Annotated in this window: 37 protein-coding genes and 5 tRNA genes (1 of these 42 running past the window's edge); 24 read left to right on the top strand and 18 right to left on the bottom strand. The window is 71.5% G+C overall.

What is annotated here, in order from left to right:
* Window positions 1–356: 356 nt before the first annotated feature.
* Both ACZ49J_RS18330 and hpnR read right to left on the bottom strand, forming a co-directional pair.
* Window positions 357–1,238 carry a DMT family transporter gene (locus tag ACZ49J_RS18330; RefSeq protein ID WP_467449165.1) on the bottom strand — a complete coding sequence of 294 codons (882 nt, stop codon included), beginning with the start codon at window positions 1,236–1,238 and terminating at the stop codon, window positions 357–359.
* Between the two features lies 1 nt (window position 1,239).
* On the bottom strand, window positions 1,240–2,739 hold the full coding sequence (gene hpnR, locus ACZ49J_RS18325; protein ID WP_467449164.1) for a hopanoid C-3 methylase HpnR: 1,500 nt from the start codon (window positions 2,737–2,739) through the stop codon (window positions 1,240–1,242).
* A 435-nt stretch (window positions 2,740–3,174) separates the two neighbouring features.
* On the opposite strand from hpnR, the gene ACZ49J_RS18320 reads away from it, so the two are divergent.
* The 4 genes from ACZ49J_RS18320 (at window position 3,175) to ACZ49J_RS18305 (ending at window position 8,862) form a co-directional block, all read left to right on the top strand.
* Window positions 3,175–4,023, top strand: a complete 849-nt coding sequence (locus ACZ49J_RS18320; RefSeq protein ID WP_467449161.1) for an SDR family NAD(P)-dependent oxidoreductase — start codon at window positions 3,175–3,177, stop codon at window positions 4,021–4,023.
* A 500-nt stretch (window positions 4,024–4,523) separates the two neighbouring features.
* Window positions 4,524–6,866: a polysaccharide lyase 8 family protein gene (locus ACZ49J_RS18315; RefSeq protein WP_467449159.1), complete on the top strand. Its 2,343-nt coding sequence runs from the start codon at window positions 4,524–4,526 to the stop codon at window positions 6,864–6,866.
* A 154-nt stretch (window positions 6,867–7,020) separates the two neighbouring features.
* Window positions 7,021–8,604, top strand: coding sequence for an acyl-CoA carboxylase subunit beta (locus ACZ49J_RS18310; RefSeq protein WP_467449158.1), 1,584 nt, complete (start codon window positions 7,021–7,023; stop codon window positions 8,602–8,604).
* Window positions 8,605–8,673: 69 nt separating this feature from the next.
* The gene (locus ACZ49J_RS18305) at window positions 8,674–8,862 is read left to right on the top strand and encodes an acyl-CoA carboxylase subunit epsilon (RefSeq protein ID WP_467449157.1); all 189 of its coding nucleotides are present in this window, start codon (window positions 8,674–8,676) and stop codon (window positions 8,860–8,862) included.
* 235 nt (window positions 8,863–9,097) lie between these two features.
* Here ACZ49J_RS18305 and ACZ49J_RS18300 read toward each other — a convergent pair whose 3' ends face one another.
* From ACZ49J_RS18300 to ACZ49J_RS18265, 8 genes are all read right to left on the bottom strand, one after another.
* Window positions 9,098–9,679, bottom strand: a complete 582-nt coding sequence (locus ACZ49J_RS18300; protein ID WP_009314218.1) for a GTP-binding protein — start codon at window positions 9,677–9,679, stop codon at window positions 9,098–9,100.
* Window positions 9,660–10,247 carry a DUF742 domain-containing protein gene (locus tag ACZ49J_RS18295; protein WP_467449156.1) on the bottom strand — a complete coding sequence of 196 codons (588 nt, stop codon included), beginning with the start codon at window positions 10,245–10,247 and terminating at the stop codon, window positions 9,660–9,662. The genes ACZ49J_RS18300 and ACZ49J_RS18295 overlap by 20 nt, the downstream gene beginning before the upstream one ends.
* A gap of 96 nt (window positions 10,248–10,343) precedes the next feature.
* Window positions 10,344–10,757 carry a roadblock/LC7 domain-containing protein gene (locus ACZ49J_RS18290; RefSeq protein WP_033321188.1) on the bottom strand — a complete coding sequence of 138 codons (414 nt, stop codon included), beginning with the start codon at window positions 10,755–10,757 and terminating at the stop codon, window positions 10,344–10,346.
* Window positions 10,758–10,767: 10 nt separating this feature from the next.
* A complete protein-coding gene (locus ACZ49J_RS18285; protein ID WP_467449155.1) occupies window positions 10,768–13,929 on the bottom strand; it encodes a sensor histidine kinase in 3,162 nt (1,053 codons plus the stop codon).
* 397 nt (window positions 13,930–14,326) lie between these two features.
* Entirely contained in the window at window positions 14,327–14,902 is a 576-nt protein-coding gene (locus ACZ49J_RS18280) for a GTP-binding protein (protein ID WP_131558337.1), read from the bottom strand.
* Complete coding sequence (locus ACZ49J_RS18275) at window positions 14,883–15,281, bottom strand: DUF742 domain-containing protein (protein WP_467449154.1); 399 nt, start codon at window positions 15,279–15,281, stop codon at window positions 14,883–14,885. Before ACZ49J_RS18275 ends, ACZ49J_RS18280 begins: the two co-directional genes overlap by 20 nt.
* Window positions 15,282–15,388: 107 nt before the next feature.
* The gene (locus ACZ49J_RS18270) at window positions 15,389–15,802 is read right to left on the bottom strand and encodes a roadblock/LC7 domain-containing protein (protein ID WP_467449324.1); all 414 of its coding nucleotides are present in this window, start codon (window positions 15,800–15,802) and stop codon (window positions 15,389–15,391) included.
* Window positions 15,803–15,811: 9 nt separating this feature from the next.
* A complete protein-coding gene (locus ACZ49J_RS18265) occupies window positions 15,812–19,657 on the bottom strand; it encodes a sensor histidine kinase (RefSeq protein ID WP_467449153.1) in 3,846 nt (1,281 codons plus the stop codon).
* Between the two features lie 599 nt (window positions 19,658–20,256).
* Between ACZ49J_RS18265 and ACZ49J_RS18260 the strand changes: the two genes are divergently transcribed.
* The 9 genes from ACZ49J_RS18260 to ACZ49J_RS18220 all read left to right on the top strand — a co-directional run bounded on the left by ACZ49J_RS18260 (window position 20,257) and on the right by ACZ49J_RS18220 (window position 24,587).
* The gene (locus ACZ49J_RS18260) at window positions 20,257–20,442 is read left to right on the top strand and encodes a hypothetical protein (RefSeq protein ID WP_467449152.1); all 186 of its coding nucleotides are present in this window, start codon (window positions 20,257–20,259) and stop codon (window positions 20,440–20,442) included.
* A 276-nt stretch (window positions 20,443–20,718) separates the two neighbouring features.
* Complete coding sequence (locus ACZ49J_RS18255) at window positions 20,719–21,504, top strand: fumarylacetoacetate hydrolase family protein (RefSeq protein ID WP_467449151.1); 786 nt, start codon at window positions 20,719–20,721, stop codon at window positions 21,502–21,504.
* Window positions 21,497–22,972, top strand: coding sequence for a glutamate--tRNA ligase (gltX, locus tag ACZ49J_RS18250; RefSeq protein ID WP_467449150.1), 1,476 nt, complete (start codon window positions 21,497–21,499; stop codon window positions 22,970–22,972). Before ACZ49J_RS18255 ends, gltX begins: the two co-directional genes overlap by 8 nt.
* Window positions 22,973–23,282: 310 nt before the next feature.
* Window positions 23,283–24,014, top strand: a complete 732-nt coding sequence (locus ACZ49J_RS18245) for an HAD family hydrolase (RefSeq protein ID WP_467449149.1) — start codon at window positions 23,283–23,285, stop codon at window positions 24,012–24,014.
* 91 nt (window positions 24,015–24,105) lie between these two features.
* A tRNA-Gln gene (locus ACZ49J_RS18240) sits at window positions 24,106–24,177 on the top strand.
* Window positions 24,178–24,219: 42 nt separating this feature from the next.
* Window positions 24,220–24,292: transfer RNA gene (locus ACZ49J_RS18235), tRNA-Glu, on the top strand.
* Between the two features lie 29 nt (window positions 24,293–24,321).
* Window positions 24,322–24,394: transfer RNA gene (locus ACZ49J_RS18230), tRNA-Glu, on the top strand.
* Window positions 24,395–24,414: 20 nt separating this feature from the next.
* A tRNA-Gln gene (locus tag ACZ49J_RS18225) sits at window positions 24,415–24,486 on the top strand.
* A 28-nt stretch (window positions 24,487–24,514) separates the two neighbouring features.
* A tRNA-Glu gene (locus ACZ49J_RS18220) sits at window positions 24,515–24,587 on the top strand.
* A 182-nt stretch (window positions 24,588–24,769) separates the two neighbouring features.
* Here ACZ49J_RS18220 and ndgR read toward each other — a convergent pair.
* On the bottom strand, window positions 24,770–25,486 hold the full coding sequence (gene ndgR, locus ACZ49J_RS18215; RefSeq protein ID WP_015036427.1) for an IclR family transcriptional regulator NdgR: 717 nt from the start codon (window positions 25,484–25,486) through the stop codon (window positions 24,770–24,772).
* 185 nt (window positions 25,487–25,671) lie between these two features.
* On the opposite strand from ndgR, the gene leuC reads away from it, so the two are divergent.
* The 4 genes from leuC (at window position 25,672) to ACZ49J_RS18195 (ending at window position 29,017) form a co-directional block, all read left to right on the top strand.
* Window positions 25,672–27,102: a 3-isopropylmalate dehydratase large subunit gene (leuC, locus tag ACZ49J_RS18210; protein ID WP_467449148.1), complete on the top strand. Its 1,431-nt coding sequence runs from the start codon at window positions 25,672–25,674 to the stop codon at window positions 27,100–27,102.
* Between the two features lie 6 nt (window positions 27,103–27,108).
* On the top strand, window positions 27,109–27,702 hold the full coding sequence (gene leuD, locus ACZ49J_RS18205; protein WP_467449147.1) for a 3-isopropylmalate dehydratase small subunit: 594 nt from the start codon (window positions 27,109–27,111) through the stop codon (window positions 27,700–27,702).
* A 322-nt stretch (window positions 27,703–28,024) separates the two neighbouring features.
* Window positions 28,025–28,255, top strand: a complete 231-nt coding sequence (locus ACZ49J_RS18200) for an SCO5555 family protein (protein ID WP_467449146.1) — start codon at window positions 28,025–28,027, stop codon at window positions 28,253–28,255.
* Between the two features lie 138 nt (window positions 28,256–28,393).
* Window positions 28,394–29,017 (top strand): HU family DNA-binding protein, encoded by a 624-nt coding sequence (locus tag ACZ49J_RS18195; protein ID WP_468349437.1) that lies wholly within the window; start codon window positions 28,394–28,396, stop codon window positions 29,015–29,017.
* Between the two features lie 145 nt (window positions 29,018–29,162).
* On the opposite strand, the gene ACZ49J_RS18190 is transcribed toward ACZ49J_RS18195, so the two are convergent.
* Both ACZ49J_RS18190 and cofC read right to left on the bottom strand, forming a co-directional pair.
* Entirely contained in the window at window positions 29,163–29,366 is a 204-nt protein-coding gene (locus ACZ49J_RS18190) for a hypothetical protein (protein WP_467449144.1), read from the bottom strand.
* Between the two features lie 10 nt (window positions 29,367–29,376).
* Entirely contained in the window at window positions 29,377–30,015 is a 639-nt protein-coding gene (gene cofC / locus ACZ49J_RS18185; RefSeq protein WP_467449142.1) for a 2-phospho-L-lactate guanylyltransferase, read from the bottom strand.
* Window positions 30,016–30,197: 182 nt separating this feature from the next.
* On the opposite strand from cofC, the gene ACZ49J_RS18180 reads away from it, so the two are divergent.
* The 3 genes from ACZ49J_RS18180 to ACZ49J_RS18170 all read left to right on the top strand — a co-directional run bounded on the left by ACZ49J_RS18180 (window position 30,198) and on the right by ACZ49J_RS18170 (window position 33,254).
* Window positions 30,198–30,995, top strand: a complete 798-nt coding sequence (locus tag ACZ49J_RS18180) for a lysophospholipid acyltransferase family protein (RefSeq protein ID WP_467449141.1) — start codon at window positions 30,198–30,200, stop codon at window positions 30,993–30,995.
* Complete coding sequence (locus ACZ49J_RS18175; RefSeq protein ID WP_467449140.1) at window positions 30,992–32,002, top strand: NAD(P)H-dependent glycerol-3-phosphate dehydrogenase; 1,011 nt, start codon at window positions 30,992–30,994, stop codon at window positions 32,000–32,002. The genes ACZ49J_RS18180 and ACZ49J_RS18175 overlap by 4 nt, the downstream gene beginning before the upstream one ends.
* A gap of 94 nt (window positions 32,003–32,096) precedes the next feature.
* Window positions 32,097–33,254 (top strand): D-alanine--D-alanine ligase family protein, encoded by a 1,158-nt coding sequence (locus ACZ49J_RS18170; protein WP_467449138.1) that lies wholly within the window; start codon window positions 32,097–32,099, stop codon window positions 33,252–33,254.
* Between the two features lie 172 nt (window positions 33,255–33,426).
* Here the strand turns inward: ACZ49J_RS18170 and ACZ49J_RS18165 are convergent, their stop codons facing one another.
* Both ACZ49J_RS18165 and ACZ49J_RS18160 read right to left on the bottom strand, forming a co-directional pair.
* Window positions 33,427–33,936, bottom strand: coding sequence for a DUF3515 domain-containing protein (locus ACZ49J_RS18165; protein ID WP_467449137.1), 510 nt, complete (start codon window positions 33,934–33,936; stop codon window positions 33,427–33,429).
* A gap of 21 nt (window positions 33,937–33,957) precedes the next feature.
* Window positions 33,958–34,191 (bottom strand): Lrp/AsnC family transcriptional regulator, encoded by a 234-nt coding sequence (locus ACZ49J_RS18160; protein WP_003997603.1) that lies wholly within the window; start codon window positions 34,189–34,191, stop codon window positions 33,958–33,960.
* Between the two features lie 218 nt (window positions 34,192–34,409).
* Between ACZ49J_RS18160 and ACZ49J_RS18155 the strand changes: the two genes are divergently transcribed.
* On the top strand, window positions 34,410–35,375 hold the full coding sequence (locus ACZ49J_RS18155) for a thiamine-phosphate kinase (protein ID WP_467449136.1): 966 nt from the start codon (window positions 34,410–34,412) through the stop codon (window positions 35,373–35,375).
* Complete coding sequence (gene thiD / locus ACZ49J_RS18150) at window positions 35,372–36,190, top strand: bifunctional hydroxymethylpyrimidine kinase/phosphomethylpyrimidine kinase (protein WP_467449134.1); 819 nt, start codon at window positions 35,372–35,374, stop codon at window positions 36,188–36,190. Before ACZ49J_RS18155 ends, thiD begins: the two co-directional genes overlap by 4 nt.
* A 96-nt stretch (window positions 36,191–36,286) precedes the next feature.
* Here the strand turns inward: thiD and rpmB are convergent, their stop codons facing one another.
* Window positions 36,287–36,472: a 50S ribosomal protein L28 gene (gene rpmB / locus ACZ49J_RS18145; protein ID WP_003993230.1), complete on the bottom strand. Its 186-nt coding sequence runs from the start codon at window positions 36,470–36,472 to the stop codon at window positions 36,287–36,289.
* A 273-nt stretch (window positions 36,473–36,745) separates the two neighbouring features.
* On the opposite strand from rpmB, the gene ACZ49J_RS18140 reads away from it, so the two are divergent.
* Window positions 36,746–38,506, top strand: a complete 1,761-nt coding sequence (locus ACZ49J_RS18140; RefSeq protein ID WP_467449133.1) for a DAK2 domain-containing protein — start codon at window positions 36,746–36,748, stop codon at window positions 38,504–38,506.
* Window positions 38,507–38,718: 212 nt separating this feature from the next.
* Here ACZ49J_RS18140 and ACZ49J_RS18135 read toward each other — a convergent pair whose 3' ends face one another.
* Both ACZ49J_RS18135 and ACZ49J_RS18130 read right to left on the bottom strand, forming a co-directional pair.
* On the bottom strand, window positions 38,719–41,712 hold the full coding sequence (locus tag ACZ49J_RS18135; RefSeq protein WP_467449131.1) for a tetratricopeptide repeat protein: 2,994 nt from the start codon (window positions 41,710–41,712) through the stop codon (window positions 38,719–38,721).
* A complete protein-coding gene (locus tag ACZ49J_RS18130) occupies window positions 41,709–43,562 on the bottom strand; it encodes an HSP90 family protein (protein ID WP_467449323.1) in 1,854 nt (617 codons plus the stop codon). The genes ACZ49J_RS18135 and ACZ49J_RS18130 overlap by 4 nt, the downstream gene beginning before the upstream one ends.
* Window positions 43,563–43,731: 169 nt before the next feature.
* Here ACZ49J_RS18130 and recG point away from each other — a divergent pair, with 169 nt between their 5' ends.
* Window positions 43,732–45,420, top strand: the 5' portion of a protein-coding gene (recG, locus tag ACZ49J_RS18125; protein ID WP_467449130.1) for an ATP-dependent DNA helicase RecG. The gene runs 534 nt beyond the window's last position; 1,689 of the gene's 2,223 nt are visible here — the first part of the coding sequence; its start codon is at window positions 43,732–43,734; its stop codon lies off the right edge, out of view.

The raw sequence follows: 45,420 nt of genomic DNA, 5'->3' as shown, positions 1-45,420 counted from the left end.
ACCGACGTCACCTGCCATGGACGCCACCGACGTCACCTGCCATGGACGCCACCGACGTCACCTGCCATGGACGCCACCGACGTCACCTGCCATGGACGCCACCGACGTCACCTGCCATGGACGGCACCCACGTCACCTGCTATGGACGCCACCGACGTCACCTGCCATGGACGGCACCCACGTCACCTGCCATGGACGGCACCCACGTCACCTGCCATGGACGCCACCGACGTCACCTGCTATGGACGGCACCCACGTCACCTGCCATGGACGGCACCCACGTCACCTGCCATGGACGCCACCGACGTCACCCGCCACGGACCGCACCCCGCCACCCGCCACGGACGGCACCCACGTCACCCGTCACCGTCACCCACCCCACCCCTCCACAACGCACCGATCACCGGAGACGAGTCCAGGCTCACGATCCCGGCCACCACCAGCGCCAGCCCCACCCCGGTGGCCAGGGAGACGGGCCACCCGGCACGCACCACCTCGCCGAACACCACCGTGCCCACGACCACCGCCACCACCGGCTCCGTCGCGTCGATGACGGTCAGACTCGCCGCCAGCGGCCCCTGCTGAAAGGCACTCTGAATGAGCAGCAGACCCACCAGACTCGCGCCCACGAGCGCGTACGTCTGCCAGGCGGAGAACACCGCGTCCAGCCCTCCCCGCAGCCGCCCGACCGTCGCGGCCAGCAGCACGGACTGCGTCCCCATGACCGCGCCACCGGCCAGCGCCACCACCGACGCCCGCCACGGCCCGGACAGCAGCAGCGAGAGCGCCAGCGCACCGCAGACCAGCGCACCGGTCGCGCCCAGGATCAGCAGCCAGGCGAACGGCTCCGCCGCACCCGGGTGCCCTCCGCGCGGGCGGGCCGAGGCCAGCGCCAGCCCCAGACCGACGGTCACGGCGAGCGTGCCGAACCACTCCCGCCGCCCCAGCCGCATCCGGTACAGCCGCGCCGAGAGCGGGACGGCGAAGACCAGCTCGGTGACGAGCAGCGGCTGCACCAGACTGAGCGGGCCGAACGCCAGCGCCAGGGACTGGAAGCCGTAGGCGAGCACGGCCAGCCCGATGCCGTGACGCCAGGTCCGGTCCCGCACCAGATGGCCCAGCAGCCGGGGCGAGAGCGTCTCCTCGTCCGGACGCGCGCTCGCCGCCCGCTGCTGGAGCACCCCGGCCACGGCGAAGCAGACACCTGCGGCGAGGGACGCCAGGACGGCGACGGGCACGCTATTCGGCGGTCTTCGCCCGGTCGGCGGCCTGTGTCCCTTCCCGCGTGTGGACGTACAGCCGGCGCCGGTCACCGACATCGACGGGCCGGGGCAGGGGCAGCTCGTAGCGGACGGGCATGGCGTGGTCGGCGAGCTGGCGGCGCGGGTTGTAGACCTGGTTGAACTTCCACAGCATGCGGGCGAAGTTGGTCTGGCCGTGCAGCAGGTTGCGCCCGAGGACACGGGCCGCGCCGAAGGCGGTCCGCAGCCCCAGGTGCTTGCGGTTGATCACGGCCTGGGTGCGGACGAGCTCCTCGTAGAAACGTTCGAGGGGCAGGGTGGTGGGCACCACCGCGTGCTGGATGTCGAAGAGGCGGTAGTCGCGGGTGGTGAGCCGGCGCGACTCGGTGTGCCAGATCTCCGTCCCGGGGTACGGCGTCATCACGGTGAAGTGGACGATCTCCGGTACGGACAGGGCGAACTCGCGGACGACCCGGAAGCGTTCCTCGTCCCACGACGGGTCGACGATCAGGTTGATGGCGACCTTGATCCCCAGACGGCGGGCCGTCCGGAGCGCCCGGAAGTTCTCGTCGGGGCTGACCCTCTTGCGGTAGAGGTCGAGACCCTCGGCGTCGATGGCCTCCATACCGAGGAACATGTACCGCAGCCCCAGCCGCGCCCACCGTTCGAAGACCTCCGGGTGGCGCAGCAGGACGTCGCTGCGGGTCTCCAGGTAGTACCGCTTGCGGATGCGGCGGCGTTCCACCTCGGCGGCGATGGCGTTGCCGTGCTCGGGCCGGATGAAGGCGACGTCGTCGACGATGAACACGTTGGGCTCGCGGACGCGCGCCAGGTCCTCGGCCGCCGCCTCGGGTGACGCCTTGCGGTAGCTGCGGCCGTAGAACGTCCACGCGGAGCAGAACGAGCAGTCCCACGGGCAGCCGCGGGTGAACTCGATGGAGGCGCACGGATCGAGCTCGCCGATGAAGTACCGGCGGCGGCCCCGCATCAGGTCGCGGGCCGGGAGCGGGTCGTCGATGCCGTGCAGCATCAGGGGCGCGGGGCCGCGCCCGGCCGCGGTGACGACCCCGGGGACGGCGTCCACCCCTCCGTCGCGCACCGCCTCAAGCAACGGGCCGATCGCCGGCTCGCCCTCGCCGCGGACCACCGCGTCCACCGAGCCCCCGGCCTGCTCCAGCACGTCCTCGGCGACGAAGGAGACACTGTGGCCGCCGAAGAAGACGAAGCAGCCCGGCAGCGCCTGCTTCACCTCCCCGGCCAGGTCGATCGCCTCAGGGATGTTCGCCAGGTAGTTCAGGGAGATGCCGAGGGCCTCGGGCCGGAAGGCCCTCAGCTCGCTCGTGAGCCGGTCCCGGCCGAGCACCTGCAGGTCCACCACGCGCACCTCGTGACCCGCGTCGCGCGCGGCGCCCGCCACGCGCTCCAGCCCCAGCGGCTCGAGTCGCAGGAAGATCTCCGAGTACATCAGGGCGCTGGGGTGGACGAGCAGCAAACGCATGGTCACCTCGGCACGTGCGGCGGAACGAACCGGGACGAAAGGGTCCCGGAACGCGGAGTGTCCCCTTCGTATCCCGGCAATCCGCAGCGGTGTACCGCCCATACGCCCGCCTGGCGGCACCGCCCGGCGCGCAAGGGTGGTTTTGCCGCGTCGGGTACGGGGCTCCGGGAGCGTGCGGCGCGCGTGCCGACGATGGAACGGTGTCTCGCCGCGGTCTCCAGGGATCCTGATCGGGGGTTCGCCGGATGGCGTCTCATGGGCTCTTGACGGTTCTCGAGGGCTCTCGGGCTGTTCCGTCCGCCAGGACACCGCCCGCGCGGTGCCGGGCGCCGCCGGGTACCGGTTCCGGCGCCCTCCGCCGCCACCGCCGTCCGGAACTCACGACACCGAGCCGCCGACCGCCGAACCAGACCGACAGCGCAGGGAGACCGTCTCGTGACACCCACCGGCTCCACCTACGACCCTCAGGCGGCCACCGCCGTACCGCCGCGCGCGGGAACCGGCCCGTCCGCGCGGGACCGTCGGGCGGTCCCGTCCCGGGACGTGCGGGTGGCTCTCGTCACCGGAGCGTCCTCGGGCATCGGAGCCGCCACGGCGAAGCGTTTCGCCGAGGGCGGCTGGCAGGTCCTCCTCAACGGGCGTGACGTGCGGGGTCTGGAGAAGACGGCCGCCGGGACGTCGGGCATCGTCCTGCCCGGCGACCTCGCCACCCCGGACGGCCCACGGCTGCTGGCCGAGTCCGCGCTGGGCGCGGCCGGCCGGATCGACCTCCTCGTCGCCGGGGCCGGCATCGGCTGGGCCGGTCCCTTCACCACCATGCCCCACACAGCCATCCACCGGGTGCTGACCGTGGACCTCAACGCCACGCTCCACCTCGTACGGGAGGTCCTTCCCGCCATGGTGGCGGCAGGGCGGGGGCGCGTGGTGCTCATCGGTTCGGTCGCGGGGATCGTGGGGGTGCGCAACGAGGCGGTGTACTCGGCGGCCAAGGCCGCGGTGGCCGCGTTCGCCGAGGCGCTCCGACAGGAGTTGCGGGGGACCGGCGTGGGGGTGACACACGTCGTGCCGGGCCCGGTGGACACGGCCTTCTTCGAACGGCGCGGCACCCCCTACCAGCGGGCCCGCCCGCGGCCCACCTCCCCCGGCCGGGTCGCCGGCGCGGTCTGGGACGCCGTCCGCCGCGGTCGCGACGACGTCTACGTACCGTCCTGGCTGGTCCTCCCGGGCCGGGTGCGCGGCGTGGCCCCCGCGGTGTACCGCCGCCTCCTGCACCGCTTCGGCTGACCCGCCCCCCGGGGGCAAGCGGGGAAGTGCGCGACGAGCCGCGACGTATCGGCGGCTGGGGAACGGGTCTGCGGGCCGTGGTGGGTGGGCCCTTCAGGGGCACGGGGAGGTGTGCGACGAGCCGCGACGTATCGGCGGCTGGGGAACGGGTCTGCGGGCCGTGGTGGGTGGGCCCTTCAGGGGCACGGGGAGGTGTGCGACGAGCCGCGACGTATCGGCGGCTGGGGAACGGGTCTGCGGGCCGTGGTGGGTGGGCCCTTCAGGGGCACGGGGAACTGCGCGACAAGCCACGACGCAGCCGCAGCCGAGGAACGGACCCGCAGGCCCGGCACGGTAGGCCCGAGGGCCCTGCACGGTGGCCGCCCCCCAGGCCGGAGGCCCCCGCACGGTGGCCGCCCCCCCCAGGCCGGAGGCCCCCGCACGGTGGCCGCCGCCAGGCCGGAGGCCGAACGGCCCCCACACGGTTCCCCCGTGACACCCGTGGTGGTAGAGGCGAGGGAATGACCCTTCATCGACGCACCCTCCTGCTCGCCGTCGCCCTGGCGGCGGCGACCGCCACCGGAACGCCCCCCGGACACGCCTCCCCCGCCCCGAACGCCGACGCCGGCGGTGACGACGAGTACGACACCCTCCGCCGCCGCTGGCTCGGCATCGCCCTGGGCAGCGGCTACGACCCGGCCGCCGAGCCCTACGCGACCCGTCTGAGGGAGACCGGCGAGCTCGCCCGCGCCTTCCGGGACGCGATGGCGCCCACGCCCACCTCCCTCTGGCCGGGCCACCCCTTCGACCCGCCCTCCGGCATCACCCGCAGCTACAGCCGCCTGTGGACCATGACCCAGGCGTACTTGCAGCGGGGCACCGGGCTCACCGGCGACGAGAGGCTGCTGGCGGACGTCGTACGAGGGCTCGATCACCTCTCCGAGACGGTCTACAACCCCTCCACCACCCGCTACGGCAACTGGTGGGAGTGGCAGATCGGCAGCCCCCGCCTCCTGACGGACATCGTGGCCGCCCTCCACGAGCAGCTGACGGACGACCGACGCGCCGCGGCCTGCGCGGCGGTCGACCACTTCATCCCCGACTCGATGCTCCGCGACTACTCGGGCACATCCACCGGCGCCAACCGCGTCGACCTCTGCCGCTCCGTCGCCCTGCGGGGCATCCTCGGCCGCGCCCCGGAGAAGATCGCGCTGGCACGGGACGGCCTTTCCCCGGTGTTCCCGTACGTCACGAAGGGGGACGGGCTGTACGCGGACGGCTCGTTCGTCCAGCACACCTGGGTGGCGTACTCGGGAACGTACGGGCAGGTCCTGCTCGACGGCCTCGGCCGGCTCTTCGCCCTGCTCGCCGGGTCGAGCTGGGAGGTGACCGACCCGAACAGACAGATCATCCTGGACAGCGTGGAGCGTGCCTACGCGCCCCTCATCCACGACGGTCTGGTCATGGACGTCGTGAGCGGCCGCGCCATCAGCCGCGGGCTCCTCAAGGGCGACGAGCCGCGCGTGATGCGCGGCGACCACTACCACGGACAGATGCTCATCGCGGCGATGGCCCTGCTGGCGGAGGGCGCCGGTGCCGCCGAGCGCGAACGCTGGTACGGGCGCGTCAAGGGCTGGATCGAACGGGACACGGTGACGCCCGTCCTCACCGCCCGCCAGTTCCAGGTCGCCGACCTGGCCCGGCTGCACGCGGTCGCCCGGTCCTCCGTGCCGGCCGCGCCCGACCCCGTCGGCCACCACCTCTTCGCCGCCATGGACCGCGCGGTCCACCGCCGCCCCGGCTTCGTGGCGGCCATCGCCATGGCTTCCGAACGGATCGCCCACTACGAGTGCGGCAACGGCGAGAACCCGCGCGGCTGGCACACGGGCGCCGGAATGACCCTCTGGTGGCCGTCGGGGGCCGAGCTCGGCCAGTACACGGACTGGTTCTGGCCCACCGTCGACTGGTACCGCCTGCCCGGCACCACCGTCTCCACCAGACGTCTCGCCGACCGGGAGGGCGGGGAGTGGGGCGAGCCCAAGCCTGCCGCACGGTGGGTCGGCGGCACCACCGACGGCACGTACGCGGCGATCGGCCAGCACCTCAGGGGCCTCGGCTCGACGCTCCAGGCCCGCAAGTCGTGGTTCTGCGTCGCGGACGCCGTCATCTGCCTCGGCGCCGGCATCACCTGCGCCGACGGGGTGCCCGTCGAGACGGTGGTCGACAACCGGAACCTGGGGGAGCACGGCGAGCAGGAGTTCGTCCTCCGGCGCGGCTGGGCCCACCTGGAGGGCCACGGTGGCTGGGTGTTCCCGGCCGGCGACGAGCCGCGCACCCTTCGCGAGGAGCGCACCGGCGCCTGGTCCGACATCAACAGCACCAGCTCGACCGAACGGCGCACCCGGCACTGGCAGACCCTCTGGCTGGACCACGGCACGGACCCGGCGGATGCGACGTACTCCTACGTCCTCATGCCGGGCGCGTCCCGCCACCAGGTCGCCGCCCGCGCGGCCGACCGCCGGTGGTTGTCGGTCCTCGCCAACGACGCCCGCCGCCAGGCGGTCCACGTGGACTCGCTGGGCCTGACGGCCGCCACCTTCTGGTCCCCTGGCACCGCGGGCCCCCTCGCGACCACCGCGCCCGCGAGTGTGCTGGTACGGGTGCGGGGCCGTACCGCTACGCTCTGCGTGAGCGAGCCGCCGCGGACCGGTGGGAGCCTGGAGATCACCTGGGACCGCCCCGTACGGAGCGTCCTCCGCGCGGACCCGTCCGTCGAGACCCTGGCGGCAGGCCGCCGTCTGCGCCTCCGCGTCACTCCGGGGACGGAATGCGCGACCCACCGTTGTGAGGTGTCTCTCGGCTGACCGCTTTGTGTGACCCCCACAACGCACAGGCCCTCTGAGCAGTCGGATCGGCTGCACGGGCGGTTGGTTCTGTTCAGTGGTACCAGGAAAACGGGCCGGAGACTGTACGGAGTCGACGGCCCGCTTTTCTTGGTGGACTTCGTATGGTCGCTACATGACCGTTTTGGATGATGCGCCGAGCGAGCCGACCGACGCGCGCGGGCGTGTGGCCGAACTCCACGAGATCCGTGCGCAGGCACTGGCCGGGCCCAGCGAGAAGGCGACCGCGGCGCAGCACGCCAAGGGCAAGCTGACCGCGCGGGAGCGCATCGAGCTCCTCCTCGACCCCGGTTCCTTCAACGAGGTCGAGCAGCTGCGCCGGCACCGGGCGACGGGATTCGGCCTGGAGGCCAAGAAGCCCTACACCGACGGTGTCATCACCGGGTGGGGCACGGTGGAGGGCCGGACGGTCTTCGTCTACGCCCACGACTTCCGCATCTTCGGCGGCGCGCTGGGCGAGGCCCACGCCACGAAGATCCACAAGATCATGGACATGGCCATCGCGGCCGGGGCGCCCCTGGTGTCCCTCAACGACGGCGCGGGCGCCCGTATCCAGGAGGGCGTCTCGGCGCTCGCCGGCTACGGCGGCATCTTCCAGCGCAACACCAAGGCCTCCGGGGTCATCCCGCAGATCTCCGTGATGCTGGGCCCGTGCGCGGGCGGCGCGGCCTACAGCCCCGCCCTGACCGACTTCGTGTTCATGGTCCGCGACACCTCGCAGATGTTCATCACCGGCCCCGACGTGGTCAAGGCCGTCACGGGCGAGGAGATCACCCAGAACGGCCTCGGCGGCGCCGACGTCCACGCCGAGACCTCCGGCGTGGCCCACTTCGCCTACGACGACGAGGAGACGTGCATCCACGAGGTGCGCTACCTCCTCTCGCTGCTTCCGCAGAACAACCGCGAGAACCCGCCGCGCGTGGAGTGCTCGGACCCGGCGGACCGGCGTTCCGACGTGCTCCTGGACCTGGTCCCGGCGGACGGCAACCGCCCGTACGACATGGCCAAGGTCATCGAGGAGCTCGTCGACGACGGCGACTACCTCGAGGTGCACGAGCGCTGGGCCCGCAACATCATCTGCGCCCTGGCCCGCCTGGACGGCCAGGTGGTGGGCATCGTCGCCAACCAGCCGCAGTCGCTCGCCGGAGTCCTGGACATCGAGGCATCGGAGAAAGCCGCGCGCTTTGTCCAGATGTGCGACGCTTTCAACATCCCGATCATCACGTTCCTGGACGTGCCCGGGTTCCTCCCGGGCGTCGACCAGGAGCACGGCGGGATCATCCGCCACGGCGCGAAGCTCCTCTACGCCTACTGCAACGCGACCGTGCCGCGGATCTCGCTGATCCTCCGCAAGGCCTACGGAGGCGCGTACATCGTCATGGACAGCCAGTCCATCGGCGCCGACCTCACCTACGCGTGGCCGACGAACGAGATCGCGGTGATGGGAGCGGAGGGCGCGGCCAACGTCATCTTCCGCCGGCAGATCGCCGAGGCCGAGGACCCGGACGCCATGCGGGCCCGCATGGTCAAGGAGTACAAGTCCGAGCTCATGCACCCGTACTACGCGGCCGAGCGCGGCCTGGTGGACGACGTCATCGACCCCGCCGAAACCCGCGAGATCCTGATCCGCTCCCTGGCGATGCTGCACACCAAGCACGCCGACCTGCCCTCCCGCAAGCACGGCAACCCGCCGCAGTAGTCCTCCCGGTAACCCAGCGGATCCTTCGCGGTACCCCCGCGGAAACCTCATCCACGGAGACTGAGACCCATGAACCTGCCTGATATCCGCGTCGAGAAGGGCCACGCCGAGCCCGAGGAAGTCGCCGCGATCACGGCGATCCTGATGGCCCGCGCCGCCGCCGCACCCGCTGCCCCGGTCCACCGCGGGCGCCTCAAGGCAGGCTGGCGCCGCCTTGAGCGCGAGCCGGGCTTCAGGGCGCCCCACAGCTGGCGCTGAACCTCACGTAAGGGCCCCCTCCATCTGGAGGGGGCCCTTACGCATGTTTGTCGGCTGCGACCCGGATGTGGTTGCCCGCGCCCACGCGGCGGAGCCGCATATCGACACAGCCCCGCGCCCCTTGAAAGCAGCGGTTCCCCGCGCCCTGTAAGGGGCGCGGGGAACCGCGCGACCAGCCACGAAACAACCCGCAGTCGGCAACCAACCGCCAGGGGCGGCCCAGTAGCCGCCCTACCTACCGCAGGCGGGCCATCAGCGCGTGCTCGACCAGCGTGATCAGCGCCGACTTCGCGTCGGCCCGATGCCGCGCGTCCGTCGTGATGATCGGCGTGTCCGGGCCGATCTGGAGAGCCTCCCGGACCTCGTCCGGGTTGTACGGCTGCTGGCCGTCGAAGCCGTTGAGGGCGATCACGAACGGCAGACCCGAGTTCTCGAAGTAGTCCACTGCCGGGAAGCAGTCGGCCAGACGCCGGGTGTCCACCAGCACGATCGCACCGATCGCGCCGCGCACCAGGTCGTCCCACATGAACCAGAAGCGGTCCTGGCCCGGGGTGCCGAACAGGTACAGGATCAGGTCCTGGTCGAGCGTGATGCGGCCGAAGTCCATGGCGACCGTCGTGGTCGTCTTGTCCCCGGTGTGGGTCAGGTCGTCGATGCCCGCTGAAGCAGACGTCATGACGGCCTCGGTGCGCAGCGGATTGATCTCCGAGACGGCGCCGACGAACGTGGTCTTGCCCACGCCGAAGCCGCCCGCCACCACGATCTTCGCGGAGGTGGTGGAGCGGGAAGGCCCTCCGCTAGAGCTTGCGAAGTCCACTGAGCACCCTTTCGAGCAGTGTCACGTCTGGCTGGCCACCGGCGTTCTCGTCGCCGCCGGGCTGATGGATCGCGACCAGGCCCGCCTCCGCCAAGTCGGCGACGAGGATCCTGGCCACGCCGAGGGGGATGGTCAGCAGCGCGGAGATTTCGGCTACCGACTTGATCTCTCGGCAGAGGTTGCAGATGCGCTGATGCTCGGGCAGTTGGCCCTGCATCTGGTGCGGCTGCGCGGTGGTGTGCACCAGCGCCTCGATGGCGAGCTGGTAACGGGGCCTGGTGCGGCCGCCCGTCATGGCGTACGGGCGCACCAGGGGGTTGTTCGACGCTCCCGCGGGCGCCGGCTCGGGAGAGCGTCGCTGCGGCTGCACGGGCTGGATGCGGGGCGCCGGAGGCTGGTCGTACGGCGAAGGACCCGGGCCCTGGGGGCCGGGCTGCCCGTACGGCTGGCGGCGCTGCTGGCTGGGTGCGGAGGGGAAGTTGTACCGGTTGTGCTCACCCGGGCCCTGACCCTGGCCAGGGCCGTAGGACCAGTTGCCCGAAGACGAACCGCCTGGGGGTGTTGCCACTTTTCTCCTCCTCCGACTGTGCCGGGCACCCAACGTTGTGGAAGCCGCGTCCCGAAACCTTACGGCCCCGGGACACCAAAACGCACCGACTGTCTGTTAGTTGAGCAAGCTCCCTTGGAGCTCCGCTCGCAGATCGGGTGTCAGGACCGTACCGGCACGGTCGACCAGAAGCGCCATCTCGTACCCGACGAGACCGATGTCCGCCTCCGGATGTGCGAGGACTGCGAGCGACGAACCGTCCGAGATGGACATGATGAAGAGGAACCCACGCTCCATCTCCACAACCGTCTGGTTGACGCTGCCGCCCTCGAAGATGCGGGAAGCGCCCGCGGTCAGCGAGGTCAGTCCGGACGCGACGGCCGCCAGCTGGTCGGCGCGATCGCGCGGAAAACCTTCGGACATCGCCAGAAGGAGTCCGTCGGCGGAGACCACCACCGTGTGGGACACCCCCGGGGTGTTGTCCACGAAGTTGGTGATCAACCAGTTCAGGTTCTGTGCCGCCTGGCTCATCGGGCTCACACTAACGCTCCTGGTTGTAGGTGCTGTCAGGACCGAAGCCCTGGCCGTTCGTTTCACTGCCTGCGTTGCGTCCCCGCTGGACACCGCGGCGCAGGTTGCTCAGCCTGCCCCGTACGTCCTCCGGGGCGCGGGAGACCTGTGGGCCTCCCTGCGGGGTTGTTGCGGCGGCTCCCTCGACCAGGTTGGCCTTGGGGACCCGTCGCGGCAGGCCGGAGGAGGTGACCCCGCCCGCCCTGGGCTTCCGGAGCTGGGAGGCCTGCTGCCACCGCTGGTCGTTCGCGGAGCGCCAGTCCTCGACCGGCTCCTTGGCCGCCGCGGGTTCCTGCGCCACGCGCTGGGGGGCGCTGGTGCCGTTCGCGGTGGACCCGCGGCGCGGCAGCCCGGCGTCGGTCAGCTCGTGGGCGGCGGAGGGGGCCGGTCCCGGACGGTCGAAGCCTACGCGGTCCTGCTCCTTCGCGTCATCGGCCTGCGCGGGTTCCGGTTCCGGAGAGTACTCGGACTGGTACGGGCTCTGGTAGCTGTCCTGCTGGGGCCAGTCGTCCTGGTAGGACGGCTCGCCGAAGGAGGGGAAGCTCTCCGCGGCCGAGGCGGGCGCCTGCGGCTGCTCCTCCCGCGCCGGCTCCGGATAGCCGGGCTCGGGGTAGCCGCCGTTCGACGTGAAGTCCGCCGACGGCGGGAAGTACGTCTCCTGGTACGACGGCTGCTGCGGCTCCTCGTACGCGGTCTGCTGGTCGTAGCCGGTCTGCTGCTCCGGGAAGGCGGTCCCGCCGCTGTCGTACGACGGCTGCGCCGGGGCCTGGAAGTCGTCGCCGTACAGGGGCGCCTCGATGGCCTCCGGACGGTCGTGGCCCTGCGCCTGGGCCTCCAGGGCCGCCCGGCGCTCCTCACGCATCAGGGAGCGGCCGACGGGGTCCAACTCGCGTATGTCGTTCGGGACCTCGGCGTAGCGGCTGTCGTCGAAGCCGAGCTCGGCGGCCGTGCGCGCGGAAGCCTCGGCCTGGAACGCCTGCTGCTCCGGGATGATCTGCGAGACGGTGAACTCGTCCTGCTGCGGGTGGTGTTCGCCACCGCCACCGTGGGTGATGACGTCCGGGAGCATGACCAGCGAGGTCGTGCCGGCCTGCTCGCCCGAGGGACGCAGCTGGACACGGATGCCGTGCCGGTCGGACAGCCGGCCGACCACGAAGAGGCCCATGCGCTGCGAGATCGCGGCGTCCACGGTCGGCGGGTTGGCCAGCTTGTGGTTGATGTCGGCGAAGTCCTCGGCGGTCAGGCCGATGCCCTTGTCGTGGATCTCGATCATGATCCGACCGTCGGGCAGACGGGTGGCGGTGACGCGGACCTTGGTCTGCGGCGAGGAGAACGTCGTGGCGTTCTCCAGCAGCTCGGCGAGCAGGTGCACGAGGTCGGTCACGGCGCGGCCGTGGATCTCGGCCTCCGGGACCCCGGAGAGCTCGATGCGCTCGTACTGCTCCACCTCGGAGGAGGCGGCGCGCAGCACGTCGACCAGCGGGACCGGCTGGTCCCAGCGGCGGCCGGGCTCCTCGCCGGCGAGGACGAGGAGGTTCTCGCCGTTGCGGCGCATACGGGTCGCCAGGTGGTCCAGCTTGAAGAGGTTCTCCAGCTGGTCCGGGTCGGCCTCGTTGTTCTCCAGGTCGGTGATCAGGGTCAGCTGGCCCTCGATCAGGGACTGGTTGCGGCGCGAGAGGTTCGTGAAGATGGCGTTGATGTTGCCCCGCAGGAGGGCCTGCTCGGCGGCGAGCCGGACGGCCTCGCGGTGGACCTGGTCGAAGGCGCGCGCGACCTCACCGATCTCGTCCCTGGTGTTGATCGGGATGGGCTGCACACGCGTGTCAACGCGGCCCGGATCGGTGCGCGAGAGCTGGTCGACCAGCATCGGCAGGCGCTGCTCGGCGACCCCGAAGGCGGCGTTGCGCAGCTGGCGCATCGAGCGGCTCATCTGGCGGGCCATGAGCGAGGCGATGATGAACGCGGCGAGCAGGGCGAGGACGACGATGGCGCCGTTGATGTAGGCGTCGCGCTGGGCGTCCGAGGCGATCTGGCCCGCGTCGTCCACGGCGCGGTTGATCATCTCGTTCTCGACCTCGCTGTAGCCCTCGAACTTGAGGGTGGAGGCGGCCATCCAGGTCGAGGGGGTGATGCCCTCCTGCGCGAGCTGGGTGGGCGACTGACCGCTGCCGATCAGCTGGATCATCTTGGTCATGGAGGGCGGCGTGATCGGGGTCTTGCCCTCGGCCTGGGCCTGCTGCGCGGCCTCGGCCAGCTGCTTCTTGCCCTCTTCGGTCTTCTGCGCCATCACCTGCTTGAGGCGGGCGGCGTCCTGCTCGGTGCCACCGGAGACGTACTCCTGGACGGCGACGTTCTCCAGGTACGCGTAGGAGGTGAAGGCGGTGAGCTGGCGCTTGAAGATCGCCTCGTCGGTGCTCGGCTTGACCAGCAGGTGCATACCGATGGAGCGCTGCAGCGAGGCGGCGCCCTTGGAGAGTGCGAGCGCGTAGACCGTGCGGCCGTAGGCCGTGATGTTGCCGGTGCCGAGGCCGAGTTCGTTCGAGAACTCCATCAGCAGGTGCTCGACCTCGACGTAGCCCTCTTCGGTCTGCGTCGGCTCCATCGAGCGCGTGAAGGCCGCCTGCCGGATCTGCTCCAGCTTCGGCTCGGCCTCCTCGACCAGCCTCAGGCGGCGCTCCAGGCCCTGCCCGGACGGCATCCCGACGACTTCCTTGTGGAAGGCGTCGGCCTTCTCGTCGGTGAGGGCGCGGGCCTGCTGGACGACTTCGCTGTCCTTCTCACCCTTGAGGAGCGGCTCGGCGGAGACGTCACGCTCGTTGAGGAGGGCCTCGGCGTACGCCCCGGCGGAGGCCACGATCTTCGCGACCTTCTCGGCGTCCCGCGCCTCCTGCCAGGTGTCGATCGACCCCTTCACCTGGAAGCCGCCCATGACCAGGCCGACCACCACGGGTATGAGGAGGATCGCGTTCAGGCGGGTGGGCACTCGCCAGTTGCGCGGGGAGAGCCGGCTGCCGCTGGGCGCCGGCGTGACCGTTGTTTCCGGTCCGGACATTTGTGCGGGTGCTGCCCCGCGCGGCGGCGGGGTGAAGTTGCCCCGCGCCGACGGCTCGGGACTGCGCTTGCTTCGCCTCACTCGACCAACAACCTCTCGGCGCAGGCACCTCAGTCGTGCCGCGGGTGACTCCATAGCCCTAGTACGTCTTTGACTAATGGGCAGTTCAGGCATTCCAGCACGTCAGCCTGTGCACTTCCAAACACAGGGAAGCAACGATTCCGCGTGATGTAAGTCCCAGATAAAACGGTCATAAAGAGTCAGCCACGGCAAATGGCGGGCCTGAGGTGGACGCAGTGACACCGATCGACCGCGACGCGTGGCCGTACCACCCTATTTCTCTGTCGAAACGTTATGAACACCGGAGCCGACCGTGTCAAACGACACAGTCGGCGCCGGTGTGTCTACGACAACTGCCGTACGGCGCTGCCGACTTGAGTGCTGTCCGAGGAGTAGATGGCCCGGTTTCGCCTCCCCGCTACCGCAGCCGTGCCATGAGCGCGTGCTCCACGAGCGTGATCAGCGCGCTCTTGGCATCCGCACGGTGCCGGGCGTCCGTCGTGATGATCGGCGCGTCCGGCCCGATCTGCAGCGCCTCGCGTACCTCCTCGGGCGTGTACGGCTGGTGTCCGTCGAAGCCGTTGAGGGCGATGACGAAGGGCAGCCCGCTGTTCTCGAAGTAGTCGACCGCGGGGAAGCAGTCGGCCAGACGCCGGGTGTCGACGAGGACGACGGCGCCGATCGCGCCGCGGACCAGGTCGTCCCACATGAACCAGAAGCGGTCCTGGCCCGGGGTGCCGAACAGATACAGGATCAGGTCCTGGTCGAGCGTGATGCGGCCGAAGTCCATGGCCACCGTGGTGGTGGTCTTGTCCCCGGTGTGGGTGAGGTCGTCGATGCCCGCGCTCGCGGACGTCATCACGGCCTCGGTGCGCAGCGGGTTGATCTCCGACACGGCGCCGACGAACGTGGTCTTGCCCACGCCGAAGCCGCCGGCCACCACGATCTTCGCCGAGGTGGTCGCCCGGCCCGCGTCAGAGCTTGCGAAGTCCACTGAGCACCCTTTCGAGCAGTGTCACGTCCGGCGCGCCGCCGGCGCTCTCGTCGCCACCGGGCTGGTGGATCGCGACGAGTCCGGCTTCGGCGAGGTCCGCGACGAGGATCCGTGCCACACCGAGCGGCATGGACAGCAGGGCCGAGACCTCGGCCACGGACTTCACCTCACGGCAGAGGTGGCAGATCCGCTGGTGCTCGGGGAGCAGCCCCATGAGCGCCGCCGGGTCGGCCGTCGTGCTGATCAGGGCCTCGATGGCGAGCTGGTAGCGCGGCCGCGTCCGGCCGCCGGTCATCGCGTAAGGCCGTACCAGCGGCTGGTCGCCCTCGTCCCCGTACGACGCTGCGTACGGATCATGAGAGGCGGGGGGCGGGGTCATGGATCCTCCGGGCGGGACAGCAAGTCGGTCAGCGAGCCGTCTGATGAGGCCGGTGGGGGGGACTGATGGCGGCCGGACGGTTGGTGAGGGTGGTGCGGGGAGGGGGGTTAGTGCAGCAGGCTGCCCTGCAGTTCGGCGCGCAGGTCGGGCGTGAGCACGGCGCCCGCGCGGTCGACGAGCAGCGCCATCTCGTAGCCGACAAGGCCGATGTCGCACTCCGGGTGGGAGAGGACCGCCAGCGACGATCCGTCCGAGATGGACATCAGGAAGAGGAACCCGCGCTCCATCTCCACCACCGTCTGGGCCACGTTCCCGCCCTCGAAGATCCGGGAGGCCCCGGCCGTGAGCGAGGTGAGACCCGAGGCGACGGCCGCGAGCTGGTCGGCGCGGTCACGGGGAAAACCTTCGGACATCGCCAGAAGGAGTCCGTCGGCGGACACGACGACGGTGTGGGACACCCCGGGGGTGTTGTCCACGAAGTTGGTGATCAACCAGTTGAGATTCTGTGCCGCCTGGCTCATCTGGCTCAACTAACGCTCCTGCTGGTGAGTGGGGCTCGGGAAACTGCCGGTCTGGCCGGTACCGGCCTGGCGACCCTGCGCGATGCCCCGACGGAGATTGGTCAGCCGGCCGCGTACGTCATCAGGCGAACGCGAGACCTGCGGACCGGTTTGGTGCTGTTGCTGCTGAGCCGTGCCCGGCACGAGGTTCGCTCGCGGGACCCGGCGCGGCAGGCCGGAGGTGGTGACCCCGCCCGCCGACGGCTGACGGACGCGCTCGGCCTGACGGACGAGCTCGTCATTGGGGTTGGCACGCCAGGACGAGGTGGCCTGGGGGGCCGGAGGGTTCGGGCGCCGGTCGGCCGAGGGGGCCTGCGACGGAGCCGGTCCGTTGCCTGGACCGCCGCCGTTGCCGTTGGCCGGCTGGGCGGCCTGCCCGCCGTGGAACCAGTTGGTCTCCAGCGTGTCGTACAGCGGCGTACGGCCGTCACCGGGACCCGACGCCGGGGGCAGATCCCACCCGTCGCCCGGCCGCCGCCCCCCGTCGGCGCCCCTGCTGTCCGGCTCCTGCGGCCGCGCGGCCCGCTGCGGCGGAACCGGCGGACGCTGCGGCATGGGCGGCCGGGGGGCACCGAAGTCGGCGCCGCCCGCCTGGGGACGCTCGAACTGACCGGTGGACGAGGGGCCCTGCGGGTCCCCGTAGCCGGGGGCGGCGAACTGGCCCGTGCTGGAGTTGTCGTGCCCGGAGGTCGTGAACTGGCCGGTGTCCTGCGGGTTTCCACGCTCCGGCGCTGGGAAGCGGTCCGGGGCCGGGGAGGGCGCGGAGCTGCCGAACACGTCGGAGCGGACGAACTGACCCGTGCCGTTCTGCGGCTGGTCGGGCCGCGGCGCGTCGTAGTCGGGGCGCTGGAACTCGGAGGTGACGGCGGGACCCTGGCGGTCGTCGATCCGCGGGAACTCCTCGGTCGAGCCCGGGCCCTGACGGTCGTCGAAGCGCGGCATGCGCGAGGTGGACGCGGCGTCCGGCTCCTCGTGGCCGCGCGGGGCGTCCAGCGAGGCGCGCGGCACCGGCGGCTGCGCGTTGTCGTCGCTCCAGCTCGGCGTGCGGGGCTGCGAGCTGCCACCGGGCAGCTCGGCCCGGGGGCCACCCCGCCCGGGCAGCTGCGGCCGGCGCCTGCCGGAACGTTCCTTGCGCTGCTTGGGAGGTACGGCGCCGGAGGCGTTCTCGGCCGAGGGCGCGTCCTCACCGAAGCCGCCCTGACGGGCCGGGCTGAAGCTGTTGCCGCCGAGCGAACCGCCCCCGCCGAAGCCGCCCTGGCGGCCGGGGGAGTCGTCGAAGAAGTTCTGCGGCCCACCGGTCCCGGCGGCCTGCAGGCCCTGCGGGGCACCCGGCGCGGGACCGCCGAACCCACCGGCACCGGCACCGGCCGGCGCCGGCCGGCCCTGCGGGGGCGCCGGAGGAGCACCCTGCGGACCGCGCGGCCCACCGGGCCCGCCCGGACGGCCGTCCTGGTCGCTGCCGGGCAGTGCGGCCCGCGGCCCCTGTCCGGCACCCACCTGCCCGCGCTGCGGGGCGGCGCCGAGCCGGCCGCCACCGGGGGCACCCGCGCCCGGGCCGGGCCCGGACTGGTTGCCCCGGCGGGCGGCGGCCGCACCGGCCGCGGCCTGCGCGGCGGCGGGGCCACCGGAGGGAATGCCCTGCTGGCCGGGCTTGCCGGGAGCGGGCTTCTTGCCGCCCTGGGCTACATCGACGGGCAGCATGACCAGCGCGGTCGTACCACCGGAGTCGGACGGGCGCAGCTGGATGCGGATGCCGTGGCGCTGCGAGAGGCGGCCGACCACGAACAGACCCATGCGGCGGGAGACGGAGACGTCCACGGTGGGCGGCGAGGCGAGCCGCTCGTTGATGGACGCGAGGTCCTCGGGAGACAGACCGATACCGGTGTCGTGGATCTCGATCAGCACCCGGCCGTCGGGCAGCGCGTGACCGGTGACCTTGACCTTGGTCTGCGGCGAGGAGAACGAGGTGGCGTTCTCCAGCAGCTCGGCGAGCAGGTGCACGAGGTCGTTGACGACCCGGCCGGCGACCTCGGTGGCGGGCACGGCGGCCAGCTCGATGCGCTCGTACTGCTCCACCTCGGACGCGGCGGCGCGGAGCACGTCGACCAGCGGTACCGGACGGGTCCAGCGGCGGCCGGGCTCTTCACCGGCGAGAACGAGGAGGTTCTCACCGTTACGGCGCATGCGGGTCGCGAGGTGGTCGAGCTTGAACAGCGAGGACAGCTGGTCCGGGTCGGCCTCGCGGGACTCCAGCTCGGAGATCAGCGACAGCTGGCGCTGGATCAGGCCCTGGGAGCGGCGCGAGAGGTTGGTGAACATCGCGTTGACGTTGCCCCGCAGGAGGGCCTGCTCGGCGGCGAGGCGGACCGCCTCGCGGTGCACGTCGTCGAAGGCCGCGGCCACCTGGCCGATCTCGTCCCTGGAGTGCAGGCCGACCGTCTCCACGGAGGTGTCGACGTCCTGCGGGTCGGACTCGGACAGCTGCTTGACGAGCTCGGGCAGTCGGTCCTGGGCGACCTTGGTCGCGGTGTCCTGCAGCCGGCGCAGCGAGCGGATCATGGAGCGGGCCACGACGAAGGCGCCGACGAGGGAGATACCGAGGACGAGCAGGATCAGCGCACCGGAGATGATCGCCTCGCGCTCGGACTCGCTCCGCAGCTGGCGGGCGGTCTGCTCCATCTCCTCCAGGAGCGAGCCCTCGATCTTCTTCATTTCCTCGAGCTTGACCGTGTCGTCGTCAAGCCAGTCCTTGTACGAACGCTTGTCCAGCGAGCGCAGCCCGTTGGGGTTGTCCAGAACGCGCTTGGCGTAGTCGTTGACCGCCTTGATGGTCGCGCTGCCGTCGCTGATCGGCTTCATCAGCTCCTCGGCACGCTCCCGGCCGTAGATGTTGCCGAAGCTGTCGGTCTCGGAGCCCTCGCTGGTCAGCGCGGACAGGCCGTACTGGCGGTCGCTCTCGGAGAGGTCGCCGGGCTTGTCCGGGTTCGCCGGCAGCGCGGCCGCGATGATCGCGCGCTGTACGGAGGCGTACTCCTTGGCGGTGGAGAACGCGGCGAGGGCGCGGGTACGGGCGATCATCTCCGGGTTGCTGGTGGCCTCCGCCATGTCCTGGGAGAGGTTGAGCAGCTGGGTGATCAGCCGGTGGTACGCCTCGACGGTGAGCGTGGAGTTCTTGGGGTCCTCGTAGGCGTCACGGCGGATCGTGCTGAGGTTCGTCAGCTCGGTGGCGATACCCACGAGGCTGTCGCGGACACCGGGGAGCCGGCCCTCCTCGCTCGCGTCGCCGATCTCCTGGGTGGCCTTCAGGAACTGCCGCTGGGCCGTGTCCGTCCTGTCACGGACGCCCTTGACCGTGGGGTCGCTGGCCGAGGCGCCTTCCGAGAGCGGGCCGGCCGAGATGTCGCGCTCCTTCTGGAGCGCGGCGGCGAGCTCGGTCGCCTGCTTCGTCATGTCGGTGAGCAGCCGCATGTTGTCGAGCTGCTGGATGTCGTCCACGTTGTCGCTGATGCGCAGCGCGCCGAGCGAGGTGGCGGCCACCACGGGGAGCGCGAGCAGCGAGACCAGACGGGTCGAGATGCGCCAGTTGCGCAGCGCTATTCGGGAACCGGGGCCGCTCGGGCGGGTCTTCGGTTTGGCCTGGGGCGGCGTGGGCGCGGACGCGCCGGGGCGCCCGGAGCGCTCACCGCTGTCGCCGATCTCCGCCGGGCCCGGGTTCTGGGCGTGCTGGGGCGCGGAGCTGCCTTTCATGGGGCCAGTCCCGCCGTGCGGCTCCGGCTCCGCCGAAGCGCTGCCATCCCTCTTGAAACGTCCCTGCACTAGCGTCGCAACCTCTGGACCAGGCGCCTCTCCGCGTGAACGGCGAGACGGTGTCGGCGTCTGGGGCCGCCCTGAACGCGCACCCCTATGGGTCTTGAGTGACCGGCGCTGGCTCCCCCTTCCCGCCGCTCACTTGGCGCTGCGTTGCGCCCCCTGTGCGCCGGGTCTCCTCCACGGCGGTCCGTGGAATTCCAGCACAGTGCAGGACCTCCAACAAGGCCAATGGGTCACCCTGTGTCCATCGTGACACCTGGTGAGGGATCTGTCACGGGGCGTGCGGCCGGATCCGGTGCATAACGGGCAAACGGCAGCGAGGTGCAGGGCGCCGCGGCGTGTCCCAGTCGCCATGATCAGGAGCGGAATGAGCGCTTCAGGTGAAGTATGTCGGCTTTGTCGGAGCGGCGGAGGGGTCTCGATTGTCCGAAATATCTACTAGTCAGTGAGGAAACTCACACGGTGATCATGCCGTCTTCACGAGTTGCCTCGGGAATCGCATGTTTAGCCTGACGCTTTACAGGGATGGTGAATCCGACAACCCGCGCCACGGGGGCGGTTCTTGAGGCCGTCCGGCGCCCGCAACCACGAGGTCACGTACAACAGTGAAGACGACGACGATGTTCCGAAACATAGCCAACCCGCGACGCACCACCCTGGCGCATCTCACCGACGCCGACGAACTGGCGACGCCGCGGCAGGAGCACTCCGTCGACCTCCCTTCCCAGACCGCCAACCCCCGGCGGACCGTCCTCGAGGAGGCCCCGGTCCAGGCCTCCGTCGCGCAGTAGTACGCGCGGCGACCGCGAGCTGCTCAATGCGGGCGGGTCCGGACACGTACGAAGTTCTTCGGCCTCGTCCGGTCATTCGGTGATCAGGTGGCCGCCCACGAGCGTGCGGGCCGCTGTGAAGCACGGTGAAGAGCTGTGAAGGGCCGTCAAGGGTGCCCTGGACGTATCCAAGACGTCCAGGGCGCCCCTTTGTCATGGGCGAGGTCGCGGCCCCCTGCCGCGTTAGCCTGGATCGTCAGACTCCAGCCGGTCTCAAGTGAGGGGCGCAGGGATCCCGTGCGCATTGCCAGATTCTCCATCGACGGGAACGTCGCGTTCGGCGCGGTCGAGGGCGACAAGCCGGACGAGCTCGTCCTCGACATCATCAAGGGCATCCCGTTCGCGGAATTCGAGCTCTCCGGTACGAAGGTCCCGCTGAGCAAGGTCAGGCTGCTGCCGCCCGTGCTGCCCAACAAGGTCGTCGCCTTCGGCCGCAACTACGCCGAGCACGCCAAGGAGCTGGGCAACGACGTGCCCGACGCGCCGTTCGCCTTCTTCAAGCCGTCGACCTCGGTGGCCGGCCCCGGCGACGACATCCAGTACCCGCCCTTCTCCAGCGACCTGCACCACGAGGCCGAACTGGCCGTGGTCATCGGCCGCATGTGCCGCGAGGTCCCGCGCGAGCGCGTGGCGGACGTGATCTTCGGCTACACCTGCGCCAACGACGTCACCGCCCGCGACGTCCAGAAGCGCGAGGAGCAGTGGGCCAGGGCCAAGGGCTTCGACACCTCCTGCCCGCTCGGCCCCTGGGTGGAGACGGACCTGGACCTCGCCGCCGCCTCGGACCTGACCATCCAGTGCACGGTCAACGGCATGCAGCGCCAGCTCGGCCGGACCAGCGAGATGATCCACCCCATCGAGGACCTGATCGTCAACATCACCGAGGCCATGACGCTGCTCCCCGGCGACGTGATCCTCACGGGCACCCCGGCAGGGGTCGGCCCCCTCAGTGCCGGCGACGAGGTCGCCGTCACCATCGAAGGCATCGGCACTCTCACCAACAAGGTAGTCAAGCGTGGCTAGCGCACCCGTCCGCGTACGTTTCTGCCCGTCGCCCACCGGCAACCCCCACGTGGGGCTCGTCCGCACGGCCCTGTTCAACTGGGCGTTCGCCCGGCACCACCAGGGCACCCTGGTCTTCCGCATCGAGGACACCGACGCGGCCCGCGACTCCGAGGAGTCCTACGAGCAGCTCCTGGACTCGATGCGCTGGCTCGGCTTCGACTGGGACGAGGGCCCGGAGATCGGCGGCCCGCACGCCCCGTACCGCCAGTCGCAGCGCATGGACCTCTACAAGGAGATCGCCCAGAAGCTCCTGGACGCCGGCCACGCGTACCGCTGCTACTGCACCACCACCGAGCTGGAGGAGCGCCGCGAGGCCGCCCGCGCCGCCGGCAGGCCCTCCGGCTACGACGGCCACTGCCGCGAGCTGACCGCCGAGCAGGTCGAGCGGTACGAGGCGGAGGGCCGCGCGCCCATCGTCCGCTTCCGCATGCCCGACGAGACGATCACCTTCACGGACCTGGTCCGCGGCGAGCTGACGTTCACCCCGGAGAACGTGCCGGACTACGGCATCGTCCGCGCGAACGGCGCCCCGCTCTACACGCTGGTCAACCCGGTCGACGACGCCCTGATGGAGATCACCCACGTCCTGCGCGGCGAGGACCTGCTCTCCTCCACCCCGCGCCAGATCGCCCTCTACAAGGCGCTGACCGAGCTGGGCATCGCCAAGCAGATCCCCGCCTTCGGCCACCTGCCGTACGTGATGGGCGAGGGCAACAAGAAGCTCTCCAAGCGTGACCCGCAGTCGTCCCTGAACCTCTACCGCGAGCGCGGCTTCCTTCCCGAGGGCCTGCTCAACTACCTGTCACTGCTGGGCTGGTCGCTCGCGGCGGACCGGGACGTCTTCACGACGGACGAGATGGTCGCGGCCTTCGACGTGGCGGACGTGAACCCGAACCCGGCCCGCTTCGACCTGAAGAAGTGCGAGGCGATCAACGCCGACCACATCCGTCTGCTCGACGTGAAGGACTTCACCGAGCGCTGCGCCCCCTGGCTGAAGGCCCCGTTCGCCCCCTGGGCGCCGGAGGACTTCGACGAGGCCAAGTGGCAGGCGATCGCCCCGCACGCGCAGAGCCGTCTGAAGGTCCTTTCCGAGATCACCGACAACGTCGACTTCCTGTTCCTGGCCGAGCCGGTCTTCGACGAGGCGAGCTGGACGAAGGCGATGAAGGAGGGCTCGGACGCGTTGCTGCGCACGGCGCGCGAGAAGCTGGAGTCCGCGGACTGGACCTCGCCGGAGTCCCTGAAGGAGGCCGTCCTGGCCGCGGGCGAGGCCCACGGCCTGAAGCTCGGCAAGGCCCAGGCCCCGGTCCGCGTCGCCGTCACCGGCCGCACGGTCGGCCTGCCCCTCTTCGAGTCCCTGGAGATCCTCGGCAAGGAGAAGACGCTGGCCCGCGTGGACGCGGCGCTGGCGAGGCTGGCCCAGTAGCGGACGCCCGTCAGGGGCGGTACCCGGGCCCCCGGGTGCCGCCCCCGCGCGTTTCCCGGACACGGCCGCTCCGACGAGGTTACGGTCGGGGAATGAGCATCCGCGCCGTGGTCCGGGATGTCGACGACATCCTTTTCGACGCGGCGTCCATCGGGGGGCTACCCCCGAACCCCCGGCCGGTTCGGCGCCAACGTCGGAGTCATGGTGATCAGAGCTGTCGTCCGGGATGTCGACGACATCCTTTTCGACGCGGCGTCCATCGGGGGGCTACCCCCGAACCCCCGGCCGGTTCGGCGCTAACGTCGGAGTCATGGTGATCAGAGCTGTCGTCTGGGACGTCGACGACACCCTTTTCGACTACACGACCGCGGACCGTCTCGGCATGCGGGCCCATCTGGCGGCGGAGGGTCTGCTCGACGGGTACGAGAACGTCGAGTCGGCCATCGCGCGGTGGCGGGAGATCACCGACCTGCAGTGGGCGCGTTTCGCCGCCGGGGAGGTCTCCTTCGAGGGCCAGCGCCGGGACCGCGTACGGGCCTTCCTGGGCGCGGACGTGTCCGACGCCGAGGCCGACGCCTGGTTCGAGCGTTACATCGGTCACTACGAGGCCGTCTGGGCGCTCTTCCCGGACGTGCTCCCCGCCCTGGACGCGCTCGCCGCGAGCCACCGCCACGCCGTGTTGTCGAACTCCAGCATCCACGTGCAGGAACGCAAGCTGCGCATCCTGGGCGTGTGGGACCGCTTCGAGAGCGTCCTGTGCGCCGCCGAGCTGGGGATCTCCAAGCCGGAGGCCGGGGCGTTCCTGGCGGCCTGCGAGGCCCTCGGCCTGGCACCGCACGAGGTGGCGTACGTCGGCGACCACCCGGAGATCGACGGGCGCGGGGCCGCGGAGGCCGGGCTTCGGTCCGTGTGGATCGATCGCGGCGGCGTCTGGGCCGGCGGCGACGTTCCCGCTGGACGCCACCGGATCGCGTCCCTGGAAGAACTTCCCGCGCTCCTCGCTCCGGATAGTCGTTTTGGAGCGCCGTCCACCTTCGGGTAATGTTCTTCCTGCGCCGCCGGAGAGCGGGCCGAAAGGCCGGGACCCGAGGGCGCAAGCTAGAACAAGAACCCCTCAGGGGCTTGCGTTCCAGTGGCCTATGGTGTAATTGGCAGCACGACTGATTCTGGTTCAGTTAGTCTTGGTTCGAGTCCAGGTAGGCCAGCTCGCAGAGCTCATCTGCACTCGCGGAGATCCATTCCGCAAAGCCCCCGTTGTGTAGCGGCCTAGCACGCTGCCCTCTCAAGGCAGTAGCGCCGGTTCGAATCCGGTCGGGGGTACTGATCTCGATCAACTCGGGATCGCTAGGGCCCCCGTTGTGTAGCGGCCTAGCACGCCGCCCTCTCAAGGCGGTAGCGCCGGTTCGAATCCGGTCGGGGGTACTGACTGGTCTAAACCACATTGGTCTATGGTGTAATTGGCAGCACGACTGATTCTGGTTCAGTTAGTCTTGGTTCGAGTCCAGGTAGACCAGCTCGGACCTGCGGAAACGCAGTGTCCACGCTCCCGTTGTGTAGCGGCCTAGCACGCCGCCCTCTCAAGGCGGTAGCGCCGGTTCGAATCCGGTCGGGGGTACGTGATCCGGTGGCCCTCCACGTAGGTGGAGGGCCACCGGCATTTTTTGCTGTGGCGCCACAAGTTCGCACCCACGCAGCCCCGTTCAGGGGCTGATCCCTCCGTGAAGGGCCCGCCGCGGCGTTGAGGCCGGCCCTTCACAGGTGATGCGGGGGAGAGGCGGTTGACGTGCGGGCGTGGCGTCAGCCCGTGCGGCGGAGGGCCTCGGAGAGACGGGCTGCGGCGTCGATGACCGCCTGGGCGTGCATACGGCCCGGGTGGCGGGTCAGACGCTCGATGGGGCCGGAGACCGAGACGGCGGCCACCACGCGGTTGGAGGGGCCGCGGACGGGAGCGGAGACGGACGCGACGCCCGGCTCGCGCTCGCCGATCGACTGGGCCCAGCCCCGGCGCCGTACGCCCGAGAGCGCTGTGGCCGTGAAGCGGGCGCCCTGCAGTCCGCGGTGCAGACGCTCCGGCTCCTCCCAGGCCATCAGGATCTGGGCCGAGGAGCCCGCCTTCATCGTGAGCGTCGAACCGACCGGGACCGTGTCCCGAAGTCCGGACAGGCGCTCCGCCGCGGCGACGCAGATGCGCATGTCGCCCTGGCGGCGGTAGAGCTGCGCGCTCTCGCCCGTGACGTCACGGAGGTGGGTGAGCACCGGGCCCGCCGTGGCGAGGAGGCGGTCCTCGCCGGCGGCCGCGGCCAGCTCGGCCAGGCGCGGGCCGAGGATGAAACGGCCCTGCATGTCGCGTGCCACCATGCGGTGGTGTTCCAGAGCCACGGCCAGCCGGTGGGCCGTGGGTCGTGCCAGTCCGGTCGCCGCGACCAGGCCCGCGAGGGTGGCCGGACCGGACTCCAGAGCGCTCAGGACAAGGGCTGCCTTGTCCAGAACGCCGACGCCGCTACTGTTGTCCATGAAACGATACTCGCGTCTCACTCTGTGAAACGCAAGTTCAATTTTCCGTGGAACGCGCCACCCTGGACAGTCACAGCGGCCCACCGACCAAGGGCCCGGCGGCGGATGCCTGTCACAGGGGGTACGGGCGTCGCCACTCAAGATCTCTAGTTGTGCCGGCGCCGACGCCGGCCGGAGGGAAAGCGATGGGTAGGACACTCGCGGAGAAGGTCTGGGACGACCATGTCGTCCGGCGCGCCGAGGGCGAGCCCGACCTCCTCTTCATCGATCTGCACCTGCTGCACGAGGTGACCAGCCCGCAGGCCTTCGACGGCCTCCGCAAGAGCGGCCGCACCGTGCGCCGCCTCGACCTCACCATCGCGACCGAGGACCACAACACCCCGACCCTCGACATCGACAAGCCCATCGCCGACCCGGTCTCCCGGGTCCAGCTGGAGACGCTGCGCAAGAACTGCGCCGACTTCGGCGTCCGGCTGCACCCGCTGGGCGACGTCGAGCAGGGCGTCGTGCACGTCGTCGGCCCCCAGCTGGGCCTGACCCAGCCGGGCACCACCGTCGTGTGCGGTGACTCCCACACCTCCACGCACGGCGCTTTCGGCGCGCTCGCGTTCGGCATCGGCACCTCCCAGGTGGAGCACGTGCTGGCCACCCAGACGCTGCCCATGTCCCGCCCGAAGACCATGGCGATCACGGTCGAGGGCGAGCTGCCCGAGGGTGTCACCGCCAAGGACCTGATCCTGGCGATCATCGCGAAGATCGGTACGGGCGGCGGTCAGGGCTACATCCTGGAGTACCGCGGCTCCGCCATCGAGAAGCTCTCGATGGAGGCCCGCATGACCATCTGCAACATGTCGATCGAGGCCGGCGCCCGCGCGGGCATGATCGCCCCCGACGAGACCACCTTCGCGTACCTCAAGGGCCGTCCGCACGCCCCCGAGGGTGCCGACTGGGACGCCGCCCTCGAGTACTGGAAGACGCTGCGCACCGACGACGACGCCGAGTTCGACGCCGAGGTCGTCATCAACGCCGACGAACTGTCGCCGTTCGTCACCTGGGGCACCAACCCCGGCCAGGGCGCGCCGCTTTCGGCCTCCGTCCCCGACCCGGCTTCGTACGAGGACGCTTCGGAGCGCCTGGCCGCCGAAAAGGCCCTGGAGTACATGGGGTTGGAGGCGGGTCAGCCGCTGCGCTCCATCAAGGTGGACACCGTCTTCGTAGGTTCGTGCACCAACGGCCGTATTGAGGACCTGCGGGCCGCCGCCGCGATCGTCGAGGGCCGCAAAGTCGCCGACGGCGTACGCATGCTGGTCGTCCCCGGCTCCGCTCGCGTGGGTCTGCAGGCCGTCGACGAGGGCCTGGACCGCGTCTTCAAGGAGGCCGGCGCCGAGTGGCGGCACGCGGGCTGCTCGATGTGCCTGGGCATGAACCCCGACCAGCTGGCCCCCGGTGAGCGCTCCGCGTCCACCTCCAACCGCAACTTCGAGGGCCGGCAGGGCAAGGGCGGCCGTACGCACCTGGTCTCGCCGCAGGTCGCCGCCGCGACGGCCGTCCTGGGCCACCTGGCGTCCCCCGCCGACCTGTCCGACGCCGCCACCGTCACGCCCGCTGGAGTCTGATCAGTCATGGAAGCATTCACCACGCACACCGGCCGGGCCGTCCCGCTGCGCCGCAGCAACGTCGACACCGACCAGATCATCCCTGCCCACTGGCTCAAGAAGGTGACCCGGGACGGGTTCGAGGACGGGCTGTTCGAGGCCTGGCGCAAGGATCCGTCCTTCGTCCTCAACCAGCCCGAGCGGCAGGGCGCCACCGTCCTGGTCGCCGGTCCCGACTTCGGTACGGGCTCCTCGCGCGAGCACGCGGTGTGGGCGCTGCAGAACTACGGCTTCAAGGCCGTGATCTCCTCCCGCTTCGCCGACATCTTCCGCGGCAACTCGCTCAAGAACGGCCTGCTCACGGTCGTCCTGGAGCAGAAGATCGTGGACGCGCTGTGGGAGCTCACGGAGAAGGACGCGACTGCTGAGGTCACTGTGGACCTTGAGGCTCGTGAGGTGCGTGCCGAGGGCATCACCGCCTCCTTCGAGCTGGACGAGAACTCCCGCTGGCGGCTGCTGAACGGGCTGGACGACATCTCCATCACGCTCCAGAACGAGGCCGACATCGCCGCGTACGAGGCGAAGCGCCCCGCGTACAAGCCGCAGACGCTCAAGGTCTGAGAGCGATGCCGGTGAGGGAGCCCCGCAGGAGGGCTCCCGGAGCCCCGTAGAAGGGTCCACCGGCGGTCGCACAAGGCCGAAACCAGCCACCGCAACACCCTCTGTACCCCCAATCGTGGACGGTTGGGGGTACAGCTGTGTCTGCCCCCGGGAGGGGTTCCAGCAGGCCAGGTCCGCGTGGCAACTCCCCTGGTTACAAGGGGGTTTGCCGGGGTACCCGAGCGTTCAGGCCGCGACGTACGGAGGTGCCCGGAAGGCCGCTGGGAGACGGCAGTTGCCCCCTGCGCAGGCGACAACTCGCCCCAGATGGCACAATCTGTGCATGGAACACGACGGCCAACTCGAGCTCTATACGGCAGTCGCGGACCAACTCAAGGAAGCGCACGCAAGGGTGCGCGCATCGCAAGTCCCGGAGGGCGTACGCATGGCGCTGACCCGGAAGCTGCTGGCCATTACGGCCGTGGCCAAGCACGACCTCGCCGACGCGGCAAGGCGTCTGGAGAGCTTCATGAAGGACCTCGACGAGGGTCGGATCCCCGAAGAGGGCCGCTGAGGAACTCCGCGACAGCCCTAGTCCGCTGCGGCACAAGGGTGATTAGCCCGTTTCGTGTTTGATTTGCGGTATATATCTGCCTAACGTGCGAAAAAGCTTGAACTGTTTCGTTCGGGCAATGTCTCCGAAGGGGAAGACGTGAACAAGGCGCAGCTCGTAGAAGCGATTGCGGACAAGCTCGGTGGCCGTCAGCAGGCCGCCGACGCGGTCGACGCCGTGCTGGACGCGATCGTCCGCGCGACGGTCGCCGGTGAACGGGTCTCGGTCACCGGTTTCGGTTCGTTCGAGAAGGTTGATCGTCCGGCCCGTTACGCCCGCAACCCGCAGACGGGTGAGCGGGTTCGGGTCAAGAAGACCTCCGTGCCGCGCTTCCGCGCGGGCCAGGGCTTCAAGGACCTGGTGAGCGGTACCAAGAAGCTGCCGCGCGGCGGCGAGGTCGCGGTGAAGAAGGCGCCCAAGGGCAGCCTGTCCGGCGGCGTTTCGGCGACGGTCAAGAAGGCTGCGGCGAAGAAGACCACCGCGAAGAAGGCGACGGCGAAGAAGGCCCCCGCGAAGACCACGGCGGCCGCGAAGAAGACCACGGCGAAGAAGGCCCCCGCGAAGACCACGGCGGCCGCGAAGAAGACGGCGGCGAAGAAGACCACCGCCAAGAAGGCGACGGCGAAGAAGGCCCCGGCGAAGAAGGCGACGGCCAAGAAGGCGCCCGCCAAGAAGACGGCGGCGCGCAAGACCACCGCCAAGAAGGCCACCACTCGCAGGTAAGTCGAGACACTGGCAGCCGAAACGCAGAAAACCACGCGCCGGGCCGGGCTCCCACGGGGAGCCCGGCCCGCGGCGTGTCCGGGACGCGCCCGGCGGGCTCGCCCGGCTCAGGAGTGCCCGTGCGCCTCAGGAGGGGCGCTGCGCCTCAGAGGGTCTGCAGCGTCACCAGCGTGATCCGGCGGGCCTCGCCCTCACCCTCCGTCTCGATGCGTACGCGCTGGCCGGGCCGCAGCAGCCGCAGGCCGCCCGCGTCGAACGCCGGGGCGTCGAAGGGCACCGGGGTGCCGTCGTCCAGCAGTACCTGGCCGGAGCGGGACTCGGGGTCGTACGTGTACGCGGTCGCCTGCATGAAACGCAGCCTACTGTCCGGGTGTCAGCAGCCGCGCGGCCGCGGCGGCCGTACGGGGACCCACCCCCAGCGCCAGCGCCGCCCGCAGATCGTCGCCGGTGTCCACGTCCTGGCGTACGGAGTCCACCGCGTCGAGGGCGAGCTCCACGGCACCCGAGGCGCGATGGCGGGCGCGGGAGCCGACGCCGAAGGCCGGGAGCAACTCCGCGCCGGGCCGCGCGGCCAGCAGCGTCGTACCCAGAGCCGCGGCGTCCGCGAGGAAGGCGCGCGGGTAACCGGCCGCCGCGTCCAGGACCCGGGCCAGTTCCGCGGGACGCAGAGCCGGCAGGTCGGCGTTCAGGGCCGCCAGGGGCTGGTCGGGCCGTGACGAGCGGACGACCGTCTCCCCGTGCGCCAGAGCGGCGTTCAGGCCCGCTCGGGGAGTGTCGGGGACGATCCGGGCCCCCAGCGCGGCCAGCTCGCGGCACGCCAGGCCGTCATCGGTGACGACCGCCACATCACGGACGGCGGGACAGGCGAGCGCCGCGGCCACCGTGTCCTGCGCGAACGCGAGCGCCAGCCCCGGCCGCACCGCGTCGCCGGCGGCGTCCGAGAGCCTGCTCTTCGCCCGCGTCAGCGGCTTCAGAGGCACGACCAGGGTCCACTGCACGAGCGCTCCGCTCCTGTCTCACCGGGCCTTCGCCCGTTGCTTTGCCGCCGCCCATTCTCACCCCGCCTTTACAAGGGGGCGCCCTGCCGGGGCGTACGGTGTTCTCGACAGACCGTCGGCTTGGGGTCACACTTGTGCGGCTCCCCGGGCCCCCGGCCCAGGTCCTAGAGGAAGGTGTCCGCGTGTCCCGCCGCAGAATCGGCTTCTGGTACCGCTTCGCAGCGGTCCTCTGCAAACCGCCGCTGGTGGTTCTGCTCAAGCGGGACTGGCGCGGAATGGAGAACATTCCGGCCGATGGCGGATTTATCACCGTGGTGAACCACAATTCCCATGTCGACCCCTTCGCCTACGCGCACTTTCAGTACAACACCGGGCGCGTTCCGCGATTCCTCGCGAAGAGCGGGCTTTTCAAGAAGGGATTCGTGGGCGCCGCCATGCGCGGCACCGGGCAGATCCCCGTCTACCGCGAGAGCACGGACGCGCTGAGCGCCTTCCGCGCCGCGATCGCGGCCGTCGAGCGCGGCGAGTGCGTCGCCTTCTACCCCGAGGGCACCCTCACCCGCGACCCCGGCCTGTGGCCCATGACCGGCAAGACGGGCGCCGCGCGGGTCGCGCTGCAGACCCGGTGCCCGGTGATCCCGGTGGCCCAGTGGGGCGCCAACCTGCTGCTGCCGCCGTACGCCAAGAAGCCGGACCTCCTTCCGCGCAAGACCCACCACGTGCTGGCCGGCCCGCCGGTGGACCTGACGCGCTTCTACGACAAGGAGATGACCCCGGAGCTCCTGAAGGAGGCCACCGAGGTCATCATGGCCGCCGTCACCGCGCAACTCGAGACCATCCGCGGTGAGAAGGCGCCCGAGACGCCGTACGACCCGAAGCAGGTGCGCATCGAGCAGCGCCGCCGGGCCGCGCACGGGGAGAAGGCCGAGCAGCAGCACGTCATGGGCAAGCAGGCACAGGAAGAGGGGCAGAGCACGTGAGCAAGCCGGTCAAGGCGGCCGTCTTCGGCACCGGTTCGTGGGGGACGGCGTTCGGGATGGTGCTCGCCGACGCGGGCTGCGACGTCGTCCTGTGGGGGCGGCGCGCGCAGCTCGCGGACACGGTCAACTCCACCCGGACCAACGCCGACTACCTGCCCGGCGTGGAACTCCCGGCGAACCTGCGGGCCACCACGGACGCCGCCGAGGCCGCCGCCGGAGCCGACTTCACCGTCCTCGCCGTCCCCTCGCAGACCCTGCGCGGCAACCTCGCCGCATGGGCGCCCCTGCTGGCCCCCGGCACGGTCCTCGTCTCCCTCATGAAGGGCGTCGAACTCGGTTCCGCCATGCGGATGAGCGAGGTCATCGAGGACGTCGCCAAGGTCGGCCAGGACCGCGTCGCCGTGGTCACCGGACCCAACCTCGCCCGGGAGATCGCCGCCCGCATGCCGGCCGCCTCCGTGGTCGCCTGCGCCGACGAGATCGTCGCCAAGCGCATCCAGGCCGCCTGCCACACGCCGTACTTCCGCCCGTACACCAACACCGACGTGGTCGGCTGCGAGCTCGGCGGCGCCGTGAAGAACGTCATCGGCCTCGCCGTCGGTATCGCGGACGGCATGGGCCTCGGCGACAACGCCAAGGGCTCGCTCATCACGCGCGGCCTCGCCGAGACCACCCGGCTGGGCCTGGCGATGGGCGCCGACCCGCTGACGTTCTCCGGCCTCGCCGGACTGGGCGACCTGGTGGCCACCTGCTCCTCGCCCCTGTCCCGCAACCACACCTTCGGCACCAACCTCGGCAAGGGCATGACCCTGCAGGAGACCATCGCGGTCACCAAGCAGACCGCCGAGGGCGTCAAGTCCTGCGAGTCCGTACTGGACTTGGCGCGCCGCCACGGCGTCGACATGCCGATCACCGAGACCGTCGTCGGCATCGTCCACGAGGGCAAGCCGCCCGTCGTCGCCCTCAAGGAACTGATGTCGCGCAGCGCCAAGCCGGAGCGCCACTGAGGCACGACGCTCAGCGACGACTGGGGGAACTCGCCGCGGGCGGGCCCGTGGGGCACTGACGAGCCGCACTACCTACGGGTACGCTCATCGCGATATGAGCACCGAGAACCTCCCCCAGAGCCCTGGCCAGCCGCCCCGCAAACCGCGCGTGGCCGTCGTCTTCGGCGGCCGCAGCTCCGAACACGGGATCTCCATGGTCACCGCCGGCGCCGTCCTGCGCGCCATCGACCGGACGAAGTACGACGTCCTGCCGATCGGCATCACCCGGGACGGCCGCTGGGTGCTCACGGCGGACGACCCGGACCGCATGTCGATCACCGAACGCCGCACGCCCGAGGTCGAGCAGCTCGCCGAGTCCGCCGAGGGCGGCGTGATCCTCTCCGTCGACCCGGCGAACCGCGAAGTCGTCTACAGCGAGCCCGGATCGGTTCCCAAGGCGCTGGGCGAGGTCGACGTCGTCTTTCCCGTGCTGCACGGCCCGTACGGCGAGGACGGCACCCTCCAGGGCCTCCTGGAGCTCTCCGGGGTCCCGTACGTCGGCTCCGGCGTCCTCGCCTCGTCCGTCGGCCAGGACAAGGAGTACATGAAGCGGGTGTTCACCTCCTTCGGGCTCAAGGTCGGCCCGTACGTGGTGATCCGTCCGCGCGAGTGGGAGCGCGACGAGCCCGCGGCCCGCAAGAAGATCATCGACTTCGCGGGGGAGCACGGCTGGCCCCTCTTCGTGAAGCCCGCCCGCGCGGGGTCCTCGATCGGCATCACCAAGGTCGACGACCTGTCCGGCCTCGACGAGGCGATCGCGGCCGCCCAGCAGCACGACCCGAAGATCCTCGTCGAGGCGGCGGTGCGGGGCCGCGAGATCGAGTGCGGCGTCCTGGAGTTCGAGGACGGTCCGCGCGCCTCGGTGCCCTCCGAGATCCCGTCGCCCGACACCCACGCGTACTACGACTTCGAGGCCAAGTACATCGACTCGACCCCCGGCATCGTGCCCGCCCCGCTCACCGAGGAGCAGACCGCCGAGGTGCAGCGACTCGCGGTGGAGGCCTTCGAGGCCGCCTCCTGTGAAGGTCTCGTCCGTGCGGACTTCTTCCTCGGTGAGGACGGCGAGTTCGTGATCAACGAGATCAACACCATGCCCGGCATGACGCCGATCTCCATGTACCCGGCGATGTGGCAGGCGAGCGGGATCAGCTACCCGGAGCTGGTGGACCGGCTGGTGCAGGCCGCTCTGCGGAGGTCGACCGGACTACGGTGAGCCGCGCCCCTGAGGGGCGCGGGGCTGTGTCTAACATGCGGCTCCGCCGCGATGGGGGTCCCCTCCGCTCGAGCGAAGCCGAGAGTGGGGGAGCGACCAGCCACAATGGACCCGCAGCGCTGAGACGACCCGTCCCACAACGGCGCTCGATCCGGCTCACCCAGCGGCGCGCTCAGTCCGCGATGCCCACCGGTATCGCCTTCTTGATCGCGCCCGCCAGATCGATCAGCGCAGCCGAGCTGTCGCGCCCCTTCGCCACGGTGATCTCCACGTACGCGGTGCGGTTCGCGCAGGTGAAGCGGTACGAACCGTCGTCCCGCTTTTCCATCAGCCAGTCAACGCCGTTCACGCCCCCGGCCACCGCGTCCGGGTCGGCGCCCTTGGCCACCTTGGGGTCGACCATCTTGGGCGGCCGCTCGACACCGCAGCGCAGTATGATCACCGAGCCTCCCCAGCCCGCGGTCAGCGCCGACCGGGGCTCGGGATCCTCGCGGCTCAGGCCGTCCACCTTGCCCGGAAGCGCCTCGTCCAGGTTTCGGCACAGCCCGGAGACCTTCGCGTCCGGGCTGGGAACCGCGGCCGAGTCGCTGTCGTCGCTTGAGGAACACCCCGCTGTGACGAGCAGCAGGGCCAGGACGGGCACCCCCGCAAGGGTGCGGTGCCGGTAACGGAAGATGTCCACCGGCCACAGGGTAGACGGGGGCTAGAGGTGCACGACCGGGCAGGTCAGGGTGCGGGTGATGCCGTCCACTTGCTGGACCTTCGCGACCACCATGCGGCCGAGATCGTCGACTGTGTCGGCCTGCGCGCGCACGATCACGTCATAGGGTCCTGTCACGTCCTCGGCCTGGATGACCCCAGGGATCTTGCTGATCGTCTCGGCGACGGTCGACGCCTTGCCGACCTCCGTCTGGATCAGGATGTACGCCTGTACCACGGAACCTCCAGGGCGGCCACGAGGATCATGGGAAAAGGAACGCCACGGTATCGCGTCGTCGCTCACCACGGGGAGACCCGTGGGGGCGGTGGCGCGCACATAGGGGCGCACGCACGGCACCGTACGCACGACACTGGTTGGCGGTCGACCCGACCGTACCGAGGAGCATGCCCGCCCGCGACCGGGCGACAATCGTTGAAAGGACCAGGTGAGACACGGTGAAGGGAACCGTGGGCGAGCTCGGGGAGTTCGGGCTGATCAGGGAGCTCACCTCGCGGCTCACCACCACCCCGGCGGTCCGGGTCGGCCCCGGCGACGACGCCGCCGTGGTGGCCGCACCCGACCGCAGGGTCGTGGCGAGCACCGACATCCTCCTGGAGGGACGGCACTTCCGCCGCGACTGGTCCACGGCGTACGACGTCGGGCGCAAGGCGGCGGCGCAGAACCTCGCCGACATCGCGGCCATGGGCGCCGTACCCACCGCCCTGCTGCTCGGGCTGGTCGTTCCCGCCGAGCTCCCGGCCACCTGGCCGTCCGAGCTGATGGACGGGCTGCGCGACGAGTGCCAGGTGGCGGGCGCGGCCGTGGTCGGCGGTGACGTCGTACGCGGCGACACGATCACGGTCTCGATCACCGCGCTCGGCGATCTGCGGGGCCACGAGCCCGTGACCCGGGCCGGCGCGCAGCCCGGGGACGTGGTGGCCGTGACCGGCTGGCTGGGCTGGTCCGCCGCCGGGCACGCCGTGCTGTCGCGCGGTTTCCGTTCGCCCCGTGCCTTCGTGGAGGCCCACCGGCGCCCCGAGCCGCCGTACCACGCGGGACCCGCGGCGGCCGGGCTGGGCGCGACCGCGATGTGCGACGTGAGCGACGGGCTGATCGCCGACCTGGGGCACATCGCGGAGGCCAGCAAGGTCAGGATCGACGTCCGCTCGGGCGCGATCGACATCCCGACGCAGATGAACGACATCGGGCAGGCCGTGGGCGTCGACCCCATCCAGTGGGTGCTGACCGGGGGAGAGGACCACGCGATCGTGGCGACCTTCCCGCCCGACGTGAAGCTGCCCGCCCGCTGGAAGGTGATCGGCGAGGTGCTCAACCCCTCGGCGCTGCCGCAGGTGACCGTCGACGGGGCGCCGTGGACGAAGAAGGGCGGCTGGGACCACTTCGGGGACGTGGAGTCATGAGCGCCGCAACCGCCGGGCGGGGTGCCGTGCCCCGCGTGCTGACGGTCGCGGGCTCCGACTCCGGGGGCGGGGCCGGCATCCAGGCCGACCTGAAGACGATGCTCGCCCTGGGCACGCACGGCATGAGCGTGGTCACGGCGGTCACCGCCCAGAACTCCCTCGGCGTACAGGGCGCTTGGGAACTGCCCGTGGAGGCGGTGCGGGCCCAGTACCGCAGCGTCGTCGACGACATCGGCGTGGCCGCGGTCAAGACCGGCATGCTCGCCTCGGCCGGACTCGTCGAGGCGGTGGCCGAGTTGATCGGCGGCACGGACGCGCCGGCCGTCGTCGACCCGGTGGGCGTGTCGAAGCACGGGGATCCGCTGCTGGCGGCCTCCGCGCTGGACTCCGTCCGCACCAAGCTGCTGCCGGTCGCCACGGTGGCGACACCGAACCTGGACGAGGTGGCCCAACTCACGGGGGTCCGGGTCGAGTCGGAGGACGGCCTCAGGCGGGCCGCGGCGGCCGTCCTGGCGTACGGCCCGGCGTGGGTACTGATCAAGGGCGGGCATCTGCCCGGGGACGCCGTGGACCTGCTGACCGACGGCTCCGAGGAGCACTGGCTGCGCGCCCCGCGCCACGACAACCGGCACACCCACGGCACGGGCTGCACGCTGGCGTCGGCGATCGCCTGCGGGCTGGCCAAGGGGAAGACCGTCCCGGACGCGGTGGCTGCGGCCAAGGAGTACGTGACGGGAGCGATCGCCGCGGGGTTCTCGCTCGGGAGCGGGATCGGACCGGTGGATCACGGATGGCGGTTCGCGGCCGGGGAGTAGGTACGCCGGGGCTCGCGCACACCAAAAAGCCGGTCCACTCTCCGGTGGACCGGCTTCGTGCAGCGAACCAGGCAGTGGCCGCGCGCTAGCTGAGCGTCAGCGCGAGACCTTGCCGGCCTTGATGCACGAGGTGCAGGCGTTCACGCGCTTCGGCGTCCCGCCGACCACGGTACGCACACGCTGGATGTTCGGGTTCCAGCGGCGGGACGTACGGCGGTGCGAGTGCGAGATGTTGTTGCCGAAGCCCGGCCCCTTGCCGCAGACGTCGCAGTTGGCAGCCACGGGTCACTCCAAAGACTTCAGATGCACTTACGGTGGATCCCGGCATGCCGGGATCAAGATCTACGATCGATCGAGATTCACGATCAGAGATCTGAGTGGCGTTGCCAGGGGAAGAGCCCGATCAGGATCGGGCAACCGGAGCAGCATACAACGACTGCTCCCGTACAACGAAACTACCACGGCCGGTCCGGGTCCCGTCCCCGGCCCTCTTCCTGCACCCACCACCCCTGGGTCTACGCTGCGTCCCACGTCCAGCAGCTCGAGGAGGCGCAGGTGCCGCAGGTGCCGCAGACAATGGACGCATCCGCGGTGCGTACCTGGTGCGGGCTCGCGCTGGAGGCGCTGGGGCGGGCCCGCGAGGAGATCGACGCGATCAACGTCTACCCGGTGGCCGACGGGGACACCGGGACCAACCTGTACCTGACCGTGGAGTCGGCCGTGGCGGCGGTCGAGGCGGTGTTCGCGGGGCACGAGGCGGCGGGGGACGGTGCCGGGGGCCGGGACGGTGCCGTGGACGGGCGCGGGGCCCTGGACGGGCGCGGGGCCCTGGACGGCTCGGTGAAACCCCTGCTCGCCGAGGTCGTCCGGGCCATGGCCCACGGCGCCCTGATCGGGGCCCGGGGAAACTCGGGGACGATCCTCGCGCAGTTGCTGCGGGGCATGGCTCAGGTGCTGGCGGCCGACGGCGAGGCCGCTCACACCGACGGCCCGGGCCTGCGGGTCGCGCTGCGGCACGCGGCCGACTCCGCGCGCGAGGCGGTCGCGCACCCCGTCGAGGGCACGGTTCTCTCGGTCGCCTCCGCCGCGGCCGACGCCGCGACCGGGGCGGAGGGCGACTGCGGGGCGGTCGCCCGGGCGGCGTACGAGGGGGCGCGGGCGGCCCTCGCGGCGACGCCGGGGCAGCTGGCCGTCCTGGAGCGCGCGGGGGTCGTGGACGCGGGCGGGCGCGGGCTGGTGGCGGTCCTGGCGGCGCTGGTGCAGACGTTCACCGGAGAGGCCCCGAAGCAGGGAGCCGTACCGACGTCCGCACCGGCACGGCCGGCGGGAACGGCACTCGCGGAGCCGGCGGACGCCCTCGAGCCGGCGCACGGTGACGCGTGCGGGGACGGCGGACCCGCCTACGAGGTGATCTACCTGCTGGAGGCGGACGACGCGGCCGTGGCGCGACTCAGGGAGCGGCTCGACGCGCTGGGCGACTCGCTCGTCGTGGTCGGCGGGGACGGGTTGTGGAACGTCCACGTGCACGTCGACGACGCCGGTGCCGCCGTGGAGGCGGGCGTGGAGGCCGGACGGCCGTACCGGATCAGGATCACGCACTTCGGGGCGGAGGACGCGCACATGACGGGCGCCGGGCGGCCGCCCCGCGAGCGGGCCCCGCGCGCCGTGGTGGCCGTCGTGCCGGGGGAGGGGCTGGCCGGGCTGTACTCCGAGGCCGGGGCGACGACGGTCCTGGCCCGCCCCGGGGAGCCGCCCGCCAGCGGGGAACTGGTGGAGGCCGTACGACGTGCCCACGCGCGCGAGGTGGTGCTGTTGCCGAACGACGCGGACCTCAGGCACACGGCCGCCGCGGCGGCCGAGCAGGCGCGCGCGGAGGGCGTCCGTGTCGCCCTGATCCCCACCCGGTCCGCCGTCCAGGGCATCGCCGCGCTCGCCGTCCACGAGCCGGACCGCCGCTTCGACGAGGACGTCGTGTCGATGACGTCCGCGGCGGGTGCCACCCGCTACGCCGAGGTCGTCATCGCCGAGCGCGAGTCCTGGACCATGGCCGGCATCTGCCAGGCCGGCGACGTCCTCGGCCTCATCGAGGACGACGTCGCCGTCATCGGCTCCGACGTCACGGCCACGGCGGAGACCGTCCTCAACCGCATGCTGGCCGCCGGCGGCGAAATGGTCACGCTGGTCCTCGGCGACGACGCTCCGGCGACGATCGCGGACCACCTGGAGACCCGTGTACGGGAGTCGTACCTGGCGGTGGACACGGTGGTGTACCGGGGTGGGCGGCAGGGAGCGCTGCTGTTGATCGGCGTGGAGTAGCGCCCCCGCCGCCCCTACCCGTCCCATCCCCAGGGGCCCGTCCCATCCCCAGGGGCTCCGCCCCTTCGACCCCGGCAGGGGGCTGCGCCCCCTGCGGCCCCCATCCTTGCGGGGCCCCGCCACGGACCCCGTTTTGGGGGCCGGCCCCCGGACCCCGTTTCGGGGCTCCGCCCCGGACACCCGCTCCTCAAACGCCGGAGGGGCTGAATCCTTCAGCCCGTCCGGCCCCCCACCAGCTCTACCATCCGCCCGGCCTCCGCCCGCCGCGCCTCAGCCACGTCCCCCGACACCCCCTCGTACGCGGCCAGCACCCCTTGAGCCCGCGCCACCGCGTCCCCGGCCCGCTGAAGATCCGCCTCCAGCCACCCGGCCGCCAGCTCGGCTCCGGTCCGCGCGTCGAGACCCGCCTCACCCAGAGCCCCGTACGCGTCGACAGCCTGCGTCAGATACCCCAGCGCCTCCTCGAACACCGGCCCCACGACGTCGGGCCCCGCGTCCCCCGGCACAGAACGGGCCACGAGTTCCGCGAACTGCCGGTACGACTGCCCCAGTTCGGCCAGCACCGCCCGCCGCGCCTTGGCACCGTCACCGGAGCCGTCGCCCGCCCCGGCACCCAGCACCGCCCCGGCACCCAGCACCGCCTCGCACTCCGCGACAGCCGCGCCCATCAACTCCCGCGCCGCGTCGAGCCCTTCCTCGCCCCGCGCCACGATCCAGGCCCGCGCGCGCAGCGCCCGCGCCAGCCCCTGGACGTTGCCGAGCTCGCGCCACAGGTCCCCGGCCCGCTCGTACGCCCGGCCGGCCTCCGCCGGCAGCCCCGCGTTCCCCAGTGCCTCCGCGGCGAGGTGCGCGAGCATGGCGTGGTCATGCTGCTCGGGCCAGTGCCGGGCGATCTCGGCGGCCTGCGACCAGCGCTCGGCGGCCTCCCGGTGCTCCCCGAGCTCGGTGAGGCAGTCACCGAGCCACCACTGCGTCTGCACGACCGCCCCGTCGCCGTGGGTCTCGGCGGTGAGATCCGGCAGCGCCGACTCCAGCACCTCGGCGGCCTCGGCCCAGCGCCCTTGCCGCAGCAGGAAGCCACCGAGCTGGTGCCGGGCCCAGGCCCCGAGCGTGTGCGCCTCGCCGGCCTCGTCGGCCCAGTGCGCCGCCTGAAGGGCGTGCTCCGCCGCGGCCGCGAACTGCCCTGTCTCACCCAGGACCTCGGCCAGCTGGAGGTTCAGCTGGGCGTGCCCCATGGGCTCCAGATACGGCCCGCCGTGCTCCAGCGCCGCACGTCCCGCCCGCTCGGCCGTCTCCAGGTCGCCCAGGTGCCGCGCGGCCCTGGTGAGCCGTGCCTCCTGCTCCACGGCGAACCACGGCAGCCCGGCCGTCACATACCCCTCCGCGGAGCGGGCGAGCAGCTCCGCCGCGGCCTCGGCGTCCCCGCCGCGCGCGGCCAGTTCGCCCAGCATCCCGTGCGCCTCCGCGGCACGCGAGGCCACCCGTACGTCCGCGGTGTGCGGCTCGGTGAAGGCCAGCAGCTCCCGTACGGCCTCCTCGGCGGCGGCCATGGCGTCCGTGGCGGCGTCGTCCCCGCCGTCCTGCGCCTCGTCGAGCCGCTGCATCAGTATGCGGGCACGTCCCACCAGCACGGACGCCGTCTGCCGTGCTCCGGTGCCGCCCTGGGCGAAGAGCGCGAGGATCTTCTCGTACGGCTCGGCGATCAGCGCCAGGGCGGCCTCCGACCGCCCCGTGAAGGCGTGGACGGACGCCTCCCGCGCGCGGGCCGCCAGTGCCTCCCCGGGGTCGCCCGCCTCCTCGTACAGCTCGGCCGCGCGCGCGAAGAGGTCAAGGCCCTCGGGGCCGAGAGCTATCGCCTCGTGGTCGACGATCTCCGCCCGGTCGTACGGGTCGAGCTCCGCCCCCTCGGCCTCGGCCGCACGCGCCACCGCGGCCCACGCGTCGACGGCGTCGGGGTGCACGGTCTCGGCGAGCCGCCGCGCCTCGGCGAGGAGAGCGGGCAGGTCCGGGCTTGAGTCGGGTGCGGCGGGCTCCACGGGGGCCGGAGGCCGCGGCGCCGGAACCGGTACCTTCCGAGCCGTGCGCACCCCCAGCGGCAGCCGCTCCACCAGCGGCCGCCGCTCCATGCGCTCCCTGGCGCGCTCACCCACGTACGGCGTGCCGTTGCGCTCGTCGAAGCGGGCGGCCAGCGACAGGGCCTCCGCCCGCGCGTGGACGGCCAGTTCGCCCGCCGTCCAGGCACGGCCGACGGGGCCGGGGACCGTCTGGTCGCCCAGCCCGAGTCCGACCAGCCGGTCCATCAGCAGGGCCACGACTGTCATGAAGTCCAGCTTGCTGCGCGGGTCCCCGTCGTCCGTGAAGTACGCCGGGCGCTCGGCCAGCAGCTCAAGGCCGCGCGCCTCGTTGCCGGACAGGGCGCAGAACTCCAGATGGTCCGCGTAGGCGCCCCGCATGCTCTCCATGGGCCGTACGAGCCGGAAGCCGCGCAGATGGTGGGCGCGGGCCTCGTCGAGGCGGCCCAGGCGCAGCAGCGGCAGCAGGGAGGCCGCGAGGACCGTGTGCGGCTCGTGGGCGCACGTGTACTCGCCCTCCAGGACCGGCGCCCACAGCTCGAGCGCCTTGGCGTCGTCGTTCCGCAGCGCCTGCCACCAGCCCTGCCCGTGCAGCTCGCAGGCGTGGCAGTCGGCCATGCTGTCCCGGTCGGCGGCCAGCCACGCCGTGTACGCCCGCTCCGCCCGCTCCAGGTCGCCGACGTGCGCGGCCACGCTGAACTCGGCGCTGCGCACGGCCCGTTCGGAGTGCCCGGCCAGGCGGTAGCGGCGCTCCATCTCGCCGAGCCACTTCTCGACGGAGGCGAGCGGGATGTGCGGCTGGTTCAGCATGCCGGCCGACATCCACTTGAAGACCCAGTGCAGCGAGTGGGTCTCGTACTCGTCGAAGTCCTCGGGGCGTTCGTCCCACATGCGCAGCAGGCGCGCGAACGGGACGAACATCTTGTCCTTCTCGGAGCTGTAGTTGTAGACCTTCAGCTGGTGCCCGAGCGCCTCGATCACGGCGAGCGGGATGTTCAGCTTCTCGGCCTGCGCCAGGAGGTGCTCCGCCCGCGTGTTGCGTGCCGGGCCCTCCGGCTCGTCGTAGTTCTCCGCCATCGCGTGACGCAGCTCGTCGAAGGAAGTGATGTCGGCGAACTCGCTGAACCGGCTCATCGGCGGCCGTCCTCCCCGGACTCGGTGTGCGTGGCCCACTCCAGCAGGCCGATGAACGAGCGGTTGAGGAGCGCGGTGTCCGCGGGCCTGAGCGGGCGCTGCGCCATCAGCAGGGCCTGGCCGTAGAGGGACTCCGTGGCGGTGCCGATCAGCTCCGGGTCGTCCAGCGAACTGATCCTGCGGATCAGCGGGTTGAGGTGGTTGAGCACCAGTCGCGCGCGGGGGGCACTGCCCCTCAGGGAGCCGAGGATGCCCGCCCACAGCTCGTCGGCCTGCTCCTCGGCCTCCGCGCGCGCCTGCTCGTGCCGGGCCGCCCGGTCGTCCAGGTGCAGCGCGGGCACGGTGAGCGGGTGGAAGGACCGGAGCACGACATCGCACCCCAGGGGGTCGAGCCTGCCCCGCGCGGCCGACAGGAAGCCCGACAGGGCCAGCTCCTCCGCCGGGTCCACCGCGTCCAGGTGCGCGGTCACCGTGTCGGCGTCCAGCTCCGCGACCACCGTCCCCGGGCGCACCGACGGCAGCGCCTCGACCAGCTCGCTGTCGTACGTGTAGCCGCCGTTGACGACGCCGACGCCCTGGGCCGAGGCGATCGGCGCGACCTGCCGGTACTCCTCGACCGTCCGCGTGAAGTGCACGACCGGGTGCCGCTGCGCGAACTCCTCCAGCGACAGCCGGCCGTCCGTGGTCTCGAACGGCAGCCACGGCAGCATCGTCCGCAGCATCTCCTTGTCGTGCCGCGCCAGGGACTTCACCCCCAGGTGGTGCACCGAAAGGAAGGCCGCGAGCCGCTCCGGATCGCCCGCCGCGAGCTGTGTCAGCCAGGTGCGGATCCGCTCGCCCAGGGCCTCCCGTACGGCGGCGAGGGTCTCGTCCTCGTACAGCGACTCGCGCGACGCCGTGGGCCGCAGGCTGTCGGTGTCGAGGACGCAGCGCACGAAGAACGCCCAGTCGGGGAGCAGCTGTTCGGCCCGCTCGGTGAGCAGCATGCCCTTCAGGTGCACGCGGTGGCCCGCGCGCTGGGCGGGGCTCACCGCGGACGGCAGGACGTACGCCACGCCCCGGATCCCGGCCAGCGGCACGTCCAGCTCGATCGAGTCCAGCGGCGTGAACCCGAACAGCTCGTGGCAGTGCCGCGCCAGGGCCACCCTGCGGGTGGCGGGCGACGGGTACGGGCGGTCCCAGGGCGCCGGCAGGTCGGTGACGGCCTCGTCGCCCACGCGCACGTCGTACGGCAGCAGCGAGCCGAAGTCCCGCGCCAGGGACAGCACGCGCTCGTGCGCGAGCCAGTCGGTCGCCCCGGGCCGCGCCACCAGGTGCACGGTCGTGCCGGGCTCGGTGCGGGCGTCCTGCGGCAGGGTGCGCACGGTGTACGACCCGTCGTCGGTGGCCGTCCACTCCACGGGCGCCGCGTCGGGCGTACGGGCGCTGCGGCTGACGACGCGGATGCGCTCGGCGACGACGAAGCAGGCCAGCAGCCCGATGCCGAACTGGCCCAGGAAGTCGGATCGCGCCGACTCCAGGCCGTCGGCGCCGGCCCGCTTGGAGCTGCGGCCGATCGTCGCCAGCAGGTTGTGCACATCGGACTCGGTGAGCCCCACGCCCGAGTCCTCCACGCGCAGCGAACCACCGTCCGCGAACAACCTCACCCGGGCGGGCGCGTCGGGCTGCTCGGCCCGCCGGGCGGTGATGGCGTCCACGGCGTTCTGCAGGAGCTCCCGCAGGTAGACCTTCGGACTGGAGTAGAGGTGATGGGACAGCAGGTCCACCAGACCACGAAGGTCGACCTGAAACGTATGAGGCGACTGAGGCGAATGAGGTGCCTGGGATGACTGTGAGGTCTGGGAGTCCATCGTCACGGCGCCGCGGGTGGGGGACGTTCGACGGCGCGGGGTCGGGCGGTCCCGGTGGGGCGGTGACCGCGGGAGGAAGGCCGGGAGTGCGTCATCCTAGGCCGCGAACTACCCGTCTGACCAGCGGATTTCCAGGACGTATACGGCATTGTCACTGCCGTGGTGTGCAATGGATCTCGTGCCCGCACTGCGAGAACCACTGGAACAACCGCTGAAGTCGGTGCTCGGCCCCGCCACCGCGAAGGTGATGGCCGAGCACCTCGGCCTGCACACCGTCGGCGACCTGCTCCACCACTACCCCCGCAGGTACGAGGAGCGCGGGCAGCTCACCCACCTCGCGGACCTGCCCATGGACGAGCACGTGACGGTGGTCGCCCAGGTCGCCGACGCCCGCCTGCACTCGTTCGCCTCGGCCAAGGCCCCGCGTGGCAAGGGGCAGCGGCTCGAAGTGACGATCACCGACGGCAGCGGCCGCCTCCAGCTGGTCTTCTTCGGCAACGGCGTGCACAAGCCCCACAAGGAGCTCCTCCCCGGCACGCGCGCGCTCTTCGCGGGCAAGGTCTCCGTCTTCAACCGCCGCCTGCAGCTGGCCCACCCGGCGTACGAGCTGCTGCGCGGCGACACTCCGGACGCGGCCCAGGCCATCGACAGCTGGGCGGGCGCCCTCATCCCGATCTACCCGGCCACCGCCAAGCTGGAGTCCTGGAAGATCGCCAAGGCCGTCCAGACGGTCCTCCCGAGCGCGCAGGAGGCCGTCGACCCCCTGCCGGAGTCGCTGCGGTCCGGCCGGGGCCTCCTCCCGCTCCCGGAAGCCCTGCGGAAGATCCACCAGCCGGGCACCAAGGCGGACACCTTCGCCGCCCGCGACCGCCTCAAGTGGGACGAGGCCTTCGTCCTCCAGGTGGCCCTCGCCCGCCGCCGCCACGCCGACGCCCAACTCCCGGCCGTGGCCCGCAGGCCGGCCCCCGACGGCCTCCTCACCGCCTTCGACGCCCGCCTCCCGTTCACCCTCACCGACGGCCAGCGGAAGGTCTCCAGGGAGATCTTCGACGACCTGGCCACCGAGCATCCGATGCACCGGCTGCTGCAGGGGGAGGTGGGGTCGGGAAAGACGATGGTGGCCCTGCGCGCCATGCTCGCCGTCGTCGACACGGGCGGCCAGGCGGCCATGCTCGCCCCCACCGAGGTGCTCGCCCAGCAGCACCACCGGTCGGTCACGGAGATGATGGGCGAGCTGGCCGAGGGAGGGATGCTGGGCGGTGCCGAGCACGCCACCAAGGTCGTCCTGCTCACCGGCTCCATGGGTGCCGCTGCCCGCCGCCAGGCGCTGCTCGACCTCGCCACGGGGGAGGCCGGGATCGTCATCGGCACGCACGCGCTGATCGAGGACAAGGTGCAGTTCCACGACCTGGGGCTGGTGGTCGTCGACGAGCAGCACCGGTTCGGGGTCGAGCAGCGCGACGCCCTGCGCGGCAAGGGCAAGCAGCCGCCGCACCTGCTCGTCATGACCGCCACGCCCATCCCGCGCACGGTCGCGATGACGGTCTTCGGCGACCTGGAGACCTCCGTCCTCGACCAGCTCCCCGCCGGCCGCTCCCCGATCGCCAGCCATGTCGTCCCGGCCGCCGACAAACCCCACTTCCTCGCGCGCGCGTGGGAGCGGGTCCGCGAGGAGGTGGGGAACGGGCATCAGGCGTACGTGGTCTGCCCCCGCATCGGCGACGAGGAGGACGCCCCGAAGGGCAAGAAGAAGACCCCCGAGGACGAAGCCGAGAAGCGCCCGCCCCTCGCCGTCCTCGACGTCGCCGACCAGCTCGCGCGCGGACCTCTGCAGGGGCTGAAGGTCGAGGTGCTCCAC

It is taken from the genome of Streptomyces sp. NPDC030840, from assembly GCF_055572015.1.
Note: the sequence above shows the minus strand (reverse complement) of the source record. Positions and strands in the feature narration are given on the sequence as shown.

Bases quoted from the DNA above. Each gene is read 5' to 3' on its own strand.
- hpnR (WP_467449164.1), bottom strand. From the start codon at position 2,739: ATGCGTTTGCTGCTCGTCCACCCCAGCGCCCTGATGTACTCGGAGATC.
- ACZ49J_RS18315 (WP_467449159.1), top strand. From the start codon at position 4,524: ATGACCCTTCATCGACGCACCCTCCTGCTCGCCGTCGCCCTGGCGGCG.
- ACZ49J_RS18310 (WP_467449158.1), top strand. From the start codon at position 7,021: ATGACCGTTTTGGATGATGCGCCGAGCGAGCCGACCGACGCGCGCGGG.
- ACZ49J_RS18305 (WP_467449157.1), top strand. From the start codon at position 8,674: ATGAACCTGCCTGATATCCGCGTCGAGAAGGGCCACGCCGAGCCCGAG.
- ACZ49J_RS18290 (WP_033321188.1), bottom strand. From the start codon at position 10,757: ATGAGCCAGGCGGCACAGAACCTGAACTGGTTGATCACCAACTTCGTG.
- ACZ49J_RS18275 (WP_467449154.1), bottom strand. From the start codon at position 15,281: ATGACCCCGCCCCCCGCCTCTCATGATCCGTACGCAGCGTCGTACGGG.
- ACZ49J_RS18270 (WP_467449324.1), bottom strand. From the start codon at position 15,802: ATGAGCCAGGCGGCACAGAATCTCAACTGGTTGATCACCAACTTCGTG.
- ACZ49J_RS18245 (WP_467449149.1), top strand. From the start codon at position 23,283: ATGGTGATCAGAGCTGTCGTCTGGGACGTCGACGACACCCTTTTCGAC.
- ndgR (WP_015036427.1), bottom strand. From the start codon at position 25,486: ATGGACAACAGTAGCGGCGTCGGCGTTCTGGACAAGGCAGCCCTTGTC.
- leuC (WP_467449148.1), top strand. From the start codon at position 25,672: ATGGGTAGGACACTCGCGGAGAAGGTCTGGGACGACCATGTCGTCCGG.
- leuD (WP_467449147.1), top strand. From the start codon at position 27,109: ATGGAAGCATTCACCACGCACACCGGCCGGGCCGTCCCGCTGCGCCGC.
- ACZ49J_RS18200 (WP_467449146.1), top strand. From the start codon at position 28,025: ATGGAACACGACGGCCAACTCGAGCTCTATACGGCAGTCGCGGACCAA.
- ACZ49J_RS18190 (WP_467449144.1), bottom strand. From the start codon at position 29,366: ATGCAGGCGACCGCGTACACGTACGACCCCGAGTCCCGCTCCGGCCAG.
- ACZ49J_RS18170 (WP_467449138.1), top strand. From the start codon at position 32,097: ATGAGCACCGAGAACCTCCCCCAGAGCCCTGGCCAGCCGCCCCGCAAA.
- thiD (WP_467449134.1), top strand. From the start codon at position 35,372: ATGAGCGCCGCAACCGCCGGGCGGGGTGCCGTGCCCCGCGTGCTGACG.
- ACZ49J_RS18135 (WP_467449131.1), bottom strand. From the start codon at position 41,712: ATGAGCCGGTTCAGCGAGTTCGCCGACATCACTTCCTTCGACGAGCTG.
- ACZ49J_RS18130 (WP_467449323.1), bottom strand. From the start codon at position 43,562: ATGGACTCCCAGACCTCACAGTCATCCCAGGCACCTCATTCGCCTCAG.